Below are 57,671 nucleotides of genomic sequence, written 5' to 3'. Positions count from 1 at the left end.
GATCAGCGCGACATACTGTTTCTCGTCGAAATGCTCGCGTACCCGCTCGTACAAGTTTTGCGGCACTCCGCCATCCGAGATCAGCGTCACGGCTTCCGTCAATTCCAGAGCTGCCCGTTCCGCTTCCGTAAAAAATGGCGCTTCCCGCCAAACGCTAATGAGATGAATCCGGCGTTCATTGCCGCTCACTTTCAGCAGTGACTCCGTATGCATATCTAGGCAAAAAGCGCAGCCGTTGATCTGCGACGCCCGGATTTTGATCAGCTCATAGAGCGTGTGGTCCAGCCCGCTTGCGGCAAATTTCTCCAAGCCGAGCATCGTTTCATACGCTTTCGGGTTCACTTCGTAATGATTCATTCTTGCTTTCATGGAAATTCGCTCCTTCGGTTTTTGTTTTGTTTGCTAACACTCCTAAGACGATGCAGCGATTTTTTTTGTGACCGAATCATTTTCCGCTTGCCGCTTTCCCGCCGATTGCTTATAATACCCATTAATTCCATACGCCAAATGCGTTGACGGAGAAAAGTAAGCAGTGCTTCTTCACAGGGAGGAGACGCCGGAGATTGAGAGCGTGTCCGAAGAATCAGGCTGCCGAAGTTCGCTCCCGAGCAGTCCTTTGAAACCGCGCGGTCCATCCGGCCCGTCGGTAAGTAGGAGGAACCGGTCCGAACGCAAGTTCCTGAACCGTTACGTTCTAATGAGGAAGAAGACGACAGGCGGCATAGCCGGTCTTCCGAAACAAGGGTGGTACCACGGCTTTTTCGTCCCTTACCGGGATGGAAAAGCTTTTTTTTCGTGGTCAAATTCATGCACAATCAAAGAGGAGGCCTACCTATGAACAACGAGCAAAAAGAAGCGATGATCCACGCGTACGTGCAGTATTACAATTCCTTTGATGTTGACGGTATAGTGTCGCTTTTGCACGAGGAGGTCCGGTTTCGCAACGTATCGAACGGCGAGGTGACGACGGAGACGGCGGGAATCGAAGCGTTCAGGAATTTGGCAGAGCAATCGGCCGCTTTGTTCGAGAGCCGCAGTCAAAAGGTGCTGACCTTCCGATTTCACGAGGACCAGGTTGAAATTGAAATCGACTACGAGGGAACGCTCGCTGCCGATCTCCCGGGCGGGCCGAAGGCCGGCGAGAAGATCAAATTACGGGGCTCCTCGCGGTTTGCTTTTCAAGACGGAAAAATCTCCGCCATCGAGGACCGTTCATAAAAACTCTCACTGCCATCTTTCCCGCATGAACATGCTGTGAACTGTGCCGTTTGCGCTTGCATTCGGCTGCCCGTTTGCATATAATACTTCTCATATACTGAATACTGCCAAATGCGTTGACGGAGAAAAGTAAGCAGTGCCTCTTGACAGGGAGGAGACGCCGGAGATTGAGAGCGTGTCCGAAGAACCAGGCTGCCGAAGTTCGCTCCCGAGCAGTCCTTTGAAACCGTGCGGTCAAATCCGACCCGTCGGCAAGTAGGAGGAACCGGTCCGAACGCAAGTTCCCGAACCGTTACGTTCAATGAAGGAAGAAGACTCAGGCGGCTTAGCCTGTCTTCTGAAACAAGGGTGGTACCACGGCTTTTTCGTCCCTTACCGGGATGGAAAAGCCTTTTTTGCGTTCGCGGACACGGCGCAGGCGGAAATCATACAAGGAGGGAATGCAGGCATGAAAGAACGATTGCTTACACTGAAGGAAGAAGCGCTGCGCGAGCTGGCCCAAGTGGAAAACCAGCAGCAGCTTGCCGACCTTCGGATCAAGTATTTGGGCAAAAAAGGCCCGCTGACGGAAATTTTGCGCGGGATGGGAGCTTTGAGCGCGGAGGAGCGTCCAGTTATCGGTCAGGTGGCTAACGAGGTTCGCGGCGCGATTGAGGAAGTCATCGAGGCGAAGCAGGCGGCCTACAACGAGGCAGAGACGAATGCCCGGCTTGCGGCGGAGCGGATCGACGTGACTTTGCCGGGACGTCCGGCGGCGCGCGGCGCGGTGCATCCGATCAGCAAAGTAATTGAGGAGATCGAGGACATTTTCATCGGGATGGGCTATACGGTAGCCGAAGGTCCCGAGGTGGAGCAGGATTACTACAACTTCGAAGCGCTCAACCTGCCGAAAAACCACCCGGCCCGCGATATGCAGGATTCGTTCTATATTACCGACGAAATCTTGATGCGCACGCATACGTCTCCGGTGCAAGTCCGCACGATGGAGAAAATGAAAGGCCATGTTCCGGTCAAAATCATTTGTCCGGGACGCGTATACCGCCGCGACGACGACGATGCGACGCATTCCCACATGTTCACGCAGATCGAAGGTCTCGTGATCGACAAGGGCATCCGCATGAGCGATTTGAAGGGAACGCTGCTGCAGTTTGTGCAGGAGCTGTTCGGGAAGCAGACGCAAATCCGGATGCGCCCGAGCTTCTTCCCGTTCACGGAGCCAAGCGCCGAGGTCGACGTAACCTGCGCGATGTGCGGCGGCGAAGGCTGCCGGGTGTGCAAGCACACGGGCTGGCTCGAAATTCTCGGCTCCGGCATGGTGCATCCGCGCGTGCTGGAGATGGCGGGCTACGATCCGGAAGTATACAGCGGCTTTGCGTTCGGCCTCGGCGTCGAGCGGGTGGCTATGCTGAAGTACGACATTGAAGATATCCGACATTTCTATACGAACGATCTGCGCTTCTTGAAGCAGTTCGTGCATTTGTAAGCGAGAGGAGCGTGGGCTAAATCATGAAAGTATCTTACCAATGGTTGTCGCAGTATGTGGATGTCAGCGGCTATTCGGCCGCCGAGCTGGCGGAGAAGCTGACCCGCAGCGGCATTGAAGTCGATATCGTGGAAAGCCGCAACAAAGGCGTGTCGCAGGTGTTTGTCGGTTTCGTCAAATCGCGCGAAAAGCATCCCGACGCCGATAAACTAAGCGTCTGTATCGTCGATGTAGGCCAAGGCGAGGATCTGCAAATCGTGTGCGGGGCTAAAAACGTAGCCGCAGGGCAAAAGGTGCCTGTCGCCATCGTCGGCGCGAAGCTGCCGGACGGTCTCGTCATCAAGCGGGCCAAGCTGCGCGGCGTCGAGTCGCAAGGCATGATCTGCTCGGCCAAGGAGCTCGGCTTGAACGACAAGCTGCTGCCGAAGGAAATTCAAGAAGGCATTCTGGTGCTGCCGGAGGATACGCAGGTCGGCACAAGCATCCTCGATGTCCTGGCGTTAGACGACGAAGTGATGGACTTCGACCTGACGCCGAACCGTTCTGACTGCCTCAGCATGCTGGGTGCAGCCTACGAGATCGGGGCGATTCTGGGCCGCGGGGTGAAGCTGCCGGATGCGGAAGCGGGATTGAACGACAGCGCGGCAGCCGTCAAAGCGGCTGACCGGATTTTCGTGGAAATTTCGGCCAAAGAGCAGTGCTCGCATTACGCGGCGCGTCTGATCGAAGGCGTAAAAATCGGGCCGTCGCCACTTTGGCTGCAAAACCGGCTGATGGCTGCCGGCGTTCGTCCGATCAACAACATCGTGGATGTGACCAACTACGTCATGTTCGAATACGGTCAGCCGCTGCATGCTTTCGATGCGGATCAGCTGAACAACGGCCATATCGACGTACGGCTTGCCCGCGAAGGCGAGAAGCTCGTGACACTGGACGATGCGGAGCGGACCTTGGAGCCGCATATGCTGTTGATCACCGACGGGGTGAAGCCGGTCGCGATCGCGGGCGTCATGGGCGGCGCGAACTCTGAAGTATCGGACGGAACGACGCGCATCCTGCTGGAGTCGGCCAACTTCGCCGGTTCCTCGGTCCGTAAAACGTCGCGGCAGCTCGGGCTTCGTTCGGAAGCGTCGCTGCGCTTCGAGAAGGAAGCGAATCCGGAAGCGGTTATTCCTGCGCTCAACCGCGCAGCGGCCCTCATCGCCGAGCTGACCGGCGGCCAAGTGGCGTCGGGTATCGTTGAAGCGGTAGCGGGAGAGCGCAAGCCGGTGCAAATCGAGTTGACGGTAAGCCGCATCAACGGGTATCTCGGCACGGAGCTGTCGGTTGAAGAAGTAAAGGCGATCTTCGAACGGCTGAATTTCACGGTCGAGCCGTTGGAGCAGGACGGACTGCTGGTGCATGTGCCGAGCCGCCGCGGCGATATTACCCGCGCCGTTGATCTGATCGAGGAAGTGGCTCGTCTGCACGGCTACGACAACATTCCGACTACGCTGATGAACGTGGTCACGACGCCGGGCGCGCTTACCCGGGAGCAGGCGATCCGCCGCTTGACGCGGACGCTGCTGACGGGCAGCGGCCTGCACGAGGCGATTACGTACACGTTCACGCATCCCGAGCAAATCCGTCAGTATGCGGGCGCTTACCCGGACGCGAAGCCGATTGCTCTGGCAATGCCGATGAGCGAGGACCGCAGCGTGCTGCGTACGAGCCTGATCCCGCATTTGCTCGATGTGGCGGTATATAACCGGAACCGGAATCAGGACGATGTCGCCGTGTTCGAAATCGGCCGCGTATTCGTTACCGGAGATGCGCAGCTAAGCCGTCTTCCGGAAGAAAAGCTGCAGCTTGCCATCCTCCTGACCGGCAAACGAAGCGAGCTGCATTGGACCGGCAAGCCGGCTGATGTCGACTTTTACGATCTGAAGGGTATTTTCGAAGGAGTTGTGTCTTATCTCGGAATCGACGGCGTCCGGTACGAGGCCGCCCAGCCGGAAGGCTTCCATCCGGGACGGACGGCGCGGATCGTTGTCGAAACGGCAAACGGCAGCCGGGCCATCGGAACGATCGGCCAGCTTCACCCGTCGCTTCAGCAGCAAAAGGACCTCGCGGACACGTATGTCCTTGAAGTCGAGCTGGATACGCTAGCGCAATTGGCAAGCGAGAGCTTTGCCTATCGTCCGCTGCCTCGTTTCCCGGCCATCGGGCGGGATATGGCACTCGTCGTCGACCGCAGCGTTCCCGTTGGCGATTTGCTTGCCAAAGCGCGGGAAACCGCAGGCAGCCTGCTCGAATCGATCCAGGTGTTCGACATTTACACTGGCGAGCGGCTTGGTGCCGATAAGAAAAGCGTGGCTATCTCGCTGGTCTACCGCACTCTGGAGCGGACGTTGACGGACGAAGAGGTCAGCGAGCTGCACGGCCGTGTCGTAGCGGCTCTTGAGGCCGATTTTGGCGCCGAGCTCAGGAAATAATTCCCTTGTGATTTGTCCGGCAAAAGTCTGAAAACGACAGCAGGAAAAGCGATTCTCCGTATCGAAGTCTATAGGATACGGAGAATCTTTTTTTGTGTTTCGGAAAGGGGAGCAAGGCGCATGAGCGGTGAAGACAAAGTCCGGATGACCGTCGATATTTATGGTACCCAGTACAAGCTGGTTTCGAAATCCAGCCCTTCCTATATAAAGCAAGTGGCCGCACTGGTGAACGATCAAATGCACAAGATCGCGGACAGCAGCCCGCGTCTTGATTTGCCTAAAATCGCGGTGCTCGCGGCTGTCAATATGGCCGACGAATGGAGCCGGATGCGTCAGGATTTTGAGTCGGTATTGGAACGTCAGCGGCAGCTGGAGCAAGCCAGCGAAGAGTTGGAACGGTTAAGTGAGCGTCATGCGCAGCTTCAGCAGGAGCTGGAGACGGAGCGTGACCGGTTGGCCAAACTCGAAGCGGAGCGCGGAGAGCAGCAGGCTTCGCGGGAGCGCGCCGAGGCGGAAGCGGCCGCGCTGCGCGCCGAACTGGAACCGCTTCGCGAGCGTTTGACCACGCTTGATAGCGAGCTCGCCGAAAGCCGGGAACGGTTGAACGGCCAACTGGAGCTGAGCGGCGAATTGGAGCGCAAGCTGGCTGAGACGCTTGAGCGGGCACGCGAGTTCGAGGGGCGCTGCGCAGCCGAAGCGCAGGAAGCGGAGCGTCGCGGACAGCGGATTCACGAGCTGGAGCAGGCGAAGCAGGAGCTAGAGCGCCGGGCGGCCGAGCAGGCCAAGGAACGGGACGGCCTGCGGGCGAAGATCGCTTCGCAGGAAGCGCAGCTGAGCAAGCAGGCGGAAGCGGAGCGTCAGACGCAGGAGCGGCTGACGGCGCAGGAGAAGCGCGCAAGCGAGCTGGAGCAGCGGCTGCAAGCGACCGAGCAGGCGCGCGGCGAAGCGGCGAAGCGGCTCGCGGAGCGGGAACAGCAGTACGCCGAGCTGAGCGACCAGCTCGACGGGCTGCAGGAGCAGCTTTCCGGCCAGCAGCAGGAGATCGAGCTGCAGGTGGCGCTCTATAACGAGTTGCAGGAGCTGAGCGAAGCGAAGGAACGCGAGCTTCGAGAGCAGGCGGCCTCAGCAGAGGCGAAGCTGGCGGAGCAGGCGCGCGAGGCGGAGGCGCAGGCGGCAGCGGCGAAAGCGCAGCAAGCGGAGCTGGAGCGGCAGCTCGCGGCCGAGCGGGAGCGCAGCCGCGAGGAAGCAGCGGCGGCAGAGGCGAAGCTGGCGGAGCAGGCGCGCGAAGCGGAAGCGCAGGCGGCCGCGGCAAAAGCGCAGCAAGCGGAGCTGGAGCGGCAGCTCGCGGCCGAGCGGGAGCGCAGCCGCGAGGAGGCAGCCGCGGCAGAGGCGCTGCTGCAGGAGCTAAGCGAAGCGAAGGAACGCGAGCTTCGAGAGCAGGCGGCCTCAGCAGAGGCGAAGCTGGCGGAGCAGGCGCGCGAAGCGGAAGCGCAGGCGGCAGCGGCGAAAACGCAGCAAGCGGAGCTGGAGCGGCAGCTCGCGGCTGAGCGGGAGCGCAGCCGCGAGGAGGCAGCGGCGGCGGCGGCGCTGCTGGCGGAGCAGGCGCGCGAAGCGGAGGCGCAAGCGACAGCGGCGCAAGCGCAGCAAGCGGAGCTGGAGCGGCAGCTCGCGGCCGAGCGGGAGCGCAGCCGTGAGGCAGCCGCCGCGGCGGAAGCGCTGCTGGCGGAGCAGGCGCGCGAAGCGGAGGCGCAGGCGGCAGCGGCGAAAGCGCAGCAAGCGGAGCTGGAGCAGTTGCTTGCAGCCGAGCGGGAGCGGAGCCGCGAGGCAATGGCCGCGGCAAAGGCGATGCTGGCAGAGCAGATGCACGAAGCGGAAGCGAGCTACGCCGAGCGTCTAGCGGCTCGCGAGGCGGAGCTGAAGGAACAGAAGCGCCGCCTCGAGGTGCAGCTTGGCGAGCAACTAGAGAAGACGCGCGAGCAGCTGCAGCGCGGCGACGGGCTGCTGGCGGAGCTGGAAGCCCTGCGCGGAAAGCGGCGCGAGCAAGAAGACGAACTTGCACTGCAGCAGGAGCTATACAACGAGCTCGAAGGCGAGCTGGCCGCTTTACGGGAGCGCAGCGCGACCCAGGAAGCGGAGCTTCAGCGCAAGCTCGAAACGTTGGAGCAAAAGCGCGCCGCAGAGCTTGCCGAAGCAGAGCAGCGCCAAGCGGAGCTGGAGGCGCGGGCAGCCGAGAGCGATGCACGGCTGGCGGCCCGCGAAGAAGAGCAGCGGCGGCAGCTGGAAGCGCTGGAGCGGAGGCGGCAGAGCGAGCTGGCCGAAGCGAAGCAGCGGTTCGACGAAGAAGCGGCTGCTTTGGCGACGCGCATCGCGCAGCTTGGCCAGCAGCTTAGCGAGCGGGAGGCTGAGCTGGCGCGCGAGCTTGCCGAACGGGAGCAGCGCAGCGAGACGCAGGCGGCGCAGGTCGACGAGCTGCGGGCGAAGCTCCGTGAGCAGGAGGAAGAGATTGGCGTGCATCAGGAGCTCTATGACGAGCTGCAAGGGCAGCATGACGAGCTGGCGCGGCGTTTGGCCGAGCAAGAAGCGGGGCTGCGCGAAGCGGCGGCTGCGCAGGAGGCGCGTCACGAGGAGTTCCAACGCCTTCTCGGCGAGCGCGAACGCGAGCTTGCCAAGCTGCGTCAGGAACGCGAAGCGGCCGTAGAGCTGAGCCGCGCCCTGCAGGAACAGTGTGCCGCGCTAGAAGATCGGCAGCAAACGGCGCAGAGCGAGCGGGAGACGCTGGAGCAGCGGCTGGCTATGCAGGAAGCGAAAATCGCCGAGCTGACCGAGCAGGCCGCGCAGGGAACGCAGCTGCGGATCGAGCTGGCTGAGCAGAAGGACGAGCTGGAGCTTCAGGTCGAGCTGTACAATGAGCTTCAAGAGCAGCTCGCCGAGCAGATAAAATTGCACAAAGCGCTGCAGGCCGAATACGGGCAGCATCAGGAGAAGGCGGAGCAAGTATTCGAGGAATTGCAGAACTTGAAATCCGAGTACGAGAAGCTCCAGATCGAATATAACGAATGGATCGAGCTCGTGGAGAAGGAATAGCGAATGAACGGATTGGATTACACCGTTCTGGCGGTGCTCGCCGTCGGAACGGTTCTAGGGTTCGCGCGCGGCTTTATCGGCCAGCTGGTATCGGTCGTCGGTCTTGTGGCCGCGTACTTGATTGCCTTTTTCTTTTATGCCGATCTGGCGCCGCTGGTGGGTAGTACGCTTGCGCTATCCGGGCACGAAACGTACCAGAAGTATGAATTTCTAGCAAAAGGCTTGAAGTTGGACACCTACGTGTATAATGCGTTGGCGTTTGCAATCTTGTTCTTCGGGGTCAAAATCGCGTTCAGCATCGGCGGGCGGCTGCTGAACTGGCTGGCGGCGGCGCCGGGACTCAAGCAGGCCAACCAATGGAGCGGCGCGGCGCTCGGCTTTGCGGAAGCAGCGGTCATCGCAGTGATCGCCGTCCATGTCATGACGGTTATTCCGAACGACGGCGCGCAGAATCAGCTCAAAAACTCCATGCTGACCCCGTACGTCCTGGAGCATACGCCGATTTTGACCGATAAGCTGCAAGAGCTTTGGAACAACCGGGGCGGCCGGGTCAAAGCGGGGGAATCCTGAAACCGCAGAATGGAATAACTGAAAAAAGGGTTTGCTTCACGGTTGGAATAAACCAAGCCGCGGAGCAGGCCCTTTTTTATATGGGCTATGTTAAACTTTGTTGTTGATATATACGAACTAATGTTCCATAATTAGGGTAATATCACTGTTCAGCGATGATTTACCCATGGATTTAAAGGAACTGAAGAGACTTGCTGATACATTGGATGATAATGGTAAGCGAGAGCTTATCTACTTTTTGCAGTCCCGAACCAAGGATGTGGCGGTTCCAGATCGAGCGATTGATGAAATTCAAGAACAGAAGCATAAAGAGGGACTCGTTTGCCCGCATTGCAAAAACCATTCTGTTGTGCGATTTGGGAAGTACGCTGTAAAATCCCGTACTGGAGAGGTTAAACGTCAACGTTACCGTTGTAAGTCCTTTCGCCAAATGTTCAATGACCTTACAAATACCCCTCTGAAACGAACGAGGAGACCTCATATTTGGATTCGCTTTATTGAATGTATGATTAGGGTTATTCACTGAGAAAATGTGCAGAGCAGTTAAATGGTGAAGTCACGCACGTCACCTTGTTTTACTGGCGACATAAGATTCTTGCCGCCCTAAAGCAGATTCCAACTGAAGCGTTAACGAGTACACATACTTGGTGATTACTAATACCACGATATTTGGCTTTTCCGCCGCGTTTACGTTGCTTACAATCGGCAATATTCCGTTTGTCCTTTTCGGAGAATAAGAGATACGTTTCGTCCATTTCAACGATTCCTTGGAGAATAAAAGTTAATATGACATATCCGAAAACCAAATTTCACATTTTACTATAATGTGACAGGTAATAAATTTGTACACATAAGGAGATAAAACTATGGCAAAAAACAAACTGCTAAGAATGGATAATGTTGGCATCGTTGTAGAATCCCTTGATGATGCAATCTCTTTCTTCGAGGAGATTGGCTTGAAGCTCGAAGGGCGAGCTACTGTCGAAGGTGAATGGGCTGGTCGCGTAACCGGGCTGGGTTCACAGTGTGTAGAGATTGCTATGATGGTTACCCCAGATGGCCACAGCCGACTTGAACTTTCGCGATTTCTCACCCCACCTACTGTATCAGATCACCGAACTGCTCCTGTAAATGCCCTCGGTTATCTACGCGTCATGTTCACCGTTGAAGACATTGACGAAATGGTATCCAGACTCACTAAGCATGGTGCTCAGCTCGTTGGCGAAGTGGTTCAGTACGAGGACTCGTATCGGCTCTGCTACATTCGTGGAAATGGAGGACTTCTAATCGGTTTGGCGGAACAACTCGGTAATAAATAAGTGACGTTTAAAAGAAGACTTAACTGAAATATACATTACTAGAGTAAAATATAGAAACAGAAAAGCAGTGTGAAAGTATATCGAAGAAGTCGGGTGCATCATATAAACACCGCATTCACTCTCCGGATCTGGGCGACCCTAGGTCCCGGAAACAAGAACGAGGAAGTAATTGCCGGGACACATCCGCACCGACTAACCGCATCGCGGCCGGCAGCAAGCCGCCTTAACTCGGTGGGACTTCGTGATGCATGAACTTTAACGGAAATCAATGCAAAACCAAATTAAAGAGACTCAACTAACGGGTAAGATAGCTCAATAAGCCGCCTCTTCAACGAGGCGGTTTTCTTATCGTAAAAATCAACAACAAAGTTTAACATAGCCTTTATATTAAATAAAAAACGGCCCCGTCCATCCCGCAGGACAAACGGAGCCGCTTTTGGAATTATTTGTCGTCAGGCTACCCTTATTCCACAATAAGCGTGGATTTCATCGTCGCATGGCCTTGGCCGCAAGGAAGCGAGCAGACGATATCGTAGGTGCCGGCCTTGTCGATTTTTACCGTTTTGGTCTTATTGTTGTTGTCCAAACCGACGTTTACACCGCTAATTTGCACGGCATGCATGCCTTGCTTGTTTTCCAGCGAAAACGTAACGTCCTCGCCTTTTTTCACTTTATATTCTTTCTGATCGAACTGGAAGTTCGTGGCTACCAATTTTACCTGCTGAGCCGCCGGATTGCTGTTGGCCTGCTCCGAAGCTTTCGGGGTTTCTTTGGCTCCGCACGCGGACAAGGCGAAAATCATCCCGACTGCTGCCATACTGACGATCCATTTTTTCATCTGGTAAGTCCCCTTTCAAAACCATCATGGAATATTTTTCTTATCCCATGATACAGCAACCGCCGGCCTTATGGCTGTGTCGGAGCGGTGACAACAATATGAAAACATCGTGTCATTCCCTGCCGAACCTTACCTTGGCTGGGAGCTCAGTTCCCGGATCAATCCGGCAAGCTTCCGAAGGCCAAAATTCAGACGTTCCGCCGATTCATAGGAATAAGAGAGCCGGATATAGGGGCCGCCGAGCGAGTCGTACACCGTCCCGGGGTTGAACAAGATGCCCTCCTGGAGCGCACGAGTAAATAGCGCATTCATCGAGACGGGAGGCACGATTCGCAGCCAAATGTAAAAGCCGCCCGCGGGCACACTCCATACCGCAAGCCCCGATAAATGCTTCTGCAGCATGTCCAACACGTCGTCGCGTCTTTGCCTTAATACGATACGCACCCGGCTTAAATGCTCTTCATGAAAGCCGCGTTCGAACCATTCCGTCAGCGCCCATTGAGAAAGCGAGCTTGACCCGTAATCGGTCTGCATTTTGAGATCCGCAAGCCGCCGGATGACCGGCTCCGGCCCGGTGATCCAGCCGGTGCGCAGGCCCGGGCCGACCGTCTTGGAGACGCTGCCCAAGTAAAGGACGAGGCCGTTCGGATCGCGCGCTTTCAAGGGCGGAGGCGGCGGGGCGTCCAGCCATAGCTCGCGGTAGACGTCATCCTCGATCACCGGCAGCTGCAGCCGCTCGCATTCCTGCAGCAGCTCGACGCGCCGCCGCTCCGACATGACGATGCCCGTCGGATTGTGGAAGGACGGAATCGTATACAGCATCCGGTTCGGCTGGGGCTTCAATTCAGTCAAACCGCGAATGCGAATGCCCTCCGAATCCATCTCCAGCCCCGCCAACCGGACCCCGGCAGAATGAAAGACATGCAGGGAATGCAGGTAGGAGGGGCTCTCCGTGATCATGGTGGCTCCCGGTTTGACGAGTCCGAGAGAAATAAGCTGCAGGGCTTGCAGCGCTCCCGAGACGATCAGGATGGAGGCCGGAGAAGCAACGATACCGAGCGCCTGCAGGTGGCGGCTTAGCTGCTCCCGCAGCGGCAGCAGCCCGCGTGGCTCTTCGTACCCGAGCGTGTGAATGCGGGAGGCAAGGCGGCCGAACACCTCCCCGAGCAACGGCTGCGGATACAGCGACGGAGACGGCTCTCCCGTGCTTAAACGGATCATGCCGGCTTGAAATTCCGTCTCATTGATCGTTTGGATGGTCGGCAGATTCGGCCGATGCCAGCCGGCCTGGACATACGAATCCCAGTCGGGCGGGGTGCGCGAGGTTAGCAGAGACCACGGATTGTTCACCACCTTCGTGCCGCGGCGACCGTCGCCTTCAAGCAGCCCGTCGGCGATCAGCTCCTGAAGCGCCGTAACGACGGTGGAACGGTTGACATCGAGCGCCTCGGCCAATTGCCGCTGCGTCGGGATGCGGCTGCCGACCGGCCATTCGCCGTTTTCGATTTTGCGTTTCATATAGGTTTTGATTTGCAGATAGAGCGGCAGCGGCGAACTGTCATCCGGCTGCCAGTCGATGCGGTACATCAGCGGTCATCCCTCCGTACGAAATCGGTTACTCCGATTGTAGCAAAGATCGTTTTGGTTGGGTACTCAACCAACCGTTTGGTTGAAGACTTTTCCGCCGGGGGAGGTATGATGGAGGAAGACCGGATTTATTCAGATAGCTTCAGGAGGAGAGAGGGCATGCAAGCGGTACTGCACGGATTTGTTTTAGCTCTGGGATTGATCCTCCCATTGGGGGTGCAAAACCTGTTTATTTTTCAGCAAGGGGTTGTTCAGCGGAGGTTCGTCCTTGCGCTGTCTGCATCGATCACAGCGGCTCTATGCGACACGATTCTGATTTTGGCCGCCGTTTTAGGCGTTTCCGTCGTCATTCTGGCGTTTGCTTGGGTCAAGACGGTGCTGCTCATCGCGGGCGCCGCATTTTTGCTCTATTTGGGCTGGAACGCCTGGAAAGCCGCTTCCGCTTCCGGACCGTCTATTCAAAGCTCGCCCGAATCGTTCCGGATTTCGAAGCAAATTGCCTTTACGGCGTCGATTTCGCTGCTTAATCCGCATGCGATCCTTGATACTGTCGGCGTGATCGGAACGAGCTCGCTGAACTATGCGGGAGCGGACAAAGTCGGGTTTACCGCTGCGGCGATCGTCGTATCGTGGCTGTGGTTTATCGGGATGGCCAGCGTCGGTCGGATGACCGGAAAGCTGGTTACTTCCGGACGTTTCCATGCTTGGTTGAACCGGATATCGGCTCTGATGATTTGGGGGACGGCATGTTATTTGATTTACTCCTTATTTATTTGACCGTATTCCGTGAAAACGAAGAAAATCGGCCGCAGATGCTTTTGCCTGCGGCCGACTTGCTTACTTGGCGTTCCCACGGCCGGAACGGCCCTGCTCAAACGGTGTTTTCACCGGAATGAACAAGTCGATGATTCCGATAACCAAGGCAGCCAGGATTGCACCGATAATGCTTGTCGATACGCCGCTCACGATAAACTGGGCGAGCCAAATGACCAGCGCGCTTGTTAGAAAACCGACAATCCCCCGGCCGAACGGAGTAATCCTTCTGCCAAAAATTCCTTCAATGACCCACGCTGCGATCGCGATAACCAAGGCCAGGAAAAAGGCGCTCCAGAATCCTCCGACCCTAAAGCCGGGAACGATCCAGCTGACAATCAGCAGCATTAATGCGGAAACGATAAACCTGACGAGATGTCCAAGCAAGTGCATCGTGCAGTTCCTCCTTCGTGTCTTTGCGGGTTTCGTCAAACGCTTTCGGTGCACCTTATAGGTTTTCCCAAGTCATTGGCTTTATGAATGGCAATCCTTAGCGGAAATTCATTAGCTTTACTACCCGGACTTGGATATAATAGCAATGGAGAGCTTTTTCCGGTAAGAAAGGCAGGTTTCTAAAACGAAAGCGATGAATACGAACAAGACATCATACAATCAAAAAATATTGGCGACGCTGGATTTCCGGGCGGTGCTCGAGCGCTGTGCGAACCATGCCGCGACTTCGCTCGGCAAAGGCCGGGTGGAAGAGCTTGAACCGAGCGGCGATTTTCATGAAGTGAAGCGCAGGCTTCAGGCGACTGACGAAGCGGTCAACGTGGACCGCCTGAAGGGCGGAGCGCCGTTCGGCGGCATCCGCGACATCCGGGCTGCGGTCCATCGGGCGCGGATCGGCGGCATGCTGAACCCGGTCGAGCTGCTGGATATTGCGATGACGAGTCAAGGCGGCCGCAGGCTGCGCAGGTTTCTAGAAGCGACGAATGAGGATTACAGCATTCCACTGCTTCTTGAGCTGCTCGAGCCGATGACGGACCATAAAGATTTGGAAGAACGGATTCGCGGGTGCGTTGACGAAAATGCGCAGGTCATGGATACCGCAAGCCCGGAGCTGCTGAAAATCCGTCAAGAGCTGCGGTCGAGCGAATCGAAAGCCCGCGAGCGACTGGAGCAAATGGTGCGCACGCCGTCCATCCAAAAGATGCTGCAGGACAATCTGGTAACGATCCGGGGAGACCGGTACGTCATTCCCGTAAAACAGGAATACCGCGGTCATTTTGGCGGCATGATCCACGATCAATCGGCTTCCGGGGCGACGCTGTTTATCGAGCCGGAAGCGGTCGTGCAAATGAACAACCGCGTACGCGAATTAAAGCTGAAAGAAGAGGCGGAAGTCGAGAAAATTCTCCGCATGCTGTCCGCCCTCGTAGCGGATAGCGCGGATACGCTGCTTGTCAACGTAGAGTCGCTGACGGAGCTTGACTTTATTTTCGCCAAAGCGGGCGTCGCACGCGAGATGAAAGCGACGCTGCCGCTGCTCAACGACCGAGGCTTCATCAAGCTCAAGCGCGGACGGCATCCGCTCATTCCTGCGGAAAAAGTCGTTCCTCTTGACGTGGAGCTGGGCAACCGCTATTCGACGATCATTGTGACCGGACCGAATACGGGCGGCAAGACCGTCTCGCTCAAGACGATCGGTCTGCTGTCGCTCATGGCGATGGCGGGGCTGTTCGTTCCGGCCGAGGAGGGCAGCCAGCTTTGCGTGTTCGATGCGATCTATGCGGATATCGGGGACGAGCAGAGCATCGAGCAGAACCTCAGTACGTTCTCCAGTCATATGACCAATATTATCCGGATTCTCAAAGAAATGACGCCCAAGAGCCTTGTGCTGCTTGACGAGCTCGGGGCCGGAACCGACCCTGCGGAAGGCTCGGCGCTGGCGATATCAATCTTGGAGCATATGCACCGGATGGGCTGCCGGATCGTAGCAACGACGCACTACAGCGAGCTGAAGGCGTATGCCTTTGACCGGCAGGGCGTCATCAACGCCAGCATGGAGTTCGACGTGCAGACGCTGCGCCCGACGTATCGGCTGCTTGTGGGCGTTCCGGGGCGAAGCAACGCGTTCGCGATTGCGGAGCGCCTCGGTCTGGCGAAAACCATTATCGACCATGCCCGGGGGCAGGTCGGCGAGGAGGATCAGCGCGTCGAATCGATGATCGCCACGCTCGAAGAGAACCGGCTGCAGGCTGAGGCCGAGCGCGAATCGGCGGAGCGCAACCGCCGCGAAGTCGAAACGCTGCGCGAGCAGCTTGCCGCCGAACGCCTGCGCTTCGATGAGCAGAAGGATAAGCTGTTCGAGCGTGCGGAGCGCGAGGCACAGGAGGCGGTGGCGAAAGCCCGCCGCGAAGCCGACGAGATCATCACCGAGCTCCGCAGAATCCAGCGCGAGGAAGCGGGCGGGGTGAAGGATCACAAGCTCAGTGAGCTAAAACGGCGGATGAACGATGCCGCTCCCGAGCTCCGAAGCAAGTCCAAGGCCGGCGCGCCGCGCAAAAAGGCCGACCGGATCGAGCCGGGCGACGAAGTGCTGGTGACGAATCTTGGCCAGCGGGGACATGTGGTCGAGCTGGTGAGCGAGACGGAAGTGACCGTACAGCTCGGCATTCTCAAGATGAAAGTGAACAAAGCGGACCTGGAGCTGCTGAAGCAAGCCTCCGCCCAGAAGAAACCGCAGCAGCAGGCTACTTCCAGCCTGAAGCGGACGCGCGACGAGAACGCCAAGATGGAGCTGGACTTGCGCGGGGCGAATGTGGAAGAGGCAATCATCGAAGTGGACCGTTTCCTGGACGAATCGTACTTGGCCAATTTCGGACAGGTGTTCATCATTCATGGTAAAGGCACCGGCGTGCTGCGGACCGGCATTCAAGAGTTTTTGCGCAAGCATAAGCATGTCAAGAGTTTCCGGATGGGAGCTTACAACGAAGGCGGCGCAGGGGTCACGGTAGCCGAGCTGAAATAGAAGAAGCCCGCTCTTCCTTCCGGTCGCAGCGGGCCCGCACTTATCCTTTGAAAAAATTTGATTCGACATTGAAACTCCGGCCCGCATCTTCCGTATATACGAGTGTAAGCATCGATGTTTGTGAAGCTCTGCAGGCTGAAGCGATATTTAAACAATCGTACAGGAGGAATTTTAACATGGGAATTTTCAAAAGACTGCGTGACATGACGATGGCTTCGATTAACGATCTTCTGGACAAAGCGGAAGACCCGGTAAAAATGCTCAATCAATTCCTTCGGGATATGGAAGAAGATATTTTGGAAGCCGAGTCGGCGGTTGCCAAGCAAATCGCGATCGAGAAGAAGTTCAAGCAGCAGTACGAGGAAGCGCAAGAAATGGTTCAAAAGCGCGAGGAGCAAGCGCTCAAGGCACTGGAATCCGGCAACGAGGATTTGGCCCGCCGCGCGCTGCAGGACAAGAAAGAGCATCAATTGCGCTACGACGAAATGAAGCAGCAATACGATACGGCGAAAGCCAACGCCGACCGTCTGCGCAACCAATTGTCCGAGATGAAGGACGAATTCAGCAAAATGAAGAACAAAAAGGACATTTTGGTAGCCCGTGCAGAAGCGGCCAAAGCCCAGAAGCAAATCAACCAGGCAATGACCGGCTTTGGTACCGACAATGCGGCAAAAGGCTTCGACCGGATGAGCCAAAAGGTGATGCAGCTTGAGGCGGAAGCCGAAGCGAGCAACGAGCTGCGCTCCAAAGACAAGAGCCTTGACGACGAGTTCGAAGCGCTCAGCAAAAACGACGGCGTCGACGATGAACTGGCAGCGCTTCGTGCGAAGCTGGCGGCCAAGAAGCAAGCGGAGTAAGCAACATATGGAGACTGAAGGCTCTGCGCCTTCAGTCTCTTCGGTGTTAAAACTCAACTTGATTGAGGCGAAAGGCAGGGTGGATCGATATGGCGGATAAAGAGGTGGATTTTTTGTTGAGCAACCCTTATGTTGAGACGCTGGCGTTTTTTTCGATCGCCGTGCTGGCGCTGATTGTCTTTTTGGCGATTTTCGAGCTTGTCACCAAGTATAAGGATTGGGACGAGATCAAGAAAGGTAACTTGTCGGTAGCAATGGCGACCGGGGGCAAAATATTCGGGATCTGCAACCTGTTCCGTTTTGCGATCTTGAATAACGATTCGGTGCTGCATTCGTTGATTTGGGCAGGGTACGGCTTTTTACTGCTGCTGGCGGCTTATTTTATTTTTGAGTTTTTGACGCCGTATTTCAAAATCGACGAGCAAATCCAGAAGGACAACCGGGCCGTGGGCTTTCTATCCATGGTAATTTCGGTATCGTTGTCCTATGTTATCGGCGCTAGCGTGACCTGATGCCGGGGGCCGGCGAAGAGGGCCGGCCACAATCGGATCGTTCTTCAAGACCGGAGGAGGAAGAGTCCTTGTGAAATATTTATGGGGCACCTTATTTGCGCTTGCGCTTGTTTTTTTGGGCGCGGGCGTTTACTATTTTATTAAATTTGCATAGCGTGAAGGCGTAAGCGGACCTTCACCCGCCGCCGCTAAGGGGGATGACGCGTTTGTCGCAATCAGAGAATCAGGTTTGCCCGTGGTGTCACACGGAGATCGTATGGGACCCGGAAATCGGTCCTGAAGAGGAGTGTCCGCACTGCTTCAACGAGCTGAGTGATTACCGGAGCATTAATCTGAAAATGGAGAGTTCCGATTCGGGCATCCAATATGACGATGAGGAAGAGCTGAATGATGACCTGGAACTGTCGGACGAGGAGCTGCAGCTGGCAGATGACTACGGAGAAGGCGTTCAGCAACTGCTGGACAGTCAAGAGGAAGCGCCGGAATGTTCTTCCTGCCACAGCTTTATGCTGCTGGCCGGCACCGAACCGGTTTCGGAAGCCTTTGTTCCGTTCGTGCATCCGGCGCTTGGCAAGCCGCTGCTGCAAGCGTCATTCAGCGTTCAGGTTTACTTGTGCCCGTCCTGCTTCAAGGTCGAGCGGCAGCTCGCGGAAACGGACCGGCTCGCGTTAGTCGAGCAGCTTCGGGAGCATGGAGCCAAGAAATAAGAACGACGAAAAAAGGAATTCGAAAGCAGGCATTTGCCGGCTTCCGGGTTCCTTTTTTTGGCTTTCATTCATGATTTCCGTCGAACAGGGAAGCTTAACTAAGACATTACGGATACAAGGTGAGAGCATGCATTCCGGAGCTAAACATTTTCCGCACGATTGGGTGCGAGGCAAGGATCGTGCGGAGGAGCACAGTTGGCGGGATATCGAGCAGGCAGGCCCGGCCGGCGGAAAGCCGAAGAAGAAAAAAGGCGGCCCGTTGTCGGCGCAATCCCGGCTTCTGCTGACGGTGAACGGTTTGTTTGCCGTGGCCAATGCCCTTTCCGGCACGTTCGTCAATGTGTATCTATGGAAAGCGAAGCATGATTTTACGGTTATCGGATGGTTTACGCTCATTCATCATTTGACGATGGCGCTAACGTTCTGGATTGCGGGCAAATGGGTTAAAGAACATAACAAAATGAACTGCTTGCGCACGGGGGTTGCAATTGCGGCGGTCTTTTACATGCTGGTGCTGTGGTTCGGAGGGAGGGCGGCAGACTATTTCGCGCTGCTGGGAGCCATACAGGGGTTGTCATCGGGCTTGTTCTGGCTTGCATTCAACGTCGTCTATTTCGAGGTGACGGGCCCGGACGACCGCGACCGGTTCAACGGATGGGCGGGACTGCTCGGATCGGGGGCGGGGATGATCGCGCCCTGGATTTCCGGTTTTTTAATTGTCCGGATGCATGCGGCGACGGGGTATCGGCTCATTTTTACCTTGTCGCTGATTGTGTTTGTGGTCGGGGTGATCTTCAGCTTTTTCCTGAAAAAGCGTAAAACGTCCGGGACCTACGAATGGTTTCTCGCCTGGCGGTGCTTGAGACATCAGGATACGGCTTGGCGCAAGGTCGGGCTTGCGCTTGCGGCCCAAGGCGTCCGGGAGGGCGTGTTCGGCTTCATGATCGGACTGCTGGTATATGTTCATACCGGGAGTGAGATGTCGCTGGGCAATTTCTCGCTCATTACTTCCGCGGTAGCGCTGCTTAGTTTTTTGGTGGCGGGCAAGCTGCTGAAGCCCCGATTTCGGGGGAGAGCGATGCTGCTCGGCGCGGTGATGCTGGTGCTTGTCATTTTGCCGTTTTTTTGGAAGGTCAATTTCGTCACGCTGCTGCTGTTCGGGGTAGGCGCGGCCGTCTTTTATCCGCTATACGGCATTCCCATGACCTCCATCGTCTTCGATCTCATCGGGCGGGAGGAGGAGAGCGTGAAGAAGCGGGAGGAATACATCGTCATGCGGGAGCTCGCACTGAATGCGGGCCGATTGCTCGGCACCGCTGTTTTTATTGCCGTCGTTTCGCTTACCAAGTCGCCTGCCGCTATGAACTGGCTGCTGCTAGGCATCGGCAGCTCGCCGCTCGCCGTATGGTATTGGATGCGCAAAGCGGAGATGGCGTGAACTCCCGTGCAGCTTGCTAAAAACATACCTTCCCGATAAAATAAGAGGGATAGGGAAGGGAGCGGCAGGCAGCATGAAGAGAACTAACGGAAAAATGGTGAACAGCATTACGGAGCTGATCGGCGATACGCCGGCCGTGCGCATCCGCAGGCTGGTTGGGGAAAACGATGCGGAGCTGTATGTGAAGCTGGAATATTTCAACCCGAGCGGAAGCGTCAAGGACCGCGCGGCGTTCAACTTGATCGCGCAGGCGGAAAAGGATGGCCTGATCGGCCCGGGCGCGACGATTATCGAGCCGACCAGCGGCAATACCGGGATCGGCTTGGCGATGAACGCCGCGGCCAAGGGCTACAAGGCGATTCTGATCATGCCGGACAACATGACGAAAGAGCGGATTAACCTGCTGAAAGCGTACGGAGCGGAGGTTGTCCTGACGCCCGCTGAGCAGCGGATGCCAGGAGCGATCCGCAAGGCGGTGGAGCTGCAGGCGCAAATTCCGAACAGCTTCATCCCGCAGCAGTTTGAGAACAAGGCGAATCCGGACATTCACCGGACGACGACGGCGCTGGAAATCATCGAGCAGATGGAAGGGCGGCTCGATGCATTCGTCGCGACCGCCGGTACGGGCGGCACGATTACAGGCACGGGCGAGGTGCTTCGCGAGAAGCTTCCGGAAGTGCAAATCTACGTCGTCGAGCCCCAAGGCTCTCCGGTTCTGTCAGGCGGCGAGCCGGGACCCCATAAGCTCGTAGGCACAAGCCCCGGCTTCGTGCCGAAAATTTTGAACATCGGCGTTTACGATGAAATCGTGCAGGTATCCGACGAGGATGCACTGCAAACGACGCGGGACTTGGCGCGTCTCGAAGGCATTCTGGTCGGTCCGTCCGCCGGAGCGTCGGTCTGGACGGGGCTTCAAATTGCCCGCAAGCTCGGCCGCGGCAAGCGTGTGCTGTGCATTGCGCCGGATACCGGAGAGCGCTATTTGAGCATGGGGATCTTTTGATCCGATAGGGAAGACAGGCTTGTCCGATAAGGGCAGGCCTGTTTTAACGAGAAGTGGTCTTATTCAAAAATAGAGAAATATACAGAGGTGGGGTATCTACTGGAGGAGCGATAGCGTTCGCCTTTGTCTTCGGGAAATATCCGCTAATAAGCGGCTTCCAATCAAATTTCCCGATGACAACAGCGACCGGAAGTAGATACCCCACCCCCTCGTGCACCTCTATTATCTCAATGGTCCACTTCCTCGATACTTTTAGGCTGTCCGACAAAGGACAAGCCTATTTTATTTGCAAACTCCGTCGGATATGTTGAATAAATATGCAATTAAATGTATAATAATCAATAGAGATCAATCTCGACATTGAAAAGCAGTATGGAAGAGAGGGAGCCAAGGATGAAAATCGCGCTGCATAACGAGCTTCCGGGCGAAGCGCAGTTTCAGCAGTTGATAGACTCCGTGTCCGAACGGACCGGCGAGCGCCGGCCGCTGGCTTACGAAGCTTTATGCGACGGGGGCCCTGTCATTGCGGCCTATGATCAAGGGGTACTGGTCGGCCTTGGGCGGCTGGTAGGCGACGGTATCGGACAGCAAGCGTTTGAATGCAAAATCAAGCCCGGCTACGAACGGCGGGAAATCGAAGCCTATATGCGCAAGCTGCTGGCCGTTTCCCCGGTAGAGAGTCATTGCCATTGCTGATACGGGCTTGCCATAAGCCGTTATTGACCTCCGAATGGGTTTCGGAGGTTTTTTGCTATGCACGGGAAGATGGTTTCCGTTAGCCGCGGGATGCGGGCCCGCATAATTTTACTTTGCCAAAGCGTGGCTGACGGGTGTAATATGGAGTAATAAGCCATCGGTTCCGGCACTCGTTGCGAGGCTGCGACCCCGCAGGCTTCCCGGCTCACGGTGGATTCGCCGGGTGAGGCCGTTTGCTTCGTATATCTAGTAGGAGGGCGTTGTCATTGGAACAATTCAAAATGAAAATCATCGAGCTGCTGAAGGAAGACGCTAGACGTACGCCGGCTCTGATTGCGACTATGTTGGGGGAGTCCGAAGCCGAAGTGGCGGAAGCGATCCGCGAGCTGGAGGAAGCGAACGTGATCGTGAAATATGCGACGGTCGTCAACTGGGCCAAGGTGGATAACGAGAAGGTCACCGCCTTGATCGAAGTGCAGATTACGCCGGAGCGAGGACGGGGCTTCGATGCGATTGCCGAGCGCATTTACTTATATCCGGAAGTCAAATCGGTTTATTTGATGTCGGGGGCTTACGATCTGCTGGTGGAAATCGAAGGGAAGACGCTGAAGGAAGTGGCGTCGTTCGTTTCCAACAAGCTCTCTCCGATCGACCGTGTGCTTTCGACCAAAACGCATTTCATTCTTAAAAAATACAAGCAAGACGGAATCGTCTTTGAAGATCATGAGGATGACCGCCGTCTTTTAATCTCGCCGTAAAGGACGCTGAAAAGCAATGATTGAGTCAAAACAGGTACAGCAGGTCAAGTCAATGCACGGGTATTTGGCGCCGCTCGTGCAGGAAATTCCGCCTTCGGGGATTCGCAAGTTTTTTGACTTGGTAAGCGGGAGCAAGGATATTATTTCTCTTGGCGTCGGGGAGCCTGATTTTCACACGCCTTGGCATGTCCGGGAATCGTGCGTTTATTCATTGGAGCGGGGGAATACGAAATATACGCCTAACGCCGGCCTGCTCGAGCTTCGCGAGGCGATCGCGGAGTACTTGTACGAATCGTTCCAACTGCTCTACGAGCCGTCGGACGAGGTCATGGTGACGGTCGGAGGCAGCGAGGCCATCGATCTTGCGCTGCGCGCTTTGATCGCCCCGGGAGACGAAATTTTGATTCCGGAACCGACTTACATTTCCTATAGTCCGATCGCGCGGATCAGCGGAGGCATTCCCGTCGGAATCGAAACGTTCGCCAAGGACCAGTTCAAGCTGAAGCCGGAAGCGCTGAAAGCGGTCATTACGCCCCGCTCGAAGGTGCTCATCTTGTGTTACCCGAGCAACCCGACCGGCGGAATCATGACGTACGAGGACTGGCTGCCGATCGCGAAAATTGTGGAGGAGAACGACCTGATCGTCATTTCCGACGAAATCTATGCCGAGCTCACCTACGAGCAAAAGCATGTCAGCTTCGCGTCGATGCCCGGCATGCGGGACCGCACGATTCTCGTGAGCGGCTTCTCCAAGGCGTTTGCCATGACCGGATGGCGGATGGGGTATGCTTGCGGGCATCAAGATCTCATTTCGGCGATGCTGAAAATCCATCAGTATACGGTCATGTGCGCTCCGTCCATGGCGCAAGTGGCTGCGCTCGAAGCGCTCACGAACGGGATGGAGGAGAAGGACAAGATGGTCGAGTCCTACAACCAGCGGAGACGTTTGGTCGTCCATGGCTTCCGGGAGATCGGCCTGCCGTGTCATGAGCCTCAGGGCGCGTTCTACGCTTTCCCTTCCATCCAGTCCACGGGACTGACTTCGGAGGAATTCGCGCAGCGGCTGCTGTTTGAGGCCAAGGTCGCGGCGGTGCCCGGGCAAGTATTCGGCCTTGGCGGCGAGGGCTTTATCCGCTGCTCGTATGCGACATCGGTCAATCAATTGACAGAAGCAATCGACAGGATTGGAAATTTCATAAAAAAGTTGTAATTTCGTCAAAATAAATCATTTTCAAATCCCCCAAAAACTGGTATCTTATAGGTATAAAAGGTTAAATCTATGACTTACCTATAAAAACTTGTCAGCTTAGGTCTGATGACGACGACCCGGTGGGAGGGATGGGGATGGCTTTTCCGGAATATCAGCTTCGGCAATATTTGAACGTCGGCTGGATTCGCGACAGCGAGCACAAGGCCAAGTGGACTTTTGGAAAAAGAAAACAGGCCTCAGCCGCCGTTTCGCTGGAAGATGACATCTACAAGCTCCGGCGTCAGCTGGAACAGCTTGTACAGAACGGGAACAGCCTCACGTCCCCTGAAGTTGTCGAAATCAGCATGCAGTTGGATATTAAAATCAATGAATATATGAATCGCCCTAAAGGGGACCGACGTTGAGTGGTCCCTTTTTGCTTTGTCGAAAAAGCTTTGAAAGCGCGGCCCCGACTATGGTAAGATACAAGGATAGAGAGCTGCGGAGACGGGCTTCCGGCGGCACGGATAGAGGGGGAGACAAAGGGACGATGCGAAGGAGATGGCTTCTTGGTTTGCTGCTGATCTTCGTGCTCGCGGGCTGCGGAGGACCGAAGGCGGACGTGACAGTATTTTTGATGGGGAAAAGCGGCATTCCGACGGAAATCGGGGAAAAACTGCAAGCGTCGCTGCAGAGCAAAATCGGACAGGCGCCCACCGTACAAGTCGTGACGTCGCCGTTGTTTTCGCTCGAGAAAATGATGGTCGAGATTGCCGCCGGAGGGCACGGGGTATTGATTATTCCGGCCGAGCAGTTCAAGGGTATGGGGCAGCAAGGCGGATACGTGTCGCTTGACGACGTGGCGAAGCCGGAGGATTTTGCCGAAGGCGTCATGGAAATTCCCGTGGGCGACAAGAAGGAGAAGCATCTGTATGGCATCCCGATGGAGAAGTCTCTTTGGTTCACGGAGCTTCAATTGAACGGCAAGGATCTGTTTGCGTTCATTCCGCAGAATGCTCCAGACCCAGAAAAAGCAAAGCAAGTGTTAAAAATCATTGCGCAAAAGTAATCGTTCGTAAGGCAGGCTCCATGTAGGAGCCGGCGGCGGACGAATAATCGAATAGCGGTTCGGGTGCTTGCGGGCGGAGGAAGCCTGCGAGTTAAAAGGGAAGCCGGTGCGACTCCGGCGCGGTCCCGCCACTGTGAACGGGCGAATGCTCTCCGGGAAGCCACTGCTTGATGCCAAGCGGGAAGGCGGGGAGCTCCGGAAGGAAGCCCGTAAGCCAGGAAACCTGCCCGAACGGCAAGCGAAGCGTCCTTCGAGGAAAAGGAGCGGAATCGGACAGCCGGCAGGCGGTGTGCCGTCTTTGGACAGGCGGATCGCGGACGGCGGTCCGTCTGTGCTCTTTTCCCTGGAGATGCTCCAGGGGTGAAGGGCCTTTTTCGTTTTAGGCGGAAACAAAATAAACCATATATCCAGAGGAGTTTTGGAAGATGAAAGCTAAACTTACCACCAAGAGTTTGCGTAAAACATGGTTAGCTGCGATCTTGAGCTTGGCGTTGGCCGCATCGCTGGCCGGCTGTGGAAGTGCGGCGAAGACGCCGGGGCAGGGAGAGCTGGCCAACCCGCCGAAGGCCGACGGCACGAAGCAGGATGGGGCGGCGTCGACCGCCAAGCGAACGTCGTATCCTTTGAAGGTGAAGGATGCTACGGGCAAGGAGTTCGTGTTTGAGAAGGCGCCGGAGCGAATTGCATCCACCTCGCCGAGTGAAACGGAAGCGCTCTTCGCTCTGGGTCTTGGAGATAAGGTGGTCGGCGTCTCGGACTTCTGCGATTACCCTGCGGAGGCGAAGGCGAAGCCGAAGATGGGCAGCATCGTCAAGCCGAATGAAGAAGCGTTGATCGGGGCCAATGCGGATCTGGTCATGACCGGGGTGTCGATGAAGACGCAGGTGGTCGACAAACTGCGCGAGCTGAAAATCAACATGTTCAAGGTCGAGCCGAAAACGCTGGACGACGTGATGAACAACCTCTTGATGATGGGGCAAATCTTCGACCGTCAGGAGCAGGCGCAAAAGCTCGTCGATTCGATGAAAGCCGACCGTCAGAAAGTCGTGGATGCCGTGAAGGATTTGAAGCCGGAGCAGAAGAAAAAGGTGTTCATCGAATTTTCCCCGGGCTGGACGGTCGGCAAAGGCGAATTTATCGACGAATTGATCACGCTGTCCGGCGGAATCAACGTAGCCGGCAGTGAAAAGGGCTATGTTCGAATCAGCGAAGAGAAAATTATCGCGGATAATCCACAGGTGATCATTTACCCCAATGGCATTATTGACGACAAGTCGAAAAAGCCGATGGACCAGTTGATCCGCGAACGCAGCGGCTGGGACAAAATCGAAGCGGTCCGGTCCGGCAAGCTGGCCGGTGTCGACAAAGATTTGATCAGCCGTCCGGGGCCGCGCATTACGGCCGGGCTTGTAGAGATTGCCAAAGGGATTTATCCGGATCTGGTGAAATAAAATGAAGCGTAAGCTGTGGATATGGGGCGGAGGCGCCATCGTCCTGCTTCTGCTGTCCGCGACGGCTGCCCTGTCCGTCGGTTCGGTTAACGTGCCGTTCGGGCACGTGTGGGGTATCCTCCTGCATCAACTTCCATGGCCCGGCGAGCGCATCCCCGAAACCTGGAGCATGGCGTCGGAGCAGATTATATGGAAGGTGCGGCTGCCCAGGGTGGCGCTGGGACTGCTGGTTGGGGCGGCGCTCGGGCTGGCGGGCGCGGCATTCCAGGGTGTGCTGCGCAATCCGCTTGCCGATCCGTACACGCTCGGCGTCTCGTCGGGGGCATCCGTAGGGGCTTCCTTCCTGATACTGTTCGGGCTGCAGTTTTCGCTGCTCGGGGAATGGAGCGTGCCGGTTGTCGCGTTTGCGACAGGGACGCTTACGCTGAGCGCGGTGCTGCTGCTCGCCCGGACGGAAGGCAAGCTTCGGATGGAAACGGTTATTTTGTCCGGCGTCGTGATGCAGGCATTTCTCGGCTCGTTCGTTTCGCTGATGGTTTCGATGTCCAAGCAGGTCATCAATGAAATCGTATTTTGGATGATGGGCAGTCTGGCGCTGCGCGGATGGTCTTATTCTCTTATACTGCTTCCTTATCTGGCCGTCGGAGCGGCGATATTGCTCGGATTCGGGCGGGCCATGAATCTGTTTGCTCTTGGCGAGCGGCAGGCGGCCCATCTGGGCGTTCACGTGGAACGGACGAAGCTCGTCGTCTTGATCGCTTCTACTTTGATAACGGCGGCTGCGGTATCGGTGTCCGGCGTCATTGCTTTTGTCGGCTTGCTCGTGCCGCATCTTCTGCGTTTGCTGGTCGGTCCGGACTACCGTCTGCTGCTGCCGCTGTCGCTCATCGGAGGCGCCATCTATGTCGTGTTGGCGGATACGCTGGCGCGTACGCTGCTTAGCCCGACGGAAATTCCGCTAGGCGTCGTCACGGCTTTTATGGGGGCGCCTTTCTTCGCTTATTTGCTGCGGCGGCGGAAGCGGGCGATTCGGGGAAGATAAAGCCGGAGCTGCTGTGTCAAAAGTCAGGGGGAATTAAAGGGGGGAGCCAAGCGGGTGATACGGGTGGAAGTGGAACAGGCAGCCAAGGCGTTCGGCGGCAGGCCGGTGCTTCGACAGATCGGCTTCTCGGTAGAGCCGGGCGAATGGTTCGGCATTCTCGGCCCGAACGGCAGCGGGAAGTCGACGCTGCTGCATATGATATCCGGCGCCGAGCGCGCTGACGCCGGAACGGTGAAGCTGGACGGACGTTTGGTGGAAGCCGTCTCCCGCAAAGAGCTGGCCCGGCAGCTCGCCGTGCTGCATCAGGATGCGCTGCCCCCGCTCGGGTTCACGGTGCGCGAAATCGTCGAGATGGGACGTTATCCGTACCAAAACTGGTTGGGGGACGAGACCGGGGATTCCGCAGCTTTAATCGAGCGAATTCTTGATTGGCTGAAGCTCAGGCCCTTGGAGGAACGTACGGTCGACGGGTTGAGCGGCGGCGAGCGGCAGCGGGTGGCGCTGGGTAAAGCGATGGCGCAGGAGCCGAAGCTGCTGCTGCTGGACGAACCGACGACCTTTCTGGACATCGGGTACCAGGTGGACCTGATGGATAAGGTTCGTCAATGGCAGCGGGAATGCGGGATGACCGTCATATCGGTGCTGCACGATTTGAACTTGGCCGCGCAGTATTGCGATCGGCTTATGCTGCTTTATAACGGCGAGGCAGCCGGAATCGGCACGCCGGAGGACGTGCTGCGCGCCGATCTTTTGGAGAACGTCTACGGCACGCGTCCGTACGTGCTTCGGCACCCGGACAGCGGAGTGCCGCAAATTTTGCTCGGAAAAGGGGAATGACCGTGTCGGATCAAAGCCGGTTACAACAAGTGTTATCGGACATTCGGCCGCTTGATGCGGAGATCATGGAAGAGGCGGCCCGCAGACTGGACCAATTGACCAAGCCGCCGGGCAGCCTCGGCCGGCTGGAAGAAATCGCGAAGCAGCTTGCAGGCATTCATGGCGAGGTCATGCCGGAGTTGACGCGAAAAGCCGTCGTCGTGATGGCGGGAGATCATGGCGTATGCGAGGAAGGGGTTAGCGCCTTTCCGGCGGAGGTGACGCCGCAGATGGTGCTCAACTTCCTGAACGGCGGAGCGGCCGTCAATGTGCTCTCAAGGCAGACCGGGGCGGATGTCGTTTGCGTGGACATCGGCGTCAACGCCGAGCTGTCGCATCCACTACTGCGCTCGCGCAAGATTCGCATGGGAACCGCCAACATGGCGAAAGGACCGGCGATGACGCGGGCGGAGGCGGAAGCCGCAGTCATGGTCGGCGTGGAATTGGCCCGGGAGCTGGCGGGCGAAGGCTATCGGCTGCTCGCTACCGGCGAGATGGGCATCGGGAATACGACAGCCAGCTCGGCGCTCTTGGCTGTACTCGGAGCGACCGATCCCGCCGCTGCGGCTGGACGCGGAACCGGAATCGACGACGAGCGGCTGCGGCACAAGCAGGCGGTCATTCGCCGGGCGATTGAAACGAACCGGCCGGAAGCTTCCGATCCGCTCGATGCGCTCGCCAAGGTAGGCGGCCTTGAGATCGCCGGACTGGTCGGCCTGATTCTCGGTGCGGCGCAGAGCCGCATCCCCGTCGTCATCGACGGCTTCATCTCGTCGGCCGCGGCTTTGGTTGCGGCGAGGCTGGCGCCGCTCAGCGTCTCGTATATGATCGCGTCGCATCTCTCGCAGGAGCAGGGCCATGAGCGCCTGCTCACGGAGATCGGCTTGACGCCGATGCTTCGCATGGATATGCGGCTGGGCGAAGGCACCGGCGCGGTGCTGGCTTTCCCGATGATCGAAGCGGCGGTCCGCATTATGAAGGAGATGGCGACCTTCGCGGATGCCGGAGTTTCGGGCGCAGCGGAGCGGGAAGGCATATGAATGCCGGTCAGCGGGAAGGAAACGCGCCGATGAAAGTGCTTGTAACCGGAGGGGCGCGCAGCGGCAAAAGCGGCTTTGCCGAGAAGTACGCGGCGGTGCTGGGTCATGAGGGCTTATACGTCGCCACCGCGCAAGCGTATGACGACGAAATGCGGCGGCGCATCGACTTGCATCGCCAAGCGCGCAGCGAGCGCGGCTTCCGCTGGACGACGGCCGAGGAGCCCTTCGCCTTGGCGGAGCTGCTCGAACGCTCGGCTGCGCCGGTCGTGCTCGTCGACTGCCTGACGCTCTGGCTGTCGAACTGGCTGCTGCGGCTGGAACAGGAGCCGGATGCGGAAGCGCAGCTCGAAGCGAAGATCGACAGCTTGGCTGCCGTCTTCGCGGCGGTGAAGCAGCCGACCGTTCTCGTGACAAACGAAGTCGGAGCCGGGTTGGTACCGGAATATAAGCTCGGACGCATGTTCCGCGATTTGTCCGGACGGATGAACCAACGTCTTGCCCGCGAGGCCGATCAGGTATTCCTTGTCGCCTCGGGCATTCCTCTTGAACTTAAGAGCCTAGCTTTTAAGCTGTAGGGGTTTTCGGTTTAGCTTTTGTTTTTTGGGCGGGTGGGTGCGTTTTTCTTGGGAGCGACTTTTGACGAAGTCAACGGAGCGAACCAAGAATCATGCCCGGCTCCATGCCCGCCGCGGGCAGCGCATGAAAAATAAGCGCCCTGTAAGGCGGCGCGTCAAGCTTTTTAGTCTTTTATAGGGAGGAGGTGTATCTCTTTGAGAGCGACTTTTGACGAAGTCAAGCGGAGCGAACAAAGAGATACACCCACCAAAGTATGAGTGAAACGCTAACAATGGTGCTGGCCGCCATCGTCATCGATTGGGTGCTCGGCGATCCGTCATGGCGCTGGCTGACGCATCCCGTGATCTGGATCGGGCGATGGATTTCCGCCGTGGAAAAGCGGCTGTGGCCGGACGGGGCGCAATCGGCCGGCGTTCACGGCAAGTGGGCCGTACGCTGGCGCGGCATTGCGCTTACCGTATCGACGGTAGGCTTGGCGTTCGGCGCGATGTATTTCATCGTCTGGGCCGCGTCGCAGGTGCATCCGTGGCTCGGCTATGCGGTGAACACATGGTTCATTTCGACCACGATCGCCATCAAAGGACTGAAGGATGCGGCTATGGCGGTCTATCGCCCGCTGGTCGAAGGGCGTCTGGATGAAGCGCGTAAATATGTCGGCTATATCGTCGGACGGGATACGACGCGGCTGGACGAGCCGGAGATTACGCGGGCGACCGTAGAGACGGTCGCTGAAAATATCGTAGACGGCGTCGTATCGCCGATCTTGTTTGCTTTGCTCGGCGGAGCTCCGCTGGCGATGCTGTACCGCGCGGCGAATACGCTGGATTCGATGGTCGGCTACAAAAATGAGAAGTACCTGCACTTCGGCTGGGCCTCGGCCCGGTTCGACGATGTGCTCAACTGGATTCCGGCGCGGCTGACCGGGGGGCTGCTCGTCTTGGTTGCGCTTGCAAGTCCGGGACTGGATGGCATTCGCGCGGCGAAAGCCGTCCTGAAGTTTGCGCGGCTGCATCCGAGTCCGAACAGCGGGATTCCGGAGTCGGCGGTGGCCGGCGCGCTCGGCATCGAGCTTGGGGGCGTGAACGTATATCACGGCCGGACAAGCGAGCGGGCCCGGATGGGCTGGCCGCTGCGGGAGCGCACGCGGGAAGATATTAAGCGGACCGTGCGCATGCTGTACGGAGTCAGTTACGTCATTGCGGGGGGATTGCTGTGCGCGCTTTTATTCGTTTGATGCGGCTTTGGGGCGAAGCCTGCGCGGCTGCGTTTCAATTTTTAACCCGATTGCCCGTACCGGTGAAGCTGGATTATAACGACGCTTTGTTTCGGCGGAGCGTCGTTTTTTATCCGCTTGTCGGGCTGGTGCTTGGACTGATCATAGCGGCAGTCGGTCTGCTGCTGACCAGCTTGCTGCCCCCGCTTCCGGCAGCCGCTTTGCTGCTCGGGATCTGGGTGCTGCTCACCGGGGCGCTGCATCTTGACGGGCTGATGGATACGGCCGACGGCATCTTGAGCCACCGTTCGCGTGAGAGAATGCTGGAAATCATGAAGGACAGCCGGGTTGGCGCGATGGGCGTCATCGCCGCCGTGCTGGTGCTGCTGCTGAAATGGTCGCTGCTGACGGAGCTGCTGCCTGCTGTGGCAACTGGCAGCCAGGGGAAGCTGTGGCTCCTCTTGGCGCTGGTTCCGTTGTGGACCCGTTGGTACATGGTCGTAGGAATAGCCTGCTGGCCGTATGCGCGTCAGGCAGGAAGCGGAATGGGCGGCTTTTTTCGCGGTGTCGGGGCCGGGCATGCCGCAGGCTCGGGACTGGTGGCGCTGCTGCTGTCATTATGCGTTGTTGCGGCGGGAGAAGCATTCGGAGGGCTTACGCTTCCGTTTTGGCATATGGTAGGTATAGTAGGTATTCTGCTCGCCGTGACAATTGGGGCAGGGGTTTTGATGAGCGTTTCGATTCACCGGAAATTAGGCGGACTGACGGGCGATACGTACGGCGCGATGAACGAATTGCTGGAAGCGGCTCTGCTGCTCGTGCTTGTGTTGATTAAGGGATAGGAGAGGTTGCGATGCTGGAACGATACGGACACGGCGGCGATTTGTGGACGGCCGCGGAAGCTTTCGGCAAGCCGCGGGAGCGGTTTGTCGATTTTAGCTCGAACATGAACCCGCTCGGACTGCCCGAGGCGGTAGGACGCATTTTGGCTGAGCAATGGCAGGAGGTCGTCCATTATCCGGACCCGGCGGTGCGGGAGCTGACCGGCAAGCTGGCGGCCAAGCACGGCGTTCCGGTCGAATGTGTGCTCGTCGGCAACGGGGCCGCGGAGCTGATCGATCTAGCCGTCCGGGTGCGCCGTCCCCGGGTGACGGGACTGGTTCGTCCGTCTTTTGCCGAATACGAGGAAGCTGTGGAAAAAATCGGAGGGCGTACGGTCGACATCCCGCTTGATGAAGCGAACGGCTTTGCGCTTCGTCTGGCCGACGTGCAAGAGGCTGCGGGCCGGTGCGATCTGCTGTTTCTCGGACATCCGAACAATCCGACCGGGCGATTGCTGCCGGATGACGTGGTGCAGGCGCTGGCCGGCGGGCAGATTCCGGCTATCGTCGATGAGGCATTTTTGGATTTTTGCCCGCGGGAGGAGGAGCTGACGCTGGTCCGCGCTGCGGCGCAGAGCCCCAACTTGACCGTCATTCGCTCGATGACGAAGTTTTATTCGATTCCCGGACTTCGTCTCGGGTACGTAGTGGCGCATCCGGAGCAAATCCGCGAGATGAAACGGCTGCAGGTGCCGTGGAGCGTAAACGCTTTATCCCAGTGGATCGGCTCGGCCGTCCTGGAGGAGCGGGAGTTTGCGCGCCGGACGCTGGAGTGGGTCCAGGAAGAGAAGGAGCGCTTGCGAACCGGACTGGAATCGCTGGGCCTGACCGTGTACGAGAGCGATGTGAATTTTGTGCTGTTTTCGCTGAGGCCGCTGGGACTCGCTGTGCGGGCGCTGCAAGCAGCGATGGGGCGGCGGGGCATTATGATCCGGGACGCTTCGCTGTTCCCCGGGCTGGACGAAACGTACTGCCGAGTGGCGGTCAAGCTGAGGGAGCAGAACGAAGCGCTTCTGGACGGTCTCCGGCAGTCGATTGCCGACCTGCTCGAAGCGCGGGATTGCGTGACGGCGGGCGAAGCGGTAGCCCGGAGGGCGGAAGGCTCACAGAGCAGTGGCGTGGCCGTACCCGCTTCCGTATCGCTGAAGCTCGCCCCGACGTTCATGCTGCAGGGAACCGCCTCCGATGTCGGCAAAAGCTTGCTGACGACGGCCTTGTGCCGCATCCTGCTGCAGGACGGCTTCCGCGTGGCGCCATTCAAATCGCAAAACATGTCGCTCAACTCCTACGTGACCCCGGACGGCAAAGAAATCGGCCGAGCGCAGGGAATGCAGGCGGACGCCTGCCGGATTCCGGCGACGACGGATATGAACCCAATTTTGCTCAAGCCCAAAAAAGACATGGTCTCGCAAGTGGTCGTTCACGGCAAGCCTTACTGTGACCTGGATGCGCGGACTTACCGGGAAAAATATTTGCCGGAAGCCGAAGCGGTGGTGAAGGAAGCGCTCGCCCGCTTGCGGCAAGCCTATGACGCGGTCGTGATCGAAGGGGCGGGCAGCCCGGCCGAGGTGAATCTGAAAGACCGGGATATCGTCAACATGCGGCTGGCCGGCTGGGCGGACGCCCCGGTGGTGCTTGTGGCGGATATCGACCGCGGAGGCGTGTTCGCTTCCCTCGTCGGGACGCTGGACATCTTGTCATCGGAGGAACGTGGCCGGGTGAAAGGCTTTATCATCAATAAGTTCCGAGGCGACGTTACGCTGCTTACGCCGGGGATCGAATGGCTGGAGAAGCGGACGGGCAAGCCGGTGCTTGGCGTTATTCCTTATTTGCCGCAGCTTGGGCTGGAGGATGAGGATTCGGCTTCGCTCGATCGCAAGCTGGCGGAAAGCGGTCTGGGCCGCACGGATACGACGCTGTCCGAAGACATGCTCGATATCGCGGTCATCCGGCTGCCGCGCCTGTCCAACTTTACGGATATCGACCCGCTGGAATACGAGCGCGATGTCCGGCTCCGTTTTGTGGATTCGGCGGAGACGTTCGGCTCCCCGGATGCGGTCATCGTGCCGGGAAGCAAAAATACCGTCGACGATCTTTTATACCTTCGCGACTGTGGTCTTGACCGGAAGCTGCTCGATTTTGCCAAGAGCGGCGGATGGGTGACGGGCATCTGCGCGGGGTATCAGATGCTTGGTGAAAAGCTGCTCGATCCGAACGCGGTCGAATCGGATCAGCCAGTGCTCGACGGACTCGGCTTATTCCCGACGCAAACCGTCTTTGCCGCGGAGAAACGGACCGTAAGAGCCGCAGGTACGACAAGGCTGTATGCCGATCCCGAGCAGGCGTTTGAAATCCAGGGCTATGAGATTCACATGGGCGTCACTTCGTTTTTGCGGCCTGTCGACCACCCGTTCGAGTTATCGCATCCCGATACCGGACCGGACGAATCCGGTTTGTCGCCGGACGGCGCGGTTTGCGCGGACGGACGGCTGTGGGGCACGTACGTGCATGGCATTTTGCATAACGACGATTTCCGCCGCGCGTGGCTGAACCGGATTCGCGCAGCGAAAGGATTGGAGCCGCTGCCGGCGGAGCTGCGCTTTCAGGAGCGCCGGGAGGCGGCCTTCGACCGGCTCGCGGCCCATGTGCGGGAGCACTTGGATATGGAACGATTGTATGAGATGATAGGGTGGAATAAAGGCCGGGAGGGATTCCAGTGAAAATTTATACGAGAACGGGCGATGCCGGGAAAACCGGGGTGATCGGAGGTCGCGTAGATAAGGACGACGCCCGGGTCGAGGCGTATGGCACGGTCGACGAGCTGAACTGTTTTATCGGCCAGGCGATGGGATTTCTGGATGCGGAGCGCGATGCGGATCTGCTTGCCGATCTGCTTCAAATCCAGCATGAGACGTTCGATTGCGGCTCCGATCTGGCCCTGCTGAAGCAGGAGCTGCGGCCGTATAAGGTGACGGCCGAGATGGTGGACCAACTGGAAGCATGGATCGACAAATACGATGCGGAGACGCCGGATATCCAGCGCTTTATCCTTCCGGGCGGGAGCCAGGCGTCGTCGGCGCTGCACGTATGCCGGACGGTATGCCGCCGCGCCGAGCGACGGGTCGTCACGCTCGCGCGCACGCAGCCGATCAACGAAGAGGTTCGCCGTTATTTGAACCGGCTGTCGGACCTGTTCTTTACGATTGCCCGGGTGGCCAATCATCGGGCCGGCAACGGCGACGTGGAATATATTCGGAGCGCCGAGGTGTTCAGACGCAAGTCATGAGCTATTATAAACCGCTGGAATATATCGTCCCGACAGAAGACGACGGCATGGTGCTGAGGACGATTTTGCAAAAACGAATGGGCGTATCCCGCAAGCTGCTTTCGCGGCTGAAGCTGACGGAACAGGGCATAACGGTCAACGGGGAACGCAAATATATCGATGTGAAGGTACGCGCCGGAGACCGGGTCGCCGCGCGGATGGAGACGGAAGCGTCCGACGATATTTTGCCGCAGCCGCTTCCGATCGACATTTTGTATGAAGACGACGAGCTGCTGGTGCTGAACAAGGAGGCCGGGATGATCGTGCATCCGACGCACGGCCATTACACGGATACGCTAGCGAACGGTGTCGTTCATTACTGGCGGGAAAAGGGCGTCAGCTTCCGCTTCCGCCCCGTGCACCGGCTCGATCAGGAGACGTCCGGGGTGCTGGCCGTCGCCAAAAATCCTTACGTGCATCAGCAAATTTCGGAGGAAATGCAGGCGCACGGGCTAAAGAAGGAATACATCGCGCTCGTGCACGGCGTGATCAGCAGCGACGAAGGCACGGTCGATGCGCCGATCGACCGCAACCCGCTTGCGCCGCATGTCCGCATCGTCACGCCAACCGGCTATCCGGCGGTCACGCATTACCGCGTGGAGCGGAGGTTTCACGAAGCGACGCTTGTGCGCTTGTGGCTGGAGACGGGGCGGACGCACCAGATCCGCGTGCATATGCGGCATCTCGGCCATCCGCTGCTCGGCGATAAGATGTACGGTCCCGGCGGAACGGCGGACGAGGTAGAGTTGGCGTCCGTCGAGGGCGTCCCTGTCGCCGACCGCAGCGCAACACAGCAGCAGGCGGCGCCAAGCGTCTGTCAAGCGGGCTCGCCCGCATCTGACTATGGAATGGAGCGTCAAGCGCTGCACGCCTGCACACTCGGGCTGACGCACCCGGTCACGCGCCGGCGGATGGAATTTCACGCGCCGCTGCCGGCGGATATGGAGCGCTGCATCAAGCAATTGGAGCAGTCGGAAGCTGCACAATAAGCATAAAAAATCCGCCGTTCCCGAGATGCGTTCGGGGAAACGAGCGGATTTTTTGCTTTCGTTCATTTCTGCAGCAGCCCCAAATACTCTTTCAGCGCGAGGCTCAGATCATCCATGGCCGCTGAGGTCGGAATCCATAGTCTCCCCGTCCAGCCTGTGCCGCGGCTGATCTTGTAATCGACCGGGTACGGAACGACCTGAACGTGCTGCGCGGCAAAATGCTTCACCGAGCGCGGCATATGAAAAGCCGACGTCACGAGGATCGGCCGCTTCCAGCCGCCTTCGTCCAGCAACTGCTTCGAGTATCGCGCGTTCTCTTGAGTGGTGCGGCTCCGGTCGTCCAACCGGATCGCTTCGGCCGGAACGCCCAGCGCAATAAGCTTGCTGCGGGCCAATTGGCCCTCGTTGGCCGTATCGGCGTACACCTGCCCGCCGGAGACGATGATCGGCAGCGGCTTAGCGGCGTACAGCTCGGCCACCGCGACGACACGGTGCAGCGTGCTGCCGCTCAAGTGGCCGGTACCGCTCACGTCCGGGGTCCCCGACACCGCTCCGCCGGTCAGCATGACGTAGACATCGCCCTGCAGGACGGCCGGCGGCGAATAACGATTTTCGACCGATTGCAGCGCCGTTTCGCCGACAAGCGGGATCGAGGCCAAATAGACGAGGCAGGCCGAGGCGAACAGAACGATGCCGGCCGAGCGGCGGACGCGGGCGTACAGCCACCAGCCGATCAGGAGCAGCAGCGGAACGAAGCAGCCGGGAGGCATCAAGAAACTGTAAACGAGTTTAAGAACATAAATCATGGCCTAAGTTCCTCCTGTGGGACTCTTTTCCATTATCTGCGCATGACAGCCTTTTTTCAACCTTTGGCCGCACCGGCGGCGATTTGCAGGACCTGCGGATTCATCGGTATAATGAATACATGTCATAGTTAACCATTTCAGGATAGGATAAGGATGAGAGAAATCATGAGCAAGAACAAATCGATCAAAGTTTTTCAATACCCTGCTTGCAGCACCTGCCGTAGCGCGTTGAAGTGGCTCAAAGAGCACGGTTGGGAAGTCGAGGCGATCCACATCATGGAGCAGCCGCCAACCGTAGAGGAGCTTCGCACGCTGATCCCGCAAAGCGGGCTCGACATCAAAAAGTGGTTTAACGTCTCCGGCGAGGTGTATAAGGAGATGCAGCTTAAAGATAAGCTGCCGCAGCTGAACGACGAGGAGAAAATGAAGCTGCTCGCATCGAACGGCAAGCTGATCAAGCGGCCGGTCGCGACAGACGGGAAGCGGGTGACGGTCGGCTTCAAGCCGGAGCTGTACGAGGAAAATTGGGGGAACGAATCGTAAGGTTGTCTAAGGAGTGTGAGCCTTGTTGCAGCAAAGACCCAAACCGAAAAAACAAAATCCGCTTTGGTATATCGGCGCGGCCGCGACCTTCATTCTGACGCAGCTGAAAACGCTGCTGCCGCTGCTGAAGCTCGGCAAATTCGGGGGAGCGATCATCTCGATGGCGGTGACCATCGGCGCGTATGCGATCGTGTTTCCGTGGCAGTTCGCTATCGGCTTAGTCCTGCTGCTGCTCATCCACGAGCTCGGCCACGTCATTGCCGCCAAGCAAAAAGGGCTGCCGGTGACAGCCCCGGTGTTTATCCCGTTTCTGGGCGCGCTGATCACGATGAAGCGGAATCCCCGGGATGCGGTGACGGAAGCGTATGTCGCTTTGGGGGGACCCGTTCTTGGAACGGTCGGCGCCTTGGCCGTGTTCGGTGCAGCCTATGCGGTGGATAACCCGGAGTATAGTAAACTGCTTTATTCGATCGCTTATGTCGGCTTTTTTCTTAATCTGATCAACCTGCTGCCGGTTCATCCCCTTGACGGAGGACGGATCGCGACGGCGGTAACGCGTTGGCTTTGGCTGGTCGGCCTGGTCGGAGGTTTGGTTGTAATTATATACCTGCGCTCGTTTTTGTTCTTCATCATTTGGGCGATGTTCGCCTACGATCTGTACAAAAAATTCGTCAAATACCGCAAGCAAGGCGAGGAGCGGTTCGTCAACGCGAGCTTTCTGGTGGCGGCCGAGCCGCTGCTGGCACAGGGCTATATGATTCCCGGCCCGGAGCATAAGCGGGAGCTGCCTTTTGTCACGTTCTCGGATTTGGACGGGCAGCAGTATGTCAACGTCCTCTGGGAAGGTCTTCATTTTCAAGGAACGGTGCCGCTCATGCATCAAGGAATCATCAAGCGTGCTCATGTGACCCGGATAGAGCATCTCCGGAAAGAAGACGGTCTGCATCTGATGATCCACTGCCAGATCGATTACCGTCTATACGAAAATGACAAATACTACGAAGTTCCTGCGGCGTCGCGGTGGAAGTTCGGGACGGCGTATGCGCTGCTTGCGGCGTTTCTCATTGGCATGATGTGGTACGTGCATGAGGTAACGGGACTGAAGGTATAATCAACATTCCGAATCGGCGTTCGGAAGGAAAACGAGGTAACGCATAGATGAAAAGATGGGAATCGAAACGATTGGCCGAACTGGGTTCGGCTATTTTTTCTGAGATGGCGGCGTGGAAGAAGGAAGTGACCGCACGCGGCGTCGATGTGATCGACCTCGGCATCGGGAGCCCGGACCGGGCGCCGTCTGTCCGTGTCATGGAAGCGCTGACGCGCGCGGTGAACGATCCGGGCCTATACGGCTATCCGACATCGGAAGGGAGCGCGCTATTCAGGCAAACGGTCGCCCGCTGGTACGCCCACCGGTTTGGGGTTGCGCTCGATCCGGAGGACGAAATCGTCACGCTGATGGGCTCGCAGGATGGCCTTGCGCACTTGGCGATGGCAGTGACGGACCCCGGCGATACCGTGATGGTTCCCGATCCGGGCTATCCGATTTATTCCGCGAGTCTGGTGCTGGCCGGGGTGCAGCCTTACTATATGCCGCTGCGCGCCGATAACGGTTTTTTGCCGAAACTGGAGGACATCCCGGAGGAAGTGGCGCGGCAAGCGAAATTCATGCTCTTGAATTATCCGAGCAACCCGCTGTCGGCGGTGGCCGACTTGGCGTTCTTCGAGCAGTTGGTGGAATATGCCCGCGAGCATGAGCTGCTGCTGGTGCACGATCTTGCCTATTCCGAGATGTCGTTTGACGGCTTCAAGCCGCCCAGCATCCTGGAAGTTAAGGGAGCGAAGGACATCGCCGTGGAGTTCCATTCCTTGTCGAAAAGCTTCAATATGGCCGGCTGCCGCATCGCCTTTATGGTCGGACAGCGTGACGCGGTCCGCGCTCTGCGCGTGCTGAAGTCCAATATCGACTACGGCGTATTTTTGGCGGTGCAGCAGGCCGGCATCGCAGCGCTGGAGGAGGATATGATGCCGGGAAGCCGGTCGGTCGCAGCGCTGTACGAACGGCGGCGGGATATTGTGATCGAAGGGCTGAACGAAGCCGGCTGGAGCATTCCGAAGCCGAAGGCGACGATGTTCATCTGGGCACCGATTCCCGAAGGCTGGACGTCTCGACAGATTTCCCGGGAAATGCTGTATTCTGCGGGAGTCGTCGTTATTCCGGGCGACGCGTTCGGCAAGGAAGGCGAAGGCTATGTCCGCATCGCGCTCGTTCAGGAAGAGGGCAGGCTGCGGGAAGCGGTCCGCCGGATCGGCCAGTTTTTGCGGGAGGCTTCCCTCTGACAGACGGCTGTCTATTTTTAATGATGTCGCAATATCTTACTTTTTCCTGTCGCCAAATTGCAATTTCATCGCCGCCTCAATCATGCTACTATGAAGGCATGTCGTACAAAAATAGGAGGCGTATCAAGTGTCCCAGAAGCTCAAAATAGCCATTATCGGATGCGGCGGCATCGCGAACGGCAAGCATTTGCCGAGTCTGTCTCGTTTAGAGCAAGTTGAACTTGTCGCATTTTGTGATATCATTTCCGATCGGGCCGAGGAAGCGAAAGCGAAGTACGGCAGTGCGGAAGCGAAGGTCTATGAAGATTATAAAACGCTGCTGCAGGATGCGTCGATCGATGTCGTGCACGTATGTACGCCGAACGATTCCCATGCGGAGATTACGATTGCGGCGCTGGAAGCAGGCAAGCATGTGATGTGCGAGAAGCCGATGGCCAAGACGGCGGCCGATGCGCGCCGGATGGTCGAGGCGGCCAAGCGGACGGGCAAGAAGCTGACGATCGGCTACAACAACCGGTTCCGGGCGGACAGCCTTTACTTGAAGCGCATTTGCGAGGAAGGCGAGCTTGGCGACATTTACTATGCGAAAGCGCATGCCGTTCGTCGCCGCGCCGTGCCGACTTGGGGCGTCTTCCTGGACGAGGAGAAGCAAGGCGGAGGACCGCTGATCGATATCGGCACGCATGCCCTCGACCTGACGCTCTGGCTGATGGACAACTACGAACCGAAGGCCGTACTTGGAACGGCGTTCCATAAATTATCGGGGAAAGAAAACGCTGCCAATGCTTGGGGACCTTGGGACCCGAAGAAGTTTACGGTGGAGGATTCGGCCTTCGGCATGATCGTGATGAAGAACGGCGCGACCATCATGCTGGAATCGAGCTGGGCGCTCAATACGCTCGATGTGAAGGAAGCGAAGAGCACCTTGTGCGGAACGGAAGGCGGCGCGGATATGGAGGACGGTCTCCGGCTGAACGGCGAGAAGCTGAGCCGCTTGTACATGAACAAGATCGAGCTCGGCAGCGGCGGAGTCGATTTCTACGACGGCCAGAGCGAGAGCGCGCCGGATACGGAAATGCGCCTGTGGATCGATGCGATCCTGCATGACAAACAGCCGGTCGTCACGCCGGAGCAGGCTTGCGTCGTGTCTGAAATTCTCGAAGCGATCTACGAATCGGCGAAAACGGGCAAAGCCGTATACTTCGACTAAACGCCGGAAGGAAGGATGGGAACGATGATCAGAGTAGCGATGCTCAGCTTTTGGCATGTGCATGCCGCCGATTACGCGAAGCAGGCGACGGAGCATCCGGACACGGAAATTGTGGCCGTATGGGATGAGCTGCCGGAGCGCGGACGCCGGGAAGCGGAAGCGCGGGGCGTCCGGTTTTACGACAAGCTGGATGAGCTTCTCGCCCAGCCGGATATCGATGCGGTGATTGTTGATACGCCGACCAACCTGCACCGGGATGTGATGGTGGCAGCGGCGCAAGCGGGCAAACATATTTTTACGGAAAAAGTCGTCGCGCCGACGCTGAAGGAAAGCAACGAGATTATGGAGGCGGTCCGCAAGGCCGACGTCAAATTAACGGTGTCGCTTCCGCGATTGAACGAAGGCTATACGCTGGCCGTACAGGACGTGCTGAGCCGGGGGCTGCTCGGCGAGGTGACGCTAGTCCGCACACGGCTGTCTCATAACGGCGCGATTCCGAACGACCATTCGGCGAACGGCTGGCTTCCCGCGCATTTCTACAATGCCGAACAATGCGGCGGCGGCGCGATGATCGACCTCGGCTGCCATCCGATGTATTTGGCCCGCTTGTTCCTCGGCATGCCGGAGAGCGTAACGGCCAACTACGGCTACGTCACGGGCCGGGAAGTCGAGGACAATGTGGTGTCCGTGCTGCGTTATTCGAGCGGGGCGCTTGCCGTTGTGGAGGCGGGCTTCGTCAACCGGCATTCGCCGTTCATTATTGAAGTGCACGGCACGGAAGGCAGCTTGCTCTATTCGACGCACGACAACCGTTTGCTCGTGCGCACGGCGAAGGGCGGAGCGGCGTCGGACGAGGAATGGCGGGTGCAGGAGCTTCCGGTCGGCCGCCCGTCGGCGTTTCATCAGTGGGTAGCCCATATTCAGCAGGGGACGACGGCGGAGGAAAATATCGGGCTTGCGCTGGACCTGACGCGGTTAATGGAAGCTTCGAACTTGTCCGCACGCTCCGGGGCGGCCTGCCGGCTTAGCGATTTGCAGTCATGAACGGCCAGTCCCGAATCGGCGCAAGGCCGTATCCGTTTGAGCTGATGCTGGAAAACCCGACGGCGCTTGACCGGCTGGAGGTGGAGTTCAAATGGGGTCGTTACGGCATTCGCATGCTGAATTTTCACCATACCAGCTTTGCTCCGGGCCGGATCGTTCATTTTCATAAGCATTCGGACTTCGAGTTTCATTTTATCCCGCGCGGCAAAGGGAAGGTCATTCTCGGCAGCGAGCCGTATTCGCTGCAGGAAGGCCAGATGTATTTGACCGGCCCCGGTCTCCTGCATTATCAGGAGGCGGACGCCTTCGAGGCGATGGATGAGCTGTGTCTGCATATCGATATTCAAAAGCTGGAAGCGGAAGAGACGGAGGAGTGGGGAGCCCGCTGGGAGCAGGCGGAGGCGGAAGCGTGCATCCGCCGCTTGGAGCAGCTGCCCCCGCGGCCGATGGCCGACAAATACAAGGCGATGGAATGCTTTATGACCGCATACCGGGCCTGGTACGAGAATCAGCCGGGCGTGCTGACGGTGATCAAGCAATCGATCATTCAGGTGCTGCTGCGGATGACGCGCGCATACGACGATACGCCGCAGCGGGACCTGCCGTCCCGCGATATGAAAAACTACCGCTACCAGCTTGCCGCCCAGTTCATCAAGGACAACTACATGGCGCCGTTAACGCTGGAGGTGGTGGCGGAGCGGGTGCAGGTCAGCCCGAGACAGCTGCAACGCATTTTTCGCGAGCAGACGGGGGGCACGTTCAGCGAGTACATCGAGCATGTGCGGCTGGCGCAAATCTGCAAGGAGTTGGCCGAGAGCGAGCTTACCATCGATCAGATTGCGTTTCAGAACGGCTTCTCCAGCGCCAACTATTTGCATTACGTGTTTAAGAAAAAGCTCGGCACCACGCCGATGCAGTACCGTTTGCAGCATGACGTTAAACAGAACACCTGACGCCGTTCTCCTTTGTTCGCATATCGAATGGGGGAAAACACCTGTCAGGTGTTTTTTTTCGCCTTCTTCGCTTTTTTCTCGGAAAGAAATAATCCCGCCAGCGTAAGAAACGTGCCTAATAAAGCGGTTCCGGTGATGTTCTCATGCAGAATCAGGTAGGAGGCCGCTACGGTGATGACAGGGACCGGGTAAATGTAGATGCTTGTTTTGACCGCGCCGAGAACGCCGACGCTCCAGTTCCACGTCACAAAGCAGAGCGCGGAGGCACCCATGCCAAGAAATAATAGATTGAGAAGATGGCTTCCTTCGGCAAATCGTTCCAGATCTAAACGAAAGTCGAATACGGGCAGCACGGGCAGCATGAAGATCAATCCGTAAAAAAAGACACGGCGGGTGCTGCCCACGGCGGGATAGCCGAGCTTGCTGATATGACGCATCAAAATGGAATAGGCTCCCCAAAACAAACAGGCGAGAATAGCCAGAACATCGCCCAGCGGATTCAGCTTTAAAATATAGCTGCCATTCAAGGTGATGAAGACAATACCGAGGATCGCGACGATGAACCCGATGAAAAACTGCAGATGCAGCGGCTCCTCTTTCAGCAGAAAATGCGCTAAAACGGCAGTGATAAACGGAGCAAGGGAAACGATAATCCCTACATTTGAGGCCAAGGTATGGACTAACGCGATATTCTCAAGCAAAAAATACATGGTAACGCCACAAAGCCCGGCCCCTGCGAAGAGCAGCTCCTCCCGGATGCGTCCCATTTTGAAGAAGCGCGGATAAACCGCCCACAGCACGATATAGCCGAGAATGAAGCGGAAAAACAAAATTTCAAGGGGGGTAAATTCCACCAGCAGAACCTTGGTCGAGATAAAGGTTGTCCCCCAAATCAATATGGTCAGAAGCGCCGCAAAGTGAGCGGCGGCTTTTTTTTGGGAATCCGTCATACGTCCTCCTTAGGAGCGGAGCGCTCCATCGGGTTGGCGCGGAGGAAGATGCGCATATACTGCCGGGGGGTTAAGCCAATAAATCTTTTGAAAAAATTCGTAAAATGACTTTGATCGCTGAATCCGGTTTGATGCGCTGCGTCAACGGGAGCCATGCCTTGCTCCAGCAGCTTTTTGGCTCTGCCGATCCGTATCGTCTCCAGATAATTATAAGGGGAAATTCCTCTCTGCCGGGTGAAGGAGCGTAGAAAATGATATTTGCTGAGGCCAACCATACCGCTCAGCTCATCCAGCGTGATTTTTTGGGAATAATTTGTTTCCATATAATCGCAAACCGCTTGAAACTCGGAATCACGCTCCCGGCCCGTTTCCTCCGCGGAAGTATCCGAATATTCCTGTATAAGCTGCCCGATCAGAAAAAAGAATAATTCCTCTTTGACAAAGTCCGTCTCCTCTTCGCAGATCATGTGGTGCAGTTCCTGTAATGAAGATGCCAGCTCGCTTCGGCAAATCACGTTGTGCATGAAATCAGGCAAATAATTGCGGCCGGTGACCTCGAATACAACCTGTCTCATCCGATCCTGCTGTATATTAATACAGCGGTAATCCAATACTTTCTCATCCATCTGCTCGCAGGAATGAATATCCCTTGGATTAAAAATAAGAATATCGCCGGGATGAATGATATAGTCCTGATGGTTACACTGTAAATAGCGCTGACCCTCTTCGATAAACCCAATCACGTATAGTCATGGAAATGATTGGGGAATTTCTGCATAATCCCTTCAAAACGGTAGGCTTCTATCTGCAAATCCGTGTCATAGCACACGGTTCTAATCTCATTGGGCATGTCTTCTCCTCCTTAACAGTTCCTCCTTGTAACTATATCAGAATGCCCTCAAAGAAGAATTGGATGATATTGCTCAATCGTATTCGCTTCATGCCAATGGGCTTGATATTTGTATATAATTGGAAGACGGAATCCGCAAAAGAGGCGAGTTTTTCCTGGGTCTTTAATAAAGCAATAAAAAAAGCGGTTGAGGAGGATAATCCCTTCTGCAACCGCTTTTGCCTTTTCTTTTTGTTCATTCCAAGAGTTCAACGTATGTAAAACTTTTTGCTTTTAGCGTTGGTACCCGCGTACAGGCATATGCTTGATTCCTGAAATAAAATTAGAGCCCAGGTATTCAACAGGGCCAACCACATCAAAATGAGTAAAATTTGTTGTAAGCTCATCAAATAAAAAGGTCATCGTATGCTTGGCTATTTTGCTTCCGATGCAATGATGGACGCCTGTGCCAAAGGAAATATGAGGATTGGGATGCCGATGCATATTAAAGGTATAAGGATCTGCGAAAATCTCCTCGTCGCGATTGGCCGAGCCTACCCAGACGGCAACAGCATCTCCCTCTTTAATCGGCACTCCCCGGATTTCCGTATCAATCGTGGCATATCTCAAAAAGTGGCTGCCCGGAGAAGACCAACGAAAAGCCTCTTCGACAAAGCTGTCCATAGATTCAGGATGTGCGGCAAGCTTCTCAAGTCCATTTATTTTCGTCTGCTCCAGTAACGTTGAGCTAGCGACATGTGGAGTCGTAGCAGTGGCTCCTAGCAAAATGCTGTAGCAGTTGGAAATGACCGTTGGGATGTCCATCTTCTCGCCATCGATCTCCAGCTGCAACAATGCGCTAACCAGGTCATCTCCCGGAGAACGGCGGCGCTGCTTGACTATATCTTGAAAGTAACCAAACAACTCCCTGTGTGCCAATTGCAAAGTCGCTGTGATATCGCCATCTGCCAATTTAAATTCCTCATCCTCAGGAGCAACGGACATGATGGTTAGCCGTGTCAGTGTTGGCCAATCCTCCGAAGGCAGCTCCAGGATACATCCGCCTACGCAAATCGATAAAGCAAACGCGGCACGAGCAAAATCAATCCCCTCATCTTCTAAGCTTGGCAGAACCAGCTTGCGGATTTCCTGGCGAATCTGATCTTCATGCTTGAGGATGGAGTCAGGAGTAAAGAATTGGTGCATGGCACGTCTCATTTGGGTATGGCGGGGCGGATCTGTCACGGCCATTTGCTTGCCGCCGGAGGGATCATCCTTTCCAAGCAAACTGAGCAAATTTCCCCGTTCGGAGGTAAACGTCTTATAATCCTTCAGTACCTGCACAACATCCTTATATTTCGTAATCGACCAGAAGCCCAACTTGTCGTCGACCTGCTGCCAATGAACAGGCGCCTGATGGCGCAGTGCGGCCCATACCGCATGAGGCTCTCCATGGCTGTATAAATAAGGATCGAGCAAATTGACATCCCTGATGTTGACTTGAGAAAAATCAATAGAAGCCGTTGCTGTCATTTTCGTTATCTCCTCCAACTGTAAAATTCTTGGAACGTTAGCCTTCTTACCTCCAAAGAGCGAGTTCTGCAATCAGTCGGCTTTACATAGAGAAAACGTGCTGGATGCTATCCTCCTTCCTTCTTTTTAAAATTCTTCGCCAGCAATCAACAAATCTGGCCGTATCCCTTCCTGTCCTTATGCTTGTCCGCTAGACGCACAACCCCTTTTGGCGTACAAGCAGATCCTGATGTACAGCTCATCTATGCCGGATGCTTCCAGACTATCTATATCCAAGAGTCAAGCGATTACATTTTTCGATGAATTTTTACAAATAATCCTATTAATCTCATTTATTTTTACATAGAGTGACTAAAAGAATAGAAATTCCAATATTTGCATTATAAGGTTTTTAATTCATATAATCAATATAATAAGCAAAAAAACGAAACGGAACCCGCAGATAGATTGTTCTGCCAAGCCTGCAAAGTTTTTTTTAAACCGCTTGGTTCCCCCCGGGGTAAACAATTTTTTGAGCCGAACCAAACCATAACTTTATAATATTGCTTGTAATTATTTTGTGCTCCGTTATAATGTTAATATATACTTTATATGGAAATAACACAACGCTTACAAAATGAAGTTACAATGTTCGTATTAGCAAGAGCTAATGACAGAGAAGAAAGGGTGAGGGGTAAGGCAAGTGTCGAAAAAAATAATTCGGGCTTCAAAGGTTATGACTTCATTCGTCATGAAACGGGCCACAGACTTGTTCATCTGTGTGGGCTCAACATTTTCTTGCCAGTCACCTCCTCCCGCAACATCGCCTAGCAAAAGTTGAGGCCAGATCATCGGGCGAATTATTCCCCAATAGAAAGTATTAGAAAGGCACTTGAGCAAATTAGGACGAAATCGTAAAATTCCCCAATTTTGGAAAATATCCATAGAGATACACGAGGAAGTATTTCCGATTATACAGATATGAAAAATAATAAATTAGCTGAGCCGAAATGGATGATGGGGGAAGCGATGCAATGAATATTTTTGAAGAGCACGAATCTAATGTGAGGTCATATTGCCGGAGCTTTCCAATTCGTTTGATCATGCAAAGGGGGAGCTGTTACATTTGCACAACGGAAGGCCCATATCGATTTTTTCGCTGTGACCTGCGCGCCGAATTAATTACGGGCACAACCTTGAAGGCTGCTTGCAGCATGATGAAAGACTCAATTTCGCAAGTAATAGGCGCTGGCGAATTGGTGGTCAGTTGATACTTCATGAACGGAGGAAGATATGTTGACTGAAAGCTCGCCGGTTTTTCGCAGACTCGTGCGTTATGTGAAGCCATACTCGTTCTGGGTGGCGGTAACAGTCGTTGCTTCGTTGGGGCTCGCTGCCATCGAGATCATACTGGGCAAGTTTTTCGAACGGATGGTGAATGGTGGGGCAGCCTCTGCCTCTATGATTTTATTCCTGCTGGCGGGGATGATCGTGATTGGCATGCCATGCCGGTACCTGATCAAATATGCAACAGCCCGCTTTAGTGTCAAGGTGCTTCGCGATTTGCGCAACGAGCTTGTGCGCAGATTTGGCGATATGCCGCTTTCCCAAGCGGAAAGCAAATTAACGGGCGATTTGATTTCCCGGTTAACGGGCGATACGGCGCTGCTGCAAAACTTTTTCATTCAGCACTTCGCCAATTTGTTTTATTTGCCTGTTGTTTTTATCGGCGCGCTGACCCTGCTTTTGCTTACACACTGGAAGCTGGTGCTGTTCAGTCTCGTGCTGTTTCCTTTTGGCATGCTGGTTGCCGGACTGCTGACCCATACGCTGCGTTCGACTTCCGAGCAGATTCAGGACACCATGGGTCAATTGAATGCACTGGCGCAGGACTCCATCGGAGGCTTGGCGGTGATGAAAGCATTTAATGCGCAGACGATATTTTATCAAAAGTATAGCGAACTGACGCAGCATGCCGTAAAGCTGGGCTTGCGGCTTGAAAAGCGGTATGCGGCACTCGGGCCCATCGCTATTCTGTTCCTGGCGGTACCTGTTATTTTCGTCGTTGTGTATGGCGGGCATTTAATCCGAATCGGTGAATTGAATGCAGGTAGTCTCATCTTGTTTCTTTACTTGCTGCCACTTGCCTTGCAGCCGATCAGCCTGGCTCCTGCACTGATTGCCCAATTGCAGGAGGCTTCGGGTGCCTCCCGGCGGCTTTTCCATGCGCTTGACTGGCCTGTCGAAAGGCAAACGGGTTCCAAGGAGCAAGCTGGCACGTGGGATGTTCCGGTCCGCGTCGATCGTGTATCCTTTTCCTACGACAGTAAAACGAACGTATTGGACGACATCAGCTTTCAGCTAAGCCGGGGAGAAACACTGGCTATCGTCGGCTCAAGCGGCGGCGGGAAGACGACAATCTTTAAGCTGCTGTGCGGCTTTTACGAGCCCAAACCGGGCGAAGGTACGATTCGTATGTTTGGCAGGCCTTTGTCCGAGTGGGATTTATCTGCGCTGCGGTCAAATATTTCCGTTGTATCCCAGGATTCTTATCTATTTCCCGCTACGGTCGCTGACAATATCGGATTTGGGCGGCTGGGAGCTACTCGTGAGGAGATTATGGCTGCAGCCGAGGCAGCGAATGCCCATGACTTCATCGAGCAGCTTCCGCAAGGCTATGATACGATGCTGGGCGAGCGGGGCGGCGGATTATCCGGGGGGCAACGGCAGCGGATTGCCATTGCCAGAGCGATGCTCAGGCAGTCCCCGCTCATCCTGCTGGACGAGCCTACTTCGGCGCTTGATACGGTGTCCGAGTCCCTTGTGCATAGCGCCTTAAAGCGTTTGGCTGACGGCCGCAGCGTTATGGTGATCGCCCATCGGCTGTCAACGATTTCGCGGGCTGACCGTATACTTGTCCTTGATCAGGGACGTATTGCGGAAAGCGGTACGCATGATGAGCTCTTGGCGCAAAACGGTGTTTATAAAAAGCTGTATCTCTATCAATTAACGAAGGAAGATGAGTCAGCGCAGGGCGCAGCAAGCAAGAAGGGGGGAGCGGACTATGTCTTTCAAACAAGCGCTCCTTGATTACAAGCAGCTTATGAAGTTTATGCGCCCCCGACGCCGTCTTTATTATACCGGACTGATCGGCGATAGCTTGGTCAACTCTGGACTTTCGATACTTATTGCTTTTGTGATCAAAGACCTGTTGAATTTTGCGGTCAGCGGGCAGCTGGAAGATCTGTATGCGGCTATTACGATTGTGATCGGCTCCGTTGTCGGATTGTGTATCTTATCGCCTATATTCAGCTATTTGTATTTGCGAAGCATCAGGCTGACCTTAGCGGATATGCGGATGCAGTTATACAAGCATATTGGTAAAATCACGTTTTGCGCTGCGGAAAAATACCACTCCGGCGACCTGCTTTCGCGGATGACCAGCGACGTGCAAGTAGTCGAAAAAACGTACCATGAGCATTTAAGATCGATTGTTTCACAAATCACCATGGTAGCCGGATCGATTATTGTCCTATGCGTGGTCGATTGGCGTTTCGCCCTTGTCCTCGTCGTCTTGGCACTGTTGACTATAGGCATTAACGCGCGTTTTTCTCCCCGGATGCGTGCGATCGGCGACAAGCTGCAAGCGCAAATGGGCATATTGACAGAGCGCGTGGGGGATTTAATCGGCGGTCTCCAGATCACGAAGCTGTTCGGTTTGAGGGACCAGATCGGCAAGCTTTGCGAAGAGGCCAGCGAGGAAGTAAGCGAGTCCGGCCTGAAGCAGGGCCATCAATCCGGTGTGCTGGAAGCCTGCAATTTCGCCGTTCAGTTTTTCAGCATGGGGGGGATTCTCGCCATCGGCTTATTTCTCGTGTCCAGACAGCAGCTTGAACTGGGGACGCTTGGTTTAATTCTTTACCTGCAAATAGGCATTTCAAGCACCTTTCTCCAGGTTGGGGCTGCGATTACGCTGATGCAAAACTCGTTCGCCGGTGCTGCCCGAATCCATCAACTGCTGGATCAGCCTGCGGAGCCGGAAGGTGACCGGGCTACCGCTGGTCTGGAGGCTGAGCCGGTCTGTCAAGAGGCATCCGGCAATGTGCCGGCGCTGGAGTTGTGTAACGTTACGTTCGGTTACGAGCCGGGCCGCCCGGTGCTCCGGTGTCTGTCCATGTCTGCAACGGAGGGGAAAGTGACTGCAGTAGTCGGACCAAGCGGGGGCGGTAAAAGCACGATCATGAAGCTGCTGCTCAGCTTTTACGAGCGGGAGTCTGGTGTGATACACATTCAAGGCAAAGCTTTAGAGCATTATAGGATTAAAGAACTGCGCGAGCTCATTGCGTATGTTCCTCAAGAAGCATTTCTTTTCCACGATTCGATTGCCGGGAACATCCGACTCGGCCGCCCGGATGCCAGCGATGAAGAAGTGGAGAATGCAGCCCGGATGGCGCAAGCCCATGCATTCATTACAGAGCTGCCGGACGGTTATGCGACGATGGTCGGGGAACGCGGTTCAACCTTATCCGGAGGGCAGCGTCAACGGATTGCGATTGCCAGAGCCCTGCTCAAAAATGCGCCCATTCTGTTGTTGGACGAGGCTACATCCGCTTTGGATGCGGAGTCGGAGCATGAAGTCCAGCTAGCGCTTCAAGAGCTGATGAGGGGCAGAACAACGCTGATCATCGCCCATAGGCTGTCTACCATAGAGCAAGCCGATTGTATTTGCGTGGTTGCCGACGGCAGCCTGGTCGAGCAAGGAACACACGAAGAACTACTGGAAAAAGGTGGCGTGTATTCCAAGCTTCACGATTTACAATACCACGCAGAGCAGGTTTTGGTGTCTGTATAACATCTACAGTATCACTTTACTATGCGAACGGGAGTGTGTGAATTTGTCATGAAACAAGAGCCGGCAAACAATCAGATCTTTGATCGCGAGAATGTAAAGCGGTATCCGTTGACGCAACCGCAGCAGCGTATTTGGTATACGGAACTGCTGTATCCAAATCGCAATGCGTCAACGATCATCCTTAACGCCAAAATTAATGGGGCTGTGAATATAGATATCTTGAAACAAGCGATCGGTGTCGTCGTGCAGCGCAACGACTCATTCCGTATTCGCATTGCCTGTGATAACGGCGTCCCTTGGCAGTACATCGTGCCTTATGCCGAAGAGGATCTCGTGATTGGACACTTGGAGATGCCCCAAGAGCAGGCGGCCGAGTGGCTAAAGAGAAATAACGTTGTGCCGTTCAAGCTGCTGCATGCACCACTGTATGAGTTTACGATTATCCGTATCCACGAAGAGGAAATCTGGCTTAGCTTTAGAATGCATCATATCGCCACTGACGGTGTGTCGATGCACAAGGCGATCGATCAAATGACGGGCTTTTACCAGGAGCTTGCGAATGGGACCTTCGATGCCGCCAGCAGCTTGACGGCCAATTCCTATCTTGATTTTATTCAAGCGGAGCAGGAATATGAGCAGTCGGACCGGTATCAGAAGGACAAAGCCTATTGGTTAGATAAGTTTAGTGAGTTTCCGGAGACGATTGGGCTTAAAACTTACAATCCCTTAACGCTTAGCACAGCAGGCAGAAGGAAGGGCGCCGAACTCAGCGAGGAGCTCCACAAGGGGATAAACGCATTTTGCGAGGAGCACCAAATCAGTCTCTTTACTTTCTTTTTATCGGCCTTATATATTTACGTGCATAAGGTTACGCAAGAGCAGGATATTCCGATTGGTACGCTTTATGCAAACCGGACAAGCAAGAAAGAAAAGGATACGATCGGCATGTTCGTCAGTACGGTAGCGACCCGGGTTCGCGTGGAGCCGGAGACCGGGCTGCTGGCTTTTTTGCAAAGCGTTGCGAAAGAGCAATCCTCGATTTTGCGCCATCAGCGGTATCCGTATAATAAAGTCATTCAAGATTTGCGCGAAACCCGTCGCAGTCAGGATATACAGCGTTTGTTTGGCGGGTCCATTCAATACCGGACGTACAGCTTTGCCAAATTCGGCGAATTCGCCATGCAGCCGAACAATAATTTTTGCGGCGATATCGTGAACGACTTTGACATTCATATGGTGGATGAGCTCGACCGGGGAAAAATGATGCTCTATTTCGACTACCGGACCGAGCTGTTCGATGAGCAGGAAGTGGCGCAAATTATTCGTCAATTCCTTGCCGTTGCGGAGGGCATGATTCAAAGTCCGACGCAGACGATCCAACAATTGTCTCTCCTAAGCAAAACGGAAAAGGAAACGATTCTTAACGTATTTAACGATACAGCAGCCGATTATCCAAGCGGACAAAGCATTGCTGCGCTTTTTGAAGAACAGGCGGGACGAACGCCGGAGCAGACGGCCGTGGTCTGCGCAGGAAAGGCCTTGACCTACGGGGACCTAAACGAGCAGGCAAACCGGTTGGCCCGCACGATTCGCGCCCTTGGCGTTACGGCGGATGATACGGTTGGAATTATAGCGGAGCGGTCCGCGCAAATGGTCGTCGGCATCTTGGCGATATTAAAAGCCGGTGGCGCCTATGTACCGGTTGATCCGGATTATCCTGAGGAACGCGTGCGTTATCTGCTGGAAGATTCCGGGGTCAAAGTGCTGCTGACCGAGCGGAAGGAGTTAGTTACCGAACACTTTAAAGGAACGATCCTGGATATAAGCAGAAAGGAAGTTTATGACGAGAATGGTTCCGACCTGGAACCGGTAAGCGGACCTAACCATTTGGCTTATGTGATTTATACGTCCGGAACAACCGGTAAGCCAAAAGGAGTTATGGTTGAACAGAGAAATGTAGTCCGGTTGGTTAAAAATACCGATTTTGCCGTGCTGGACGAAACAACGCGCATCCTGCAAACCGGATCGGTCGTCTTTGACGCGTCCACATTTGAAATCTGGGGCGCGCTGCTGAATGGCGGACAGCTTCATTTGGTGAATAAGGACATGATCTTGAATGCGGCCAGCTTGAAGCAGACGATTCAGGAAAATGGCATTACCACGATGTTCTTGACCACTGCGCTATTTAATCAGCTCACGCAGCAGGACAGCCGCCTGTTTGCAAGCCTGGACACACTGCTTGTCGGGGGCGAGGCGCAGTCCGTGCCGCACATTAACCGCGTGATTCAGGATAACCCCGGCTTCCGGCTCGTAAACATTTATGGTCCGACGGAAAACACAACCTTCTCAACGGCGTACGTGATTCCTGCGGAGCGCTCCAATACGGTGCCGATTGGCGGTCCGATCCGCAACTCAACGGCCTATGTTGTCGACAGCGCGATGAGGCTTCAGCCTGTCGGGGCTTGGGGCGAGCTGCTGGTCGGCGGCGATGGGGTAGCCCGTGGCTACTTGAATCAACCGGAGCAAACGGCGGAGAAGTTTATCGACAGCCCGTTCCGTCAAGGCGAGCGCTGCTACCGGACCGGTGATCTGGTACGCTGGCGGGCGGACGGTACGCTGGAGTATAAGGGACGGATTGACCAGCAGGTGAAAATCCGTGGATACCGCATTGAGCTTGGCGAGATTGAGGAGCATCTTCTGCAAGTGGAGGCGGTACAGGAAGCGGTGGTCATCGCGCGCGAGGATGAAAACGGACAAAAGCAGCTATGCGCTTATTATGTGGCGGAATGCGAGCTTGGCGCCAACGAGGTCAGAAGCGCGCTGTCCCGGGAGCTGCCGGGTTACATGGTGCCATCGTACTTTGTACAAGTTGAACAGATACCGCTTACATCAAATGGCAAAGTTGACCGTCGGGCACTTCCCGCTCCGGAGGGCAGCCTGCAAACAGGTGCGGAGTATGTGGCGCCACGCACCGCTGTCGAGCAGGCGCTCGTCTCGGTCTGGCAGTCTGTTCTTGGCGTGAAGAATGTCGGTGTGCTGGATAATTTCTTTGAGCTGGGCGGCGATTCGATTAAAGCTATCCAGGTTTCTTCACGATTGCTTCAAGCCGGATATAAGCTGGAAATGAGAGAGATGTTCCAATATCCAACCGTGGCGGAACTGGGCAGATATGTGCAAGAAGCCAGCCGGATTGCCGATCAAGGCGAGGTTCGTGGACCCGTTGCGCATACCCCGATCCAGCTCTGGTATTTAGAGCAGAATCCGGCTGAACCTCACCACTTTAACCAGGCGTTTCTGCTTTACCGGAAAGCGGGCTTTGAGGAAGCTGCGCTTCGCTCGGCGGTGGAGGCCATCGTCAAGCATCACGATGCCCTTCGCATCGTGCTCCGCAAGACGGAGAACGGCGTTTACGAAACCTGGAATCGCGGTGCAGACGGGGAAGGCAGCGGACTGTACGGGCTGGAGATCTTCGACTTTAGGCAGGTAGAGCATGTAGCTGAAGCGATTGAAACGCAAGCAAACGCGATTCAAAACAGTATCCAGCTTCATGACGGGCCACTGGTTAAGCTGGGCCTATTCCGCTGCGCAGATGGGGATCACTTGCTGATTGCCATTCACCACTGGGTTGTGGACGGTATATCGTGGCGCATACTGCTCGAGGATTTGACAGCGGGCTACGAGCAGGCACTCAGCGGTACTGTGACGATCAAGCTTCCGCCAAAAACCGACTCGTTCCAAACGTGGGCAGACAAGCTGCTCGCCCATGCCGGCAGCCCTGCTATGGAGAGCGAACGCCAGTATTGGCTGGAGTCGGGCGCTGCCGGATTCCTCCCGCTGCCCAAGGACTTTTCCGACGTCGGGACGCCAACCGTTGGCAGGAGCGAGGTTGTGTCGATCCGCTGGACCAAAGAGGAGACCGAACGGCTGCTGAAGCAAGCGAACCGCGCTTACAATACAGAAGTCAACGATCTTCTGCTTACTGCGTTTGGCATAGCCGTCCACGATTGGACCGGGCATAACCGGATTGCGGTCAATCTGGAGGGGCACGGACGTGAGCCAATCCTTTCGGATGTGGATGTGACCCGTACCGTAGGCTGGTTTACAAGCCAGTTCCCGGTCGTGCTTGAAATGGGAAGCGGTGAAACGAAAAAGAACATTTCGCACCGTATCCGTACGGTGAAGGAAGGGCTTCGCCGGATTCCTCACCGGGGCATCGGGTTTGGCATACTGAAATACTTGTCGTCTATGAACAATGGGGAACGAGTATTCGTTCAAGAGCCGGAGCTTAGCTTTAACTATTTGGGCCAATTCGATCAGGACTTGGAGCAAAGCGGCTTGAGCTTATCCCCGCACCCAACCGGCGAATTTGTTAGCGCGCAGACGGTCATGAGGTACCCGGTTGACGTGAACGGCATGATCGTTGGCGGGGAACTGGAGATGACGATCCGCTATGATGCGGAAGCGTTTCGGGCAGATACCATCGAACGGTTGACAGGACTTCTGCAAACGAGCTTGCGTGAAGTGCTAGACCACTGCACGTCCAAGGAACAGCCGGAACTGACACCAAGCGACCTGCAAATGAAAAGCCTTTCCCTGGCGCAGCTTGAGCAAATTACGGAGTTGATGCGCCACGTCGGTGAGCTGGAGGATGTGTTTGCCCTGACGCCGCTGCAGAAGGGGATGCTGTTCCACAGCTTAATGGACCGGCAAGCCGGTTCGTACTTTGAGCAATTGACACTGGATCTGGAAGGAAGCTTTCAGGTGGAAGCATTCCGCCGCGGCTTTGAGCTTCTTGTGCAAAGACACCAGGTTCTGCGTGCCAATTATTTGACAACTACGCTGACCGACGAGCCGATTCAGGTGGTCGTCCGCCATAAACCGGTCGATTTCAGCTACGAGGATCTGCGCCCGCTTGAAGCGGATGAGCGGTTGGCATACGCCGAAAGCTTCCTCCGTCAGGATAAAAAACGGGGCTTTGATCTTGAGCAGGGCGCGTTAATGCGCGTTTCCGTGCTGCAAACCGGCGATCAGTCATACCGCATTGTATGGAGCTTCCATCATATTTTGATGGACGGCTGGTGCTTATCGCTCATGTTAGGCGAGGTGTTCGAGAGCTACCACGCTTATCTTGGCTCGAAGCAGCCGAAGCTTGCCCCTGTTACGCCTTACAGCCGGTATTTTGATTGGCTGGAAAAGCAGGACTACCGGGAAGCGGAGCATTTCTGGTCCCAGTATTTGTCCGGTTATGAGCAGATGACATTACTCCCTCGGTCGGACCACGGGGATGCCGCAAGCGGATTTGCACCCGTTAAGCATATCTTCTTGCTGAACCGCGAACTGACCGAGAAGTTGAACCGTATGGCCAAGCAGCACCAGGTCACCCTATACACGTTGATACAAACGGCATGGGGCGTCATCCTGCAAAATTACAACAACAGTTCCGATGTCGTGTTCGGCAGCGTCGTGTCGGGCCGTCCGGCGGAAATTCCGGGCGTGGAGAGCATCGTCGGTCTGTTCATCAATACGATACCGGTCCGTCTTCAAGCAGTGCCGGGCGAAAGCTTCGCCCGGGCGATGATCCGCAGCCAGGAGCAGACCTTAAAAACGCAAAGCTATGATACGTATCCGCTCTTTGAGATCCAGAAACTGACGGAACAGAAGCAGGATTTAATTAACCATATTATTGTGTTTGAAAACTATCCGATGGAAGAGCAAGCCGAGCAACTGCTGATGAAAGGCGGCGGCGAAAGCGGATTTGCGATTTCGAACGTCGTGATGTCCGAGCAAACGACCTATGATTTCAACATGATTGTCATGCCGGGCGACGAGCTTCGCTTCCAGTTTGAATATAACGCGAACGCTTTTGATTTGGCTGAAATTGAGCAAATGCAGCACCATTTCGTGCATGTGCTGGAACAGATTGCAGCGAACCCTGCTATTCCGGTGGACAGGCTGGAGCTGGTAAGCGGGCAAGAGAAGGAGCTGCTGCTGCACGGATTCAACGACACGGCCGCGGAGTATCCTCAGGAGCGGACGATTCATGAGCTGTTCGAGGAGCAAGCGGCCCGCACGCCGGAGCGGACAGCAGTGCTGTTCGAGGACGAGCGGCTGACGTACCGCGAGCTGAACGAGCGGGCGAACCGTCTGGCGCGGACGCTGCGCGCTGAAGGCGTTGGCGCGGATGTACCCGTAGCGATCATGGTCGAGCGCTCGCTGGAGATGATCGTCGGCATCTACGCGATTCTGAAAGCGGGCGGTGCTTACGTGCCGATCGATCCGGAGTATCCGGCCGAGCGCATCCGCTACATCGCCGAAGATTCGGGGGCACGGTTGCTGTTGACACAAAGCCGCTTCCTGGACCGCGTGCCGGCGGAGCTGGAAGGCCGGGTTCTCGATTTGAACGAGGGGGCGGTTTACGCCGAAGATGCGACGAATCTGCCCCATGGTTCCGGTCCGCGCGACATGGCTTACGTTATCTATACGTCGGGCTCGACCGGCAAACCGAAAGGCGCGGCTATCGAGCATCATTCCGTGCTTAACCGTATCCTGTGGATGCATGAGCGCTACCCGATGGGCGAGGCGGACGTGATTCTGCAAAAAACGACCTTTACGTTCGACGTGTCGGTGTGGGAGCTGTTCTGGTGGGCCAT

Annotated in this window: 45 protein-coding genes, 3 pseudogenes and 1 riboswitch (1 of these 49 running past the window's edge); of the genes and pseudogenes, 38 read left to right on the top strand and 10 right to left on the bottom strand. The window is 56.1% G+C overall.

What is annotated here, in order from left to right:
• Window positions 1-369: the 5' portion of a carboxymuconolactone decarboxylase family protein gene (locus KQX66_RS23315; RefSeq protein WP_216795209.1), read on the bottom strand. Its footprint begins 90 nt before the window's first position; only the first 369 of its 459 coding nucleotides appear in the window; the start codon lies at window positions 367-369; its stop codon lies beyond the left edge, outside the window.
• Window positions 370-834: 465 nt separating this feature from the next.
• On the opposite strand from KQX66_RS23315, the gene KQX66_RS23310 reads away from it, so the two are divergent.
• From KQX66_RS23310 to KQX66_RS23285, 6 genes and pseudogenes are all read left to right on the top strand, one after another.
• Complete coding sequence (locus KQX66_RS23310; RefSeq protein WP_216795208.1) at window positions 835-1,218, top strand: nuclear transport factor 2 family protein; 384 nt, start codon at window positions 835-837, stop codon at window positions 1,216-1,218.
• Between the two features lie 448 nt (window positions 1,219-1,666).
• A complete protein-coding gene (pheS, locus tag KQX66_RS23305) occupies window positions 1,667-2,701 on the top strand; it encodes a phenylalanine--tRNA ligase subunit alpha (RefSeq protein ID WP_010497043.1) in 1,035 nt (344 codons plus the stop codon).
• Window positions 2,702-2,724: 23 nt separating this feature from the next.
• Window positions 2,725-5,175, top strand: a complete 2,451-nt coding sequence (pheT, locus tag KQX66_RS23300) for a phenylalanine--tRNA ligase subunit beta (protein WP_216795207.1) — start codon at window positions 2,725-2,727, stop codon at window positions 5,173-5,175.
• 120 nt (window positions 5,176-5,295) lie between these two features.
• Window positions 5,296-8,259, top strand: coding sequence for a cell division protein ZapA (zapA, locus tag KQX66_RS23295; protein WP_216795206.1), 2,964 nt, complete (start codon window positions 5,296-5,298; stop codon window positions 8,257-8,259).
• Window positions 8,260-8,262: 3 nt separating this feature from the next.
• Window positions 8,263-8,829: a CvpA family protein gene (locus KQX66_RS23290; RefSeq protein WP_216795205.1), complete on the top strand. Its 567-nt coding sequence runs from the start codon at window positions 8,263-8,265 to the stop codon at window positions 8,827-8,829.
• A 166-nt stretch (window positions 8,830-8,995) separates the two neighbouring features.
• A pseudogene (locus KQX66_RS23285) lies at window positions 8,996-9,441 on the top strand (transposase); the annotation flags it as partial.
• Between the two features lie 17 nt (window positions 9,442-9,458).
• Here the strand turns inward: KQX66_RS23285 and KQX66_RS23280 are convergent.
• Window positions 9,459-9,599 (bottom strand): annotated as a pseudogene (locus KQX66_RS23280) (IS1595 family transposase); the annotation flags it as partial.
• Between the two features lie 96 nt (window positions 9,600-9,695).
• Between KQX66_RS23280 and KQX66_RS23275 the strand changes: the two are divergent.
• Window positions 9,696-10,148, top strand: a complete 453-nt coding sequence (locus KQX66_RS23275; RefSeq protein WP_216795204.1) for a VOC family protein — start codon at window positions 9,696-9,698, stop codon at window positions 10,146-10,148.
• Window positions 10,149-10,611: 463 nt separating this feature from the next.
• Here KQX66_RS23275 and KQX66_RS23270 read toward each other — a convergent pair whose 3' ends face one another.
• Both KQX66_RS23270 and KQX66_RS23265 read right to left on the bottom strand, forming a co-directional pair.
• On the bottom strand, window positions 10,612-10,986 hold the full coding sequence (locus KQX66_RS23270; protein ID WP_216795203.1) for a cupredoxin domain-containing protein: 375 nt from the start codon (window positions 10,984-10,986) through the stop codon (window positions 10,612-10,614).
• A 129-nt stretch (window positions 10,987-11,115) separates the two neighbouring features.
• Window positions 11,116-12,573 carry an aminotransferase-like domain-containing protein gene (locus KQX66_RS23265; RefSeq protein WP_216795202.1) on the bottom strand — a complete coding sequence of 486 codons (1,458 nt, stop codon included), beginning with the start codon at window positions 12,571-12,573 and terminating at the stop codon, window positions 11,116-11,118.
• A 159-nt stretch (window positions 12,574-12,732) separates the two neighbouring features.
• Here KQX66_RS23265 and KQX66_RS23260 point away from each other — a divergent pair, with 159 nt between their 5' ends.
• Complete coding sequence (locus tag KQX66_RS23260) at window positions 12,733-13,350, top strand: LysE/ArgO family amino acid transporter (protein ID WP_216795201.1); 618 nt, start codon at window positions 12,733-12,735, stop codon at window positions 13,348-13,350.
• Between the two features lie 60 nt (window positions 13,351-13,410).
• Here the strand turns inward: KQX66_RS23260 and KQX66_RS23255 are convergent, their stop codons facing one another.
• Window positions 13,411-13,779: a phage holin family protein gene (locus KQX66_RS23255; protein WP_216795200.1), complete on the bottom strand. Its 369-nt coding sequence runs from the start codon at window positions 13,777-13,779 to the stop codon at window positions 13,411-13,413.
• Between the two features lie 193 nt (window positions 13,780-13,972).
• On the opposite strand from KQX66_RS23255, the gene KQX66_RS23250 reads away from it, so the two are divergent.
• The 21 genes from KQX66_RS23250 to KQX66_RS23150 all read left to right on the top strand — a co-directional run bounded on the left by KQX66_RS23250 (window position 13,973) and on the right by KQX66_RS23150 (window position 35,982).
• Complete coding sequence (locus KQX66_RS23250; protein ID WP_216795199.1) at window positions 13,973-16,360, top strand: endonuclease MutS2; 2,388 nt, start codon at window positions 13,973-13,975, stop codon at window positions 16,358-16,360.
• A 176-nt stretch (window positions 16,361-16,536) separates the two neighbouring features.
• Window positions 16,537-17,217 carry a PspA/IM30 family protein gene (locus KQX66_RS23245; protein ID WP_216795198.1) on the top strand — a complete coding sequence of 227 codons (681 nt, stop codon included), beginning with the start codon at window positions 16,537-16,539 and terminating at the stop codon, window positions 17,215-17,217.
• Window positions 17,218-17,306: 89 nt separating this feature from the next.
• Window positions 17,307-17,729 (top strand): DUF350 domain-containing protein, encoded by a 423-nt coding sequence (locus tag KQX66_RS23240; protein ID WP_216795197.1) that lies wholly within the window; start codon window positions 17,307-17,309, stop codon window positions 17,727-17,729.
• A gap of 197 nt (window positions 17,730-17,926) precedes the next feature.
• Window positions 17,927-18,436, top strand: coding sequence for a hypothetical protein (locus tag KQX66_RS23235; protein ID WP_216795196.1), 510 nt, complete (start codon window positions 17,927-17,929; stop codon window positions 18,434-18,436).
• Between the two features lie 127 nt (window positions 18,437-18,563).
• The gene (locus KQX66_RS23230; protein WP_216795195.1) at window positions 18,564-19,874 is read left to right on the top strand and encodes an MFS transporter; all 1,311 of its coding nucleotides are present in this window, start codon (window positions 18,564-18,566) and stop codon (window positions 19,872-19,874) included.
• Between the two features lie 73 nt (window positions 19,875-19,947).
• The gene (gene cysK, locus KQX66_RS23225; protein ID WP_216795194.1) at window positions 19,948-20,877 is read left to right on the top strand and encodes a cysteine synthase A; all 930 of its coding nucleotides are present in this window, start codon (window positions 19,948-19,950) and stop codon (window positions 20,875-20,877) included.
• A gap of 393 nt (window positions 20,878-21,270) precedes the next feature.
• Entirely contained in the window at window positions 21,271-21,573 is a 303-nt protein-coding gene (locus KQX66_RS23220) for a hypothetical protein (protein WP_216795193.1), read from the top strand.
• 281 nt (window positions 21,574-21,854) lie between these two features.
• The gene (locus KQX66_RS23215; protein WP_216795276.1) at window positions 21,855-22,331 is read left to right on the top strand and encodes an Lrp/AsnC family transcriptional regulator; all 477 of its coding nucleotides are present in this window, start codon (window positions 21,855-21,857) and stop codon (window positions 22,329-22,331) included.
• 16 nt (window positions 22,332-22,347) lie between these two features.
• The gene (locus KQX66_RS23210) at window positions 22,348-23,541 is read left to right on the top strand and encodes an aminotransferase class I/II-fold pyridoxal phosphate-dependent enzyme (protein WP_216795192.1); all 1,194 of its coding nucleotides are present in this window, start codon (window positions 22,348-22,350) and stop codon (window positions 23,539-23,541) included.
• A gap of 134 nt (window positions 23,542-23,675) precedes the next feature.
• Window positions 23,676-23,945 (top strand): aspartyl-phosphate phosphatase Spo0E family protein, encoded by a 270-nt coding sequence (locus KQX66_RS23205; RefSeq protein WP_010497004.1) that lies wholly within the window; start codon window positions 23,676-23,678, stop codon window positions 23,943-23,945.
• A 125-nt stretch (window positions 23,946-24,070) separates the two neighbouring features.
• Window positions 24,071-24,589: a hypothetical protein gene (locus tag KQX66_RS23200; protein WP_216795191.1), complete on the top strand. Its 519-nt coding sequence runs from the start codon at window positions 24,071-24,073 to the stop codon at window positions 24,587-24,589.
• A gap of 44 nt (window positions 24,590-24,633) precedes the next feature.
• Window positions 24,634-24,834, top strand: a riboswitch (cobalamin riboswitch).
• 180 nt (window positions 24,835-25,014) lie between these two features.
• A complete protein-coding gene (locus KQX66_RS23195) occupies window positions 25,015-26,040 on the top strand; it encodes an ABC transporter substrate-binding protein (protein WP_216795190.1) in 1,026 nt (341 codons plus the stop codon).
• Window position 26,041: 1 nt separating this feature from the next.
• Window positions 26,042-27,082, top strand: coding sequence for a FecCD family ABC transporter permease (locus tag KQX66_RS23190; RefSeq protein WP_216795189.1), 1,041 nt, complete (start codon window positions 26,042-26,044; stop codon window positions 27,080-27,082).
• A gap of 54 nt (window positions 27,083-27,136) precedes the next feature.
• Window positions 27,137-27,919, top strand: a complete 783-nt coding sequence (locus KQX66_RS23185; protein ID WP_216795188.1) for an ABC transporter ATP-binding protein — start codon at window positions 27,137-27,139, stop codon at window positions 27,917-27,919.
• On the top strand, window positions 27,916-28,998 hold the full coding sequence (gene cobT, locus KQX66_RS23180; RefSeq protein WP_216795187.1) for a nicotinate-nucleotide--dimethylbenzimidazole phosphoribosyltransferase: 1,083 nt from the start codon (window positions 27,916-27,918) through the stop codon (window positions 28,996-28,998). The genes KQX66_RS23185 and cobT overlap by 4 nt, the downstream gene beginning before the upstream one ends.
• A 29-nt stretch (window positions 28,999-29,027) precedes the next feature.
• Window positions 29,028-29,573 (top strand): bifunctional adenosylcobinamide kinase/adenosylcobinamide-phosphate guanylyltransferase, encoded by a 546-nt coding sequence (gene cobU, locus KQX66_RS23175; protein ID WP_216795275.1) that lies wholly within the window; start codon window positions 29,028-29,030, stop codon window positions 29,571-29,573.
• A gap of 254 nt (window positions 29,574-29,827) precedes the next feature.
• A complete protein-coding gene (gene cbiB, locus KQX66_RS23170; protein WP_216795186.1) occupies window positions 29,828-30,808 on the top strand; it encodes an adenosylcobinamide-phosphate synthase CbiB in 981 nt (326 codons plus the stop codon).
• Window positions 30,787-31,629, top strand: coding sequence for an adenosylcobinamide-GDP ribazoletransferase (cobS, locus tag KQX66_RS23165; protein WP_308647264.1), 843 nt, complete (start codon window positions 30,787-30,789; stop codon window positions 31,627-31,629). Before cbiB ends, cobS begins: the two co-directional genes overlap by 22 nt.
• Before the next feature lie 11 nt (window positions 31,630-31,640).
• Window positions 31,641-34,388: a cobyric acid synthase gene (locus tag KQX66_RS23160; protein WP_216795185.1), complete on the top strand. Its 2,748-nt coding sequence runs from the start codon at window positions 31,641-31,643 to the stop codon at window positions 34,386-34,388.
• Window positions 34,385-34,954: a cob(I)yrinic acid a,c-diamide adenosyltransferase gene (locus KQX66_RS23155; protein WP_216795184.1), complete on the top strand. Its 570-nt coding sequence runs from the start codon at window positions 34,385-34,387 to the stop codon at window positions 34,952-34,954. The genes KQX66_RS23160 and KQX66_RS23155 overlap by 4 nt, the downstream gene beginning before the upstream one ends.
• Window positions 34,951-35,982: an RluA family pseudouridine synthase gene (locus KQX66_RS23150; protein WP_216795183.1), complete on the top strand. Its 1,032-nt coding sequence runs from the start codon at window positions 34,951-34,953 to the stop codon at window positions 35,980-35,982. Before KQX66_RS23155 ends, KQX66_RS23150 begins: the two co-directional genes overlap by 4 nt.
• A gap of 62 nt (window positions 35,983-36,044) precedes the next feature.
• Here the strand turns inward: KQX66_RS23150 and KQX66_RS23145 are convergent, their stop codons facing one another.
• Window positions 36,045-36,788, bottom strand: a complete 744-nt coding sequence (locus tag KQX66_RS23145; RefSeq protein WP_216795182.1) for a YdcF family protein — start codon at window positions 36,786-36,788, stop codon at window positions 36,045-36,047.
• Window positions 36,789-36,953: 165 nt separating this feature from the next.
• Between KQX66_RS23145 and KQX66_RS23140 the strand changes: the two genes are divergently transcribed.
• The 6 genes from KQX66_RS23140 to KQX66_RS23115 all read left to right on the top strand — a co-directional run bounded on the left by KQX66_RS23140 (window position 36,954) and on the right by KQX66_RS23115 (window position 42,878).
• Complete coding sequence (locus tag KQX66_RS23140; RefSeq protein ID WP_216795181.1) at window positions 36,954-37,331, top strand: arsenate reductase family protein; 378 nt, start codon at window positions 36,954-36,956, stop codon at window positions 37,329-37,331.
• Window positions 37,332-37,356: 25 nt separating this feature from the next.
• On the top strand, window positions 37,357-38,442 hold the full coding sequence (locus KQX66_RS23135) for a site-2 protease family protein (RefSeq protein WP_216795273.1): 1,086 nt from the start codon (window positions 37,357-37,359) through the stop codon (window positions 38,440-38,442).
• A gap of 47 nt (window positions 38,443-38,489) precedes the next feature.
• On the top strand, window positions 38,490-39,671 hold the full coding sequence (locus KQX66_RS23130) for an aminotransferase class I/II-fold pyridoxal phosphate-dependent enzyme (RefSeq protein WP_216795180.1): 1,182 nt from the start codon (window positions 38,490-38,492) through the stop codon (window positions 39,669-39,671).
• A gap of 127 nt (window positions 39,672-39,798) precedes the next feature.
• Window positions 39,799-40,881, top strand: coding sequence for a Gfo/Idh/MocA family protein (locus tag KQX66_RS23125; protein ID WP_216795179.1), 1,083 nt, complete (start codon window positions 39,799-39,801; stop codon window positions 40,879-40,881).
• A 24-nt stretch (window positions 40,882-40,905) separates the two neighbouring features.
• On the top strand, window positions 40,906-41,925 hold the full coding sequence (locus KQX66_RS23120) for a Gfo/Idh/MocA family protein (RefSeq protein ID WP_216795178.1): 1,020 nt from the start codon (window positions 40,906-40,908) through the stop codon (window positions 41,923-41,925).
• On the top strand, window positions 41,922-42,878 hold the full coding sequence (locus KQX66_RS23115; RefSeq protein ID WP_216795177.1) for an AraC family transcriptional regulator: 957 nt from the start codon (window positions 41,922-41,924) through the stop codon (window positions 42,876-42,878). Before KQX66_RS23120 ends, KQX66_RS23115 begins: the two co-directional genes overlap by 4 nt.
• A 44-nt stretch (window positions 42,879-42,922) precedes the next feature.
• On the opposite strand, the gene KQX66_RS23110 is transcribed toward KQX66_RS23115, so the two are convergent.
• The 4 genes and pseudogenes from KQX66_RS23110 to KQX66_RS23095 all read right to left on the bottom strand — a co-directional run bounded on the left by KQX66_RS23110 (window position 42,923) and on the right by KQX66_RS23095 (window position 46,190).
• Window positions 42,923-43,828: a DMT family transporter gene (locus KQX66_RS23110; RefSeq protein WP_216795176.1), complete on the bottom strand. Its 906-nt coding sequence runs from the start codon at window positions 43,826-43,828 to the stop codon at window positions 42,923-42,925.
• Window positions 43,825-44,678: pseudogene (locus KQX66_RS23105) on the bottom strand (helix-turn-helix domain-containing protein). Before KQX66_RS23105 ends, KQX66_RS23110 begins: the two are co-directional and overlap by 4 nt.
• Window positions 44,679-44,726: 48 nt before the next feature.
• Window positions 44,727-44,930, bottom strand: coding sequence for a hypothetical protein (locus KQX66_RS23100; protein ID WP_216795175.1), 204 nt, complete (start codon window positions 44,928-44,930; stop codon window positions 44,727-44,729).
• Window positions 44,931-44,951: 21 nt separating this feature from the next.
• The gene (locus tag KQX66_RS23095) at window positions 44,952-46,190 is read right to left on the bottom strand and encodes a cytochrome P450 (RefSeq protein WP_216795174.1); all 1,239 of its coding nucleotides are present in this window, start codon (window positions 46,188-46,190) and stop codon (window positions 44,952-44,954) included.
• Between the two features lie 1,272 nt (window positions 46,191-47,462).
• Here KQX66_RS23095 and KQX66_RS23090 point away from each other — a divergent pair.
• The 3 genes from KQX66_RS23090 to KQX66_RS23080 form a co-directional block, all read left to right on the top strand.
• Entirely contained in the window at window positions 47,463-49,259 is a 1,797-nt protein-coding gene (locus tag KQX66_RS23090) for an ABC transporter ATP-binding protein (protein ID WP_216795173.1), read from the top strand.
• On the top strand, window positions 49,234-51,021 hold the full coding sequence (locus KQX66_RS23085; protein WP_216795172.1) for an ABC transporter ATP-binding protein: 1,788 nt from the start codon (window positions 49,234-49,236) through the stop codon (window positions 51,019-51,021). Before KQX66_RS23090 ends, KQX66_RS23085 begins: the two co-directional genes overlap by 26 nt.
• 48 nt (window positions 51,022-51,069) lie before the next feature.
• A partial coding sequence (locus KQX66_RS23080) for a non-ribosomal peptide synthetase (RefSeq protein ID WP_216795171.1) occupies window positions 51,070-57,671 on the top strand: 6,602 nt, incomplete at its 3' end.

The organism is Paenibacillus oleatilyticus, from assembly GCF_018998565.1.
GTDB classification, from domain to species: Bacteria; Bacillota; Bacilli; order Paenibacillales; family NBRC-103111; genus Paenibacillus_G; species Paenibacillus_G oleatilyticus.
This window is presented reverse-complemented; position numbering and strand designations above follow the sequence as displayed.

Bases quoted from the DNA above. Each gene is read 5' to 3' on its own strand.
- KQX66_RS23270 (WP_216795203.1), bottom strand. From the start codon at position 10,986: ATGAAAAAATGGATCGTCAGTATGGCAGCAGTCGGGATGATTTTCGCC.
- KQX66_RS23140 (WP_216795181.1), top strand. From the start codon at position 36,954: ATGAGCAAGAACAAATCGATCAAAGTTTTTCAATACCCTGCTTGCAGC.
- KQX66_RS23235 (WP_216795196.1), top strand. From the start codon at position 17,927: ATGACGCGTTTGTCGCAATCAGAGAATCAGGTTTGCCCGTGGTGTCAC.
- cbiB (WP_216795186.1), top strand. From the start codon at position 29,828: ATGAGTGAAACGCTAACAATGGTGCTGGCCGCCATCGTCATCGATTGG.
- KQX66_RS23145 (WP_216795182.1), bottom strand. From the start codon at position 36,788: ATGATTTATGTTCTTAAACTCGTTTACAGTTTCTTGATGCCTCCCGGC.
- KQX66_RS23310 (WP_216795208.1), top strand. From the start codon at position 835: ATGAACAACGAGCAAAAAGAAGCGATGATCCACGCGTACGTGCAGTAT.
- KQX66_RS23230 (WP_216795195.1), top strand. From the start codon at position 18,564: ATGCATTCCGGAGCTAAACATTTTCCGCACGATTGGGTGCGAGGCAAG.
- KQX66_RS23085 (WP_216795172.1), top strand. From the start codon at position 49,234: ATGTCTTTCAAACAAGCGCTCCTTGATTACAAGCAGCTTATGAAGTTT.
- KQX66_RS23150 (WP_216795183.1), top strand. From the start codon at position 34,951: ATGAGCTATTATAAACCGCTGGAATATATCGTCCCGACAGAAGACGAC.
- pheS (WP_010497043.1), top strand. From the start codon at position 1,667: ATGAAAGAACGATTGCTTACACTGAAGGAAGAAGCGCTGCGCGAGCTG.
- KQX66_RS23130 (WP_216795180.1), top strand. From the start codon at position 38,490: ATGAAAAGATGGGAATCGAAACGATTGGCCGAACTGGGTTCGGCTATT.
- KQX66_RS23205 (WP_010497004.1), top strand. From the start codon at position 23,676: ATGGCTTTTCCGGAATATCAGCTTCGGCAATATTTGAACGTCGGCTGG.
- pheT (WP_216795207.1), top strand. From the start codon at position 2,725: ATGAAAGTATCTTACCAATGGTTGTCGCAGTATGTGGATGTCAGCGGC.
- KQX66_RS23275 (WP_216795204.1), top strand. From the start codon at position 9,696: ATGGCAAAAAACAAACTGCTAAGAATGGATAATGTTGGCATCGTTGTA.
- KQX66_RS23160 (WP_216795185.1), top strand. From the start codon at position 31,641: ATGCTGGAACGATACGGACACGGCGGCGATTTGTGGACGGCCGCGGAA.
- KQX66_RS23095 (WP_216795174.1), bottom strand. From the start codon at position 46,190: ATGACAGCAACGGCTTCTATTGATTTTTCTCAAGTCAACATCAGGGAT.
- cysK (WP_216795194.1), top strand. From the start codon at position 19,948: ATGAAGAGAACTAACGGAAAAATGGTGAACAGCATTACGGAGCTGATC.
- KQX66_RS23190 (WP_216795189.1), top strand. From the start codon at position 26,042: ATGAAGCGTAAGCTGTGGATATGGGGCGGAGGCGCCATCGTCCTGCTT.
- KQX66_RS23215 (WP_216795276.1), top strand. From the start codon at position 21,855: ATGAAAATCATCGAGCTGCTGAAGGAAGACGCTAGACGTACGCCGGCT.
- KQX66_RS23195 (WP_216795190.1), top strand. From the start codon at position 25,015: ATGAAAGCTAAACTTACCACCAAGAGTTTGCGTAAAACATGGTTAGCT.
- cobT (WP_216795187.1), top strand. From the start codon at position 27,916: ATGACCGTGTCGGATCAAAGCCGGTTACAACAAGTGTTATCGGACATT.
- KQX66_RS23210 (WP_216795192.1), top strand. From the start codon at position 22,348: ATGATTGAGTCAAAACAGGTACAGCAGGTCAAGTCAATGCACGGGTAT.
- cobU (WP_216795275.1), top strand. From the start codon at position 29,028: ATGAAAGTGCTTGTAACCGGAGGGGCGCGCAGCGGCAAAAGCGGCTTT.
- KQX66_RS23250 (WP_216795199.1), top strand. From the start codon at position 13,973: ATGAATACGAACAAGACATCATACAATCAAAAAATATTGGCGACGCTG.
- KQX66_RS23240 (WP_216795197.1), top strand. From the start codon at position 17,307: ATGGCGGATAAAGAGGTGGATTTTTTGTTGAGCAACCCTTATGTTGAG.
- KQX66_RS23290 (WP_216795205.1), top strand. From the start codon at position 8,263: ATGAACGGATTGGATTACACCGTTCTGGCGGTGCTCGCCGTCGGAACG.
- KQX66_RS23120 (WP_216795178.1), top strand. From the start codon at position 40,906: ATGATCAGAGTAGCGATGCTCAGCTTTTGGCATGTGCATGCCGCCGAT.
- KQX66_RS23260 (WP_216795201.1), top strand. From the start codon at position 12,733: ATGCAAGCGGTACTGCACGGATTTGTTTTAGCTCTGGGATTGATCCTC.
- KQX66_RS23220 (WP_216795193.1), top strand. From the start codon at position 21,271: ATGAAAATCGCGCTGCATAACGAGCTTCCGGGCGAAGCGCAGTTTCAG.
- KQX66_RS23255 (WP_216795200.1), bottom strand. From the start codon at position 13,779: ATGCACTTGCTTGGACATCTCGTCAGGTTTATCGTTTCCGCATTAATG.
- KQX66_RS23265 (WP_216795202.1), bottom strand. From the start codon at position 12,573: ATGTACCGCATCGACTGGCAGCCGGATGACAGTTCGCCGCTGCCGCTC.
- KQX66_RS23200 (WP_216795191.1), top strand. From the start codon at position 24,071: ATGCGAAGGAGATGGCTTCTTGGTTTGCTGCTGATCTTCGTGCTCGCG.
- KQX66_RS23115 (WP_216795177.1), top strand. From the start codon at position 41,922: ATGAACGGCCAGTCCCGAATCGGCGCAAGGCCGTATCCGTTTGAGCTG.
- KQX66_RS23110 (WP_216795176.1), bottom strand. From the start codon at position 43,828: ATGACGGATTCCCAAAAAAAAGCCGCCGCTCACTTTGCGGCGCTTCTG.
- zapA (WP_216795206.1), top strand. From the start codon at position 5,296: ATGAGCGGTGAAGACAAAGTCCGGATGACCGTCGATATTTATGGTACC.
- KQX66_RS23090 (WP_216795173.1), top strand. From the start codon at position 47,463: ATGTTGACTGAAAGCTCGCCGGTTTTTCGCAGACTCGTGCGTTATGTG.
- KQX66_RS23245 (WP_216795198.1), top strand. From the start codon at position 16,537: ATGGGAATTTTCAAAAGACTGCGTGACATGACGATGGCTTCGATTAAC.